The organism is Ruegeria sp. G12, from assembly GCF_056533565.1.
This window is the reverse complement of the sequence record NZ_JBQFOO010000006.1, coordinates 225310-281674: the sequence shown is the minus strand read 5'-3', so window position 1 is coordinate 281674 and position 56365 is coordinate 225310. Positions and strand designations below refer to the sequence as shown.

The following is a 56365-nucleotide window of genomic DNA, read 5'->3' as shown; positions in this document are numbered from 1 at the left end:
CGACGTGTTGGCCGCCAACAGTCACGCCCGCGAACGGTTTCAAGCCGAACCAGGCGTGACTATGGCCAAGTGCTTGCGTTCGACCTTTGCCAACCCTTCGGCCTTGTTACTGCGACTGACGTTTCAGGCGCAAACACGGGGGCGCGCGGTTGAGGATGTTGTAACACTGGGTACCACGATCCCTGTGTCCGTTTTCGTGCCACAAAGGGGTGTCTATTGCTGGCGGTTTCAGTTGGATGGGCAAGATCCCCGAGGCAATGCGGAGCTTCCAATTCTGACCGAGGGTCGCAACGGCGTCGTGCTGCGGGCGAATGATGCTGCAGTGAAGGTTCTGGGCTACAGGCCCAAGTCCACGGATCAGGTGTTTCAAGGCGATATTACGGAAGGGGCGGCGATCTGCCAGATGCAGACCGAGACAGGGCCAGTTCCAGCAGCAGTGTCGCAGCTTTCCCGGTCCGGGATAAGCCGCAGCCTGATTGCGCTGCCTTTGCAGGAAACGGTTGCACAAGGTTCTGAGACGGCTATTGCAGATCTGCCCGTTCCGATTTTGCGGCTGAGCCCCGAGGGCGCGATTCTCGAAGCCAACCGTCTTGCCGGAAAACTGCTGGGACAAAACGAGTTGAACAACACCAATATCAGCCAGATCATGCAAGGCCTTGGGCACCCGATGCTGGACTGGCTGGCCCGGACCGCCTCGGGCGAAGAAGCGCCGCGGTCCGAGTTTCTGCGCCTCAGCCGCGAGGATAAAGAGGTGTTTGTTCAGGTTACGCTGGGGCGGGATGTGATCGACGGTCAGGTCTGTCTGATCGCGGTTATGAACGACGCGACCGAGCTCAAGACGCTTGAGGCACAGTTCGTGCAAGGTCAGAAAATGCAGGCTGTCGGGCAATTGGCGGGCGGCGTGGCGCATGATTTCAACAACTTGCTAACGGCAATATCCGGCCATTGCGATCTGCTTTTGCTGCGGCACGACCAGAACGATCCGAATTACGGCGATCTGGTTCAGATACACCAGAACGCCAATCGCGCCGCTGCGCTGGTCAGCCAGCTTCTAGCGTTTTCGCGCAAACAAACCCTCCGCCCCGAGGTTCTGGACCTGCGCGACACGATTTCCGACCTGATCCACCTGTTGAATCGTCTGGTGGGGGAAAAGATCCAGTTGACGCTCAGCCACGATCCAATCCTGAAACCCGTTCGGGCGGATAAGCGCCAGCTTGAGCAGGTGTTGATGAACCTAGTGGTCAACGCGCGCGACGCCATGCCTGAAGGTGGCGAAATCCGGATCGAGACTGGGGTTCTGAACGTGACAGATCCGGTCAGGCGCGACCGCGCGACCGTTCAACCCGGCGAATACGCGACGGTCAAGGTGATGGACAGCGGCATGGGCATTCCCGCAGACAAGCTGCAAAAAGTGTTCGAACCTTTCTACACTACCAAACGCACGGGCGAGGGAACCGGTCTGGGCCTGTCCACGGCCTATGGCATCGTCAAACAAACCGGTGGCTTTATCTTTGTGGACAGCATGCCGGGGAAAGGGACCGAGTTTTCGGTTCTTCTGCCGGTATGCGGGGTGTCCTCGCAGCCCGAACCGGTGGTCGAGGACCAGCCGAACGTCAAAAGCGCGCGGCAGGGCGAAGGGGTTGTTCTTCTGGTCGAAGACGAAGCCCCGGTCCGGGCCTTTGCCACCCGTGCGCTGCGGCTGAAAGGATACACCGTGCTCGAGGCGGAATCTGCCGAAGATGCTTTGCAACTGTTGGACGACCCCGACCTGACGGTCGATGTTTTTGTCACGGATGTCGTCATGCCAGGCATGGACGGGCCGACCTGGGTGCGACAGGCGATGCAATCCCGCCCGGATGTGCGCGTCGTTTTCGTCTCGGGCTATACCGAAGGCGCGTTTGGTGATTCAGGGCCGGAAATCGCGAACTCGACCTTCCTGCCCAAACCGTTCTCGCTAAATCAACTGACCGAGGCTGTGTTTCAGCAGTTGAACTGAGGGTTACTCAGCCGATTCATGTATCTCGAATTCAGCCGCGTGGGTTTTTCGGAATTTGCGCTCGGTTTCTTCGGTCAATGATAGGTCTCGGGGAGGCGACACGTTTTCGCGCGCCAGATTTAACTCAATGTCCAGCCTCTCCTGCAGGAAGTTCTGAATCTTGTCCTGATGCTCGTATTTGAAGATATGAGTTGCCCCGAATCCATTGCTCCGCGTGCGAAAAAACTGACTTTGACTGCCCACATCGGCAAATTCGGGCCGTGGATTTTGCATATAGGCCTGCACGAACTCATCAAAGCTCAGATTGCGGGTCGAATGCGGATGACCGATGCGATCCTGACGGCTGCGAAACCTGTACCAACTGCCCAGCCAGTCGATGGGTTCGCGGACGACTGCCATAATCTCCATCTCGGTATCATACATTTTACGAAAAATGTTCTGAAAAAACCGATCATATCGACGGACCGGCGCGTGTTTTAGCTCGGGCGGGCCTGTCACCACTATGTCTGCGCGGTCGCGCAAGGCTGAGTGATAGGCGGTGCTGCCAGTTTTCGGGACAGCAAGAAATGCCAGGCGTTCTTTATAGAAAACAAGCATTTATCTGTCCCTCGTGAATAAGTTTGCCCTGCGCAGATTGTCGTAAACGACTCTTTAATACAATTGCAGAACAGTAGGTTCTGTAAGTTTTAGTTGAAATGTTCTCTTTTTGGTCCCATAAGGAACAAGAGGCGAACAAAGCAGCGATTGCCGCCCGTCAAAGGGTGTGACAAAAGGGATAGTGACAGGACAATGGCGGATCTTCTGACGATGAGCGACAAGAAAAACGCAGACAAGCAAAAGGCGCTCGACAGTGCGCTGGCACAGATTGAGCGGCAATTTGGCAAGGGCTCGATCATGAAGCTGGGCGAGGATGCCAAGCAGGATATCGACGCAAGCTCGACCGGATCGCTGGGTCTGGACATTGCGCTTGGGATCGGCGGTTTGCCGATGGGCCGGATTGTCGAGATTTACGGGCCGGAGAGTTCCGGTAAGACGACGCTGACGCTGCATTGCATCGCGGAACAGCAAAAACGCGGCGGAGTTTGCGCCTTTGTCGATGCGGAACACGCGTTGGACCCACAATATGCCCGCAAGCTGGGCGTCGATCTGGACGAGTTGCTGATCTCGCAGCCTGACACAGGTGAGCAGGCGCTTGAGATTACCGATACGCTGGTGCGGTCGGGGGCTGTGAACATGGTCGTGGTAGACTCGGTGGCGGCTCTGACGCCGAAATCGGAACTCGAGGGCGACATGGGCGACAGCAGCGTGGGCGTACAGGCCCGGTTGATGAGCCAGGCGATGAGGAAACTGACCGGTTCGATCAACCGCTCGAACTGCATGGTGATCTTCATCAACCAGATCCGGATGAAGATCGGCGTGATGTTCGGCAGCCCGGAAACGACGACCGGCGGTAATGCGCTGAAGTTCTACAGCTCGGTCCGTCTGGACATCCGTCGCATTGGCGCGATCAAGGACCGGGACGAGGTGGTCGGCAACCAGACTCGCGTCAAGGTCGTCAAAAACAAAGTGGCGCCGCCCTTCAAGCAGGTGGAATTCGACATCATGTATGGCGAAGGTATCAGCAAGATGGGTGAACTGCTGGATCTGGGCGTCAAGGCCGGTGTGGTCGAAAAGTCCGGCTCGTGGTTCAGCTATGGCGACGAGCGGATCGGGCAGGGGCGTGAGAACGCCAAGCAATATCTGCGCGACAACAGCCGCGTTGCTTTCGAGATCGAAGACAAGATTCGCGCCGCGCACGGGTTGGATTTCGACATGCCGCCGCAAGCGGAAGAGGATGATATCCTCGAGGCGTAAACAGTCGCTGACGGGAACAGCAGAAATCCCCCGGCATCCCCATGATGCTGAGAATATCCGGAACAGGGCGGTCCATCGGGGCCGCCTTGTTTCGTTTCGGGCGCGTGGGCTGTGGACAGTCTGCGGGCACGGGGCTAAACCTTTGCAGACCCGAATGATTGCGCGCTGAGAGAGCCCTATGCCCACGCTGAACGATATCCGATCGACCTTTCTGAACTACTTTGCAAAACAGGGGCATGAGGTGGTGGCGTCCAGCCCTCTGGTGCCGCGCAATGACCCGACGCTGATGTTCGTGAACTCGGGCATGGTGCAATTCAAGAACCTGTTTACCGGTGTCGAGACCCGTGATTATCAACGCGCTACAACCGCCCAGAAATGTGTGCGGGCAGGCGGCAAGCACAATGACCTCGACAATGTCGGCTACACGGCGCGGCACCATACGTTTTTTGAAATGCTGGGGAATTTCTCGTTCGGGGATTACTTCAAGCCCGAAGCCATTCCTTTCGCGTGGGAACTGATCACCAAAGAGTTCGGGATCGACAAAAACCGCCTGCTGACAACGGTTTACCATACCGATGATGAGGCGTTCGAGATCTGGAAAAAGGTCGGCGTGCCCGAGGATCGGATCATCCGCATCGCCACCAATGACAATTTCTGGCAGATGGGCCCCACCGGCCCTTGTGGGCCGTGCACCGAGATCTTCTACGACCATGGCGATCACATCTGGGGTGGCCCTCCGGGCTCGGCCGAGGAAGACGGCGACCGGTTCATCGAAATCTGGAACATCGTTTTCATGCAGAACGAGCAGTTCGAGGACGGCTCGATGGTGGAACTCGACATGCAGTCGATCGACACCGGCATGGGGTTGGAACGGATCGGCGCGCTGCTGCAGGGCAGCCACGACAACTATGACACCGATCTGTTCAAGACGCTGATCGAGGCGTCAGCGGATGCGACGGGTGTCGATCCCTATGGCGATCAGAATGTGCACCACCGCGTGATCGCGGATCACCTGCGCTCGACCTCGTTCCTGATTGCCGATGGGGTGATGCCCAGCAATGACGGGCGCGGTTATGTGCTGCGTCGGATCATGCGCCGTGCCATGCGGCACGCGCATCTGCTGGGCGCGAAGGACCCGGTGATGCACCGGCTGGTTCCGTCGCTGGTGCAATTGATGGGCGCGCAATACTCCGAACTGGGGCAGGCGCAGCCGCTGATCGAAGAAACGCTGCTGCTGGAAGAAACCCGGTTCAAGCAGACCCTCGACCGCGGTCTCAAGTTGCTGGATGACGAAGTTGCAAGCCTGCCGGACGGCGCGGCCCTGCCGGGAGATGCGGCGTTCAAGCTTTATGATACTTACGGCTTTCCGCTGGACCTGACCCAGGACGCGTTGCGCGAAAAGGGCCGGACGGTGGACACCGACGGTTTCGACGCGGCGATGGCCGAACAAAAGGCCAAGGCCCGCGCCGCCTGGGCCGGTTCGGGTGAAGCCGCCGATCAGGCCGTCTGGTTCGACGTGCTGGACACCGCCGGGGCCACGGATTTCCTTGGCTATGATACTGAGAAAGCCGAGGGGCAAGTGGCCGCTCTGGTCGTCGATGGCGCTCTGGTCGACAGGATCGAACAGGGCGGCAGCGGCTGGGTCGTCGTGAACCAGACCCCGTTCTATGGCGAGGCCGGGGGGCAGGTCGGTGACTCGGGTGAGATTCGTCGTGTGGAAGAACGCGATGACGTCGCCCGCGTAGAAGACACGAAGAAGTTCGCGGACGGGAAGGTCTATGCCCATAAAGTAACGGTGGATCAAGGCGCGCTGTCGAAAGGCGACGCGGTTGAGCTTGAGGTTGATCACGCGCGCCGCACGGCGATCCGCTCCAACCACTCGGCGACGCACCTGCTGCACGAGGCGCTGCGCGAGACGCTGGGGGATCACGTGGCGCAGCGCGGGTCGTTGAACGCCGAGGATCGTCTGCGCTTCGATTTCAGCCATTCCAAGGCGCTAACTTTGGACGAGGTTCACAAGGTTGAACGTCAGGTGAATGAGTTCATCCGGCAGAACTCGACCGTCGAAACCCGGATCATGACACCGGACGACGCCCGCGCTCTGGGGGCGCAGGCGCTGTTTGGTGAGAAATACGGTGACGAAGTGCGAGTTGTGTCGATGGGCAAGGCTCCCACCGGCAAGGGGCAGGATGGTGAGACCTGGTCGATCGAGTTGTGCGGCGGGACGCATGTGCGCCAGACCGGCGACATCGGCACGTTTGTCGTGCTGGGCGATAGCGCCAGCAGCGCAGGCGTTCGGCGCATCGAGGCGCTGACCGGCGACGACGCGTTCCAGTATCTTTCGGCGCAGGATCATCGTCTGGCGCAAATCGCACTGGAATTGAAAGCCCAGCCCGGCGACGTGGTTGGCCGGGTCAAAGCGCTGATGGATGAGCGGAAGTCGCTGCAGAACGAAGTTGCCCAACTGCGCCGCGATCTTGCGATGGCCGGCGGAGCAGGGCAGGGCAACGGGGCCGAAGCGCAGGACGTGAACGGGGTCAAATTCCTCGCACAGGCGCTGACAGGTGTGTCGGGCAAGGATTTGCCAGCGTTGATCGACGAACATAAGTCCCGTCTGGGGTCGGGCGCCGTTCTGCTGATCGCGGATACCGGTGGCAAGGCTGCGGTTGCGGCTGGTGTCACGGGCGATCTGACGGACAGGATTTCCGCGGTGGATCTGGTGAAGGCCGCCGTTGTGGAACTGGGCGGCAAAGGTGGCGGCGGACGCCCCGATCTGGCGCAAGGCGGTGGCCGCGATGCTGCCAACGCGGACGCGGCCATCAAAGCCGCTGAACAGGTGTTGGGAGGATAAAGTGGCTGCACTTTGGATTGCACATGTCACGGTGACGGATGCCGAGGCGTATGGAAAATATGCCGAACTCGCAGGCCCGGCTATTGCAAAACACGGTGGTGAGTTCATCGCCCGCGCGGCGCGCTATGTTCAGTTGGAAGGTAAGGAAAGACCGCGCAATGTGGTCGCGCGCTTTCCCTCGGTCGAGGCTGCGGTTGAATGCTATAATTCGGCCGAGTACCAGGCCGCGCTCGATCACGCTCGGGGCGCAAGTGAGCGTGAATTGGTCGTCGTTGAAATCACCGAGTGAGAATCGGTAGCCGTTTTCTCGGTCTGCGTGTCCCGCTAAACCGCCGCCTTGTAAGCGAAATTCGGCTCATCACATTTTTGGCATCTCCGAGGTGAGTCGGTTGTTTCGGGTTGTGAGATAAGTTTCAAAATTGTCATATTTTATGGGTACTTGGCGGGAATTCTTCCCCCCTGCTATCACATCAATTGTGGCGTCTCTGTCCAAATTCTTGCGCGAAATGGTCCAACAAAATGACGAGTTTCCGCCTTTTTTCCCCGCCAATTTGACCTGGCGTTGCGCGAACGGAGCGATTTGCGGTTAAAGTCCTGAAAACCGTAATCAAGTTTAGTTTGATCGCAATTGCTCGGACAAACTTGGATTGAGGTGCAGGGATGAGTTTTTGGACAGGTCAATTCGGTACCGCGGGTAAGCGGTTTGCGGTGAAGCTGGGGCTTTCGGTCTTTCTGGCTGGTGCACTGTTTGCCGCGCCAGAAGTTCGCGCCGCCGAAGGCGCATTCATCCGCAGTGTTTCTGCTTCGTCGCCGCCATCGGGCGCGCGGCAACTGTGCCAGCAATATAGCTGGGCATGCTCCAGCAAGCGATCAGTGAACCTGTCCAGCCAGCAGGAAATGAACATCGTCAAAACCGTAAACCGCCGGGTCAATGCAACAACCCGCGAAATCACGGACCAATCCCAATACCGAACGCAAGAGCGTTGGGCGTTGCCGACGTCACTTGGCGGGGACTGCGAAGATTTTGCCTTGCTCAAGAAGAGGGACCTAATCAAGGCAGGGATCGACCCCAACAAACTTCTGATTGCCACCGTCCTTGATACAAGCCGGACGCCTCATGCGGTTTTGGTATATCGCTCGGCCGGAGGGGATTTGGTGTTGGACAACCTGACGAACCGGATCAAACCCTGGTCTTCGACCCGTTACCTGTTTCTGCGAATGCAGGATCCCGAACAACCGCGTCGCTGGGTTGGGGTTTACGGCAGAAGCTGATTACCGGCGGATCTGCAGAAATCTGCACTTCCAATGCGAAACCGGCGCACCTGATGGTGCGCCGGTTCGATTGTAAATTAGTATTTCAAGCTCAGTGAGTGTCTAGATCACAGGCTCGGCTTCAAGTTAGATGTCGTCGTCGTCGCGCTCACCATCGTCGTCACGCTCGCCGTCTCCATCACCATCACCGTCTCCATCACCGTCGCCGTCTCCATCACCGTCGCCATCACCGTCGCCGTCTCCATCACCCGGCCCGTCATTGTCGCCCGGCCCGTCATTGTCGCCCGGTCCGTCATTGTCGCCCGGTCCGTCATTGTCGCCCGGTCCGTCATTGTCGCCCGGTCCGTCATTGTCGCCCGGTCCGTTGTTGTCGCCCGGTCCGTCATCGTCACCCGGTCCACCGTCGTCACCGGGGCCACCGCCATCACCTGGCCCGCCGGTGTCGCCTTCGTCGGCTGGGCCATCACCAGTTCTGGTGTCGGTAAAGCCTGTCGATTCGGTTGCAAAGTCCGAGATCACATCCGCCAGCGGGGAGCATTCTGCGCCGAGACGTGCGATGATATTGTCAAAGTCGTTGCGGCGCTGCAGGTAGCGTATCATCCCGGATGTGACGGCATCGCACTCACATAGAACCTGAGCTGATGCACCGGACTGACGCGCGGTTTTGATGTCGCATACACCTGCCGCAAAAGATTCTCCGGCGGGAGAAAAAAGGAAAGTTGTAGCCACAAAAAACAGCGGCAATTTGCGGGATTGGATGCCCATGTCGAACTCCTCGGCACTTGTTAACTCTATTAGGTCGAACATATGCACCACAAAATTATTGGTGTTTATGAACAACGTCACACTTACGCCGCAAATACACCTTTTTGTAGTCAGATTTACAAGACTGCCTGAGGGTGCATCACCTAGAATTAACCTTACTTATAGTTGAAACAATAACGAAAACAGAAAGAAGGCCTGCCGTTGGGGCAGGCCTTCTCGTATTCACAGTATCGAAACCCGACGCAAAGATGCCACACCGTTTTTATTGTTTCCAAGGCTCACAACCAGAGCGGGCTAAAATCAGGCGGATTTTGCCATGCGTTTACGTTCGTGCGGGTCCAGGAAGCGTTTTCTCAGACGTACCGCATTGGGTGTGACCTCAACCAATTCGTCGTCGTCGATATAGGCGATGGCCTCTTCCAGCGAGAACTGAACGTGGGGCGTCAGGCGAACCGCATCGTCCGAGCCGCTTGCGCGCACGTTTGTCAGCTTCTTGCCCTTCAGCGGGTTCACTTCCAGATCGTTGTCGCGCGAATGCTCTCCGATCACCATGCCCTGATAGACCTCGGCCTGTGGGCCCACGAACATGCGGCCGCGTTCTTCGAGGTTCCATAGCGCGTAGGCCACGGCCTGACCTTTTTCCATCGAGATCAGAACGCCCGCGCGGCGGCCCGGAATCGGGCCTTTATGCGCGGCCCAGCCATGGAACACGCGGTTCAGAACGCCGGTGCCGCGGGTATCGGTCAGAAACTCTCCGTGATAGCCGATCAGTCCGCGTGACGGCACATGGGCGATGATGCGGGTCTTGCCGACACCTGCGGGGCGCATCTCGACCAACTCGCCCTTGCGCGCGCCGGTGACTTTTTCGATCACAGCGCCTGAGAACTCGTCATCGACGTCGATGGTGACTTCCTCGATGGGCTCCAGCCGCTGACCGTCTTCTTCACGGAACAGAACCTGCGGGCGCGAGATGCTGAGTTCGAACCCCTCACGCCGCATGTTCTCGATCAGGACACCCATCTGCAGTTCGCCCCGGCCTGCAACCTCGAACGCTTCGCCGCCCGGAGTGTCGCTGATGCGGATGGCGACATTGGATTCGGCCTCTTTCATCAGGCGGTCGCGGATCACGCGGGACTGGACCTTTTTGCCGTCACGACCCGCAAGAGGTGAGTCGTTGATGCCGAAGGTTACTGTGATGGTCGGCGGGTCGATGGGCTGGGCCGGCAGGGCTTCATCAACCTGCGGTGCGACCAGCGAGTCAGCCACGGTCGCCTTGCTCATCCCCGCGATGGTGACGATGTCGCCCGCTTCGGCCACGTCGATGGGCTGTTGCGCCAACCCACGGAAGGCCAGGATTTTCGAGGCGCGGAAGTTTTCGATCAGTGTGCCATCGCGGCTGAGCGCTTTAAGACTGTCGCCCGCCTTAAGCGTACCGCTTTCGACCCGACCGGTCAGAATGCGGCCAATGAAGGGATCGCTGCCCAGCGTGGTGGCTAGCATGCGGAAGGGTTCATCTTTCTTGTCGGCCTGCTTCGGGGCGGGCACGTGATCGACGATCAGATCGAACAGCGCGGTCAGGTCCTTGCGCGGACCGTCCAGTTCCATATCCGCCCAGCCCGAGCGGCCCGAGGCGTACATGGCCGGGAAGTCCAGCTGATCGTCGTCGGCACCGAGGTTGGCGAACAGGTCGAAACATTCGTCCAGCGCGCGGTCAGGCTCGGCATCCGGTTTGTCGACCTTGTTCAGGACAACGATGGGGCGCAGGCCCAGCGCCAGCGCTTTGGAGGTTACGAATTTGGTCTGCGGCATCGGACCCTCGGCAGCGTCGACCAGCAGGACCACGCCATCGACCATGCTCAGGATGCGCTCAACCTCACCGCCGAAATCGGCGTGGCCGGGGGTGTCAACGATGTTGATCCGGGTGCCTTTCCATTCAACGCTGGTAGCCTTGGCAAGGATGGTGATGCCGCGCTCGCGTTCCAGATCGTTGCTGTCCATGGCGCGTTCGGCGACGGCCTGATTTTCCCGGAACGCGCCGGATTGTTTGAGCAGCTCATCGACCAGGGTCGTTTTGCCGTGGTCCACGTGAGCGATGATTGCGATATTGCGCAGGTCCATGAGAGGTCAGCCTTTGAACGGGAAGTTGCCGCGCGCATAACGCGGCGGGGCGAAATATGCCAGCCCTAACCTTTGGTCCGTGTCATGTGGCCCTAAAAAACGGGCCGATGTGTTGGAAAAGGGCGCAGGTCAGGATTACCTGACTATGGATTGCTGCAAAATGGTGTAGCATCAGGCGCATATTTATTGATTTGTTTGCGAGTATTTTAGGATGACGACATTTGCGAAGTCCGTCATTTTTGCTTCGGCATTGATAGCGGCGCTAGGGTGGCTTGCAGGCGGGGGGTCCGTCGAGAGTGATGCAGCCAATTTGAGTGAACAGTCTGATGGTAGCGTGATTTAAGCGTCGTTCAGCATGTAGCAGGGGGAAAGGGGCCTTTTCGGGCTCCTTTTTTCTTTGCCGAACTTATTCTGCTGATCCCACGGCGGCCGAGAAATGGTCGGCCAGTTGCGGTTGAAGCCAATGCCAGAGTTTGGGCGCACCTGTCTCAATGGCTGGCCTGACACGGGATTCGATCTGGGCATAGGTGACCCTGTAATCCACCCAGGACCCGCCGCCATTTTCCAGATTGGCGATTGGGGTCTGAAACCGGTCCACTGCTTTGGCAAATCGGGCATCAGGGCTTTCCGCCGCTTCAAACTCACGCCAAAGATCTGTGAAGGCTGCGCCTTGGGGCGCGCGGAGCAGCCCGAACAGGCGCGCGGCGGCGGCCTCTTCCTTGGCCGCCTGTGCGGTGTGGTCGACCTGCCCGTGGATCGGGTGATCTCCGGCGTCGATCTCGACAATGTCGTGCAGCAGGAGCATCTGCACAACACGGTCGATCCGGATGTTGTCGTCCGCATGCTCGCCCAGAACCCAAGCAAAGAGCATGATGTGCCAGGAATGTTCGGCCGAGTTTTCAAACCGGTCAACGGTCATGAGACGCGAGGCGCGGAGGACGGATTTCAACTGATCGGCCTCGGTCAGCAAAGGCAGCCGTTCCGTGAACGCGTTGTTCTTGAGGGTCTGGCCGGACAGAAGGTCCAGCGCGTGTTGATGGGCCAAGGGGAATGCATCCGCCAGATAGGCCGCGCGGCCACCGGCCAGATTGGCGCGAACCACGTCAACATGATCTGGCCGGGGCTGAGATGCGCAGAGAACCTGAAACATCGGCTGGCAACGGTCGAGAATCTTGGCGAAGCGGGCGTCGGGCGTCTGGTCGGCTTCGAACTCGGTCCAGAGGGCCAGAAACCCGGCAGCCTGATCCTCTGGCAGCATGTTGAACAGGTCCCGCGCAGCTGCTTGTTCCGCCCTTGCGAGGGCCTGCCAGTCGGTTTCTTCGTGGATTGGATGATCGCCGACGATAATCTCGACCAGATCGTGCAGCAGCAGCATCCGGATCACACGGTCGACAGACACGTTCGCATCGGCCAGCGGAGCCAGAACCAGCGCCCACAAGGCCAGGTGCCAGCTATGTTCGGCGGAATTCTCGGGCCGCGACTGGTCAAGTAGGACATTCGCCCGCTCAACCGTTTTCAATGCGTCGGCCCGTTTCAGGAAAGCGATTTGCGCCGACAGCCGATCGGTCATTGTTTTTCGATCGCCTTCAGCCTTTCGCGATGTGCGGAAAGACGTTTAATCACGAACTGGCGTGCCTTGCGTTCGGCCAGGCGCACGCGGATTTCGGTCAGAAACGCCTCTTCCAGCGATTGCGACGCCGCGCCCAGAACCTCACCGACCTCGACAAAAAACCGATCTTCGCCGGTTTCATCCATGACCTTCATGGTGTCCTCGGCCAGTTTGGCCGCAAGGTTCGTGATCGTGTCGGACATCAGCGCGTCGTCTCGGTCAGGCGGCGCTTCACATAGTCGCTGACATCGGTGATCAGCGTATCCATGTGGCGGTCCTGGAAGAAGTGATCGGCGCCATCGACCTCATTATGGGTGATGGTGATGCCTTTCTGCTCGTGCAGCTTGTTGACCAGCGAGGTCGTATCGGCGGGCGGAGCCACGCGATCCGAGGACCCGTTGATGATCAAACCGGACGAGGGGCAGGGGGCCAGGAACGAAAAGTCGTACATGTTGGCGGGCGGCGAGACGCTGATGAAGCCGGTAATTTCCGGGCGGCGCATCAGCAATTGCATGCCGATCCACGCGCCGAAGGAAAAGCCTGCGACCCAGCAGTGCTTCGAGTTGTTGTTCATCGACTGTAGGTAATCCAGCGCCGAGGCCGCATCGCTCAGCTCACCTACGCCTTGATCGTATTCGCCCTGACTGCGACCCACGCCGCGGAAGTTAAAGCGCAACACGGTGAAGCCCATGTTGTAGAACGCATAGTGCAGATTATAGACCACCTTGTTGTTCATGGTCCCGCCGAATTGGGGATGCGGGTGCAACACGATGGCGATCGGTGCGTCTTTTTCCTTTTGCGGGTGGTAGCGGCCTTCCAGGCGGCCTTCGGGTCCGGGAAAAATCACCTCGGGCATGTGTGCTTTGGTCCTGTCTTTTTCGTGCGGATGCCCGGATATACTTGACGATAATCGTCGGACACCTTAGAACGGTTCTAATAAAGTTGCTATGCGCGGTCGCGCTGCCCGTCGGAGATACGCACTGGCAGCGGCGGCGTCAATGATTTCACGCGGATCTGGCTAAGAGGACGAGAATATGAAGCTTTCGACCAAGGGTCGTTATGCCATGGTTGCGTTGGCCGATATCGCTCTGCAGCCCTCGGACCGGCTGGTGACGTTGGGTGAGATCTCGGAACGTCAGGATATTTCGCTGCCATATCTGGAACAGTTGTTCGTCAAACTGCGCCGGGCCGAGCTTGTGTCGTCGGTGCGCGGTCCCGGCGGGGGCTACCGGCTGGCGCGTCCCGCATCCGAGATTCGCGTGGTCGAGGTGCTGGCGGCGGTCGATGAAACGGTCGATGCGCTGCAAAAGGGCGCGGGGGCCTCGGGGGCGTCCTCTGGCAGTCGGGCGCAATCGCTGACCAACCGCCTGTGGGAAGGCCTGAGCGCACATGTCTATGTGTTCCTGCACCAGACCAGACTGTCCGACGTGATCAAGAACGATCTGGCTCCGTGCCCGGCTGTGCCGAACCTGTTTGCCGTCGTGGACGATTAATGAGGATTGTCCGGGCATGAACCGCAGCAAGAAAAAGATGCATCCATGAAACGGGTTTATCTGGATCACAACGCAACGACCCCTTTGCGCCCCGAGGCTCGTGACGCGATGATCGCGGCGATGGATGTGTGCGGAAACCCGTCCTCAGTTCATGCCGAAGGGCGTGCGGCCAAGGCGCTGGTCGAACGTGCGCGAGCACAGGTCGCGGCGGCCTTTGGCGCAGATGGCGCGGATATCGTTTTCACATCCGGTTCGACAGAAGGTGCTGCGCTGACGTTGGGCGGGCGTGATCTGCACGGATCTGCGATTGAGCATGATGCTGTAAGAGCTTGGGTTACAGAAGATTTGCCGGTTTCCGATACAGGAGGAGTGGCAGTTCTAGATCCCGCGCATTCGACGCTGCAACTGGCGAATTCCGAGACCGGTATCGTGCAGACTCTGCCGTCAGGCTTGGCGGTGACGGATGCGACTCAGGCGTTCGGAAAACTTCCCGTGGCATTCAACTGGTTGGATACGCAGATGGCCCTGATCTCGGCCCACAAGCTGGGTGGCCCCAAGGGGGTCGGGGCGGTTGTGATGAAGCGCGGCACCGATCTTGCTGCGCAGATCCAGGGCGGCGGGCAAGAGATGGGGCGCAGGTCCGGCACCGAAAATGTCATTGGAATCGCGGGGTTCGGCGCTGCAGCTGAAGCGGCTTCGCGCGATCTGGCGAACGGTGTCTGGGCGCAAGTTGAAGAATTTAGAAATATTCTAGAAAACGCTCTTGAGGCTGCGATAAAATCACCTATTTTTGTCGGAAAAGGTCAGGAGCGCCTTCCGAACACGCTCTGTTTCGCCTCACCCGGCTGGAAGGGTGAAACGCAGGTGATGCAGATGGATTTGTCGGGTTTTGCGGTCAGTGCGGGTTCTGCCTGTTCCAGCGGCAAGGTTCGCGCCAGCGCGGTTTTGACTGCAATGGGATATGATGAGGTGACAGCAGCCAGCGCAATCCGCGTGTCGCTGGGCCCTCGGACAACGAAAGAAGATGTGCTGCGTTTCGCCGAAACGTGGCTTGAGAAAGAGAAAAAGCATCGCGCGCGAGCCGCGTGATCTGACGGAGGGTAAAGAATGGCCGCTTTGGACCAGACCCAGGTGAAAGAGGGTGTCGATCAGGAAACCGTGGACGCGGTGCGCGAGGTCGGAACCTATAAGTACGGCTGGGATACGGATATCGAGATGGAATACGCGCCCAAGGGCGTGAACCCTGATATCGTGCGGTTGATTTCCGAGAAAAACGAAGAGCCCGAGTGGATGACCGAATGGCGTCTGTCGGCCTTCGAGCGCTGGACCAAGATGGAAGAGCCGAAATGGGCGATGGTTCACTATCCGCCAATCGACTTTCAGGACCAGTATTACTATGCGCGCCCCAAGTCGATGGAGGAAAAGCCGAAGTCGCTGGACGAAGTCGATCCCAAGCTTCTGGCCACTTACGAAAAGCTTGGTATCCCCCTGAAAGAGCAGATGATTCTGGCGGGCGTCGAAGGTGCCGAGAACATGCCAGCCGAAGGCCGCAAGGTCGCTGTGGACGCGGTGTTCGACTCGGTTTCCGTGGGTACGACCTTTCAGGATGAGCTGGCCAAACATGGCGTGATCTTCTGCTCGATCTCTGAGGCAATCAAAGAGCATCCTGAGCTGGTTAAGAAATATCTGGGCACCGTGGTTCCGGTGTCCGACAATTTCTATGCGACACTGAACTCGGCTGTGTTCTCGGACGGGTCGTTTGTCTACATCCCGCCGGGCGTGCGCTGCCCGATGGAACTGAGCACCTATTTCCGCATCAACGCGGAAAACACTGGCCAGTTCGAACGCACCCTGATCATCGCCGATAAAGGTAGCTATGTCAGCTACTTGGAGGGCTGTACTGCACCTCAGCGTGATACCGCACAACTCCATGCCGCAGTCGTTGAGATCATCGTCGAAGAAGATGCTGAGGTAAAATACTCGACCGTTCAGAACTGGTTCCCCGGTGATGAGAACGGCAAGGGCGGTATCTATAACTTCGTGACCAAGCGCGCTGATTGCCGTGGCGATCGGTCCAAGGTGATGTGGACGCAGGTCGAAACCGGCTCGGCCGTGACTTGGAAGTACCCGTCCTGCATCCTGCGTGGCGACGAAAGCCAGGGTGAGTTCTACTCGATCGCGATTGCCAACAACTATCAACAGGCCGATACCGGCACAAAGATGGTTCATCTGGGCAAGAACACCAAGTCGCGGATCGTCTCCAAAGGCATCAGTGCGGGCAAGGCGCAGAACACCTATCGTGGTCTGGTCTCGATGCACCCGAAAGCCAAGGACAGCCGCAACTACACGCAATGTGACTCGCTATTGATCGGCGACAAATGCGGGGCGCATACGGTTCCGTATATAGAGGTCAAGAACAACTCCTCTCGCGTTGAGCATGAGGCGACGACCTCCAAGGTGGACGACGACCAACTGTTCTACTGCCGCCAGCGGGGCATGGACGAAGAAGAAGCCGTGGCGCTGGTGGTTAACGGCTTCTGCAAGGACGTGCTGCAGGCGCTGCCGATGGAGTTTGCCATGGAAGCGCAGCAATTGGTGGCGATCTCGTTGGAAGGGAGCGTTGGCTGATCCATGGCACCCCCGAGCCAAGCCAGACAAGAGGTCAGCGTTTTCGAACACAACGCCAAAGAAGGCGCACGTTCGGTTGCCTTCTATTGGCTTTCCCGTCGGGTGGTGCTGCCGGTTGGGTTGATCTTGCTGGGGTTCATCATTGCGGCATTCGTCAACAACGGGCCGATTGCCGGGGGGCTGAGCCTTCTGATTTTTGTGCCACTTTTGATCCTGGTATGGGGTCTCTGGTCGGGTCAATTTCGGAAGATATGGAAGTACTGGACAAGTTGATGACGCGCAGCCCCCGGACCCGCATCCAGAAGGATGATGTGCTGACCTGGCTTGGGTACGCTCTGCCGGTTCTGGGCGGTTTGCTTGGCGTGGCCTACGTCAACATCAACTACATGGAGTTCATCAACCCGGTTTGGGCGGTTGGCTTAGGAGCGATCCTGGGTTGGATCGCCGCGCGGCTGATCCGCAAAATACTGGGGTAGGGATTTATCGGGGCGGCGGTGCCCCTTGCGATATGCAGAAGGATAAAAAATGCTGGAAATCAAGAACCTGCACGTGCAGCTTGAAGAAGAAGACAAGCAGATCCTGAAAGGTGTGGATCTGACGGTTGAGGCTGGCAAGGTGCACGCGATCATGGGGCCGAACGGCTCGGGTAAGTCGACCCTCAGCTATGTGCTGTCGGGCCGCGACGGGTATGAGGTCACCGAAGGGTCGGCCACGCTGGACGGCGAAGACCTGCTTGAGATGGAGCCGGAAGAGCGTGCGGCGGCTGGTGTTTTCCTTGCGTTCCAGTACCCGGTCGAAATTCCGGGCGTCGGCAACATGACCTTCCTGCGGACCGCCGTGAACGCGCAGCGCAAGGCGCGCGGAGAAGATGAACTGTCGGCGGCGGACTTCCTGAAAGAGGTACGCGCCAAGGCCAAGACGCTGAAGATCGACGCCGATATGCTCAAGCGTCCGGTCAATGTGGGCTTCTCCGGCGGTGAGAAAAAGCGCAACGAAATCCTGCAGATGGCCATGCTGGAACCGAAGATGTGCATCATGGACGAGACCGACTCGGGCCTGGATGTGGATGCGATGAAGCTGGTAGCCGAAGGCGTGAACGCCCTGCGCGACGAAGGGCGCGGTTTTCTGGTGATCACGCACTATCAGCGCCTGTTGGATCACATCAAGCCGGACGTGGTGCACATCATGGCCGATGGCCGCATCGTCAAAACCGGTGGCCCCGAGTTGGCGCTTGAGGTTGAACACAACGGTTATGCCGACATTCTGGCCGAGGTGAACTGATGGCCTTGCCCGAAGTGAAACAAACCGCAACTGAGGCGCGGCTGGCCGTGTTGAGCATGCCCGACGCCGGATGCACCCGCGCCGCGCGCGAGGATGCGCTGGCCCGTCTTTTGGAAACTGGCCTGCCGGGGCGTCGGGATGAGTATTGGAAGTACACGCAGCCCGACACTCTGATTGCGCCGGATGCGGTGCCCGCTGCCGTGTTTGCCGATGACGAGCCGTTGGTTTTCGACGAGTTCGACCGCCTTAAGATCGTGTTCATCGACGGTGTATTCAGCCCTGAAGAATCCGACGATCTTGCGCTGGAAGGTATCAGCATCGACCGTCTGGAAGATATCTGCTGCAAGGATATCCACTGGGCCAAAGAACTGTACGGCGTGCTGGAAGCGCGTGGTCAGAAACCGGTGCAACGCCCGCTGGCGGCGCTGAATACGGCCTTCGCCTCGGACGGTGTGGCAATCCATGTGACCGGCAAACCGTCGAAGCCGATCAATCTGATCTACCGCCACGCGTCTCCGACATCAGACGCGATTCTGCACCACGTGATCCGCGTCGAAAGCGGGGCCGAGGCGACCATTCTGGAAACCGGCCCAGCCGCGTCGCGCTTCAACAAGTGCATGGAGATCGACATCGCTGATAACGGCACGCTGCACCATGTGCGCGCGCAGGGCCGTGATCATGAGCGTCGCGCCGCGACCCATATGTTCACCCGGTTGGGTACGGAATCCGTCTATAAATCCTTTACTCTGACTGTAAACGGTGTATTGACCCGCAACGAACAGGTCGTGGAACTGACTGGCGATGACGCTGTTGCCCACGTCGCAGGTGCCTGTGTTGGGGACGGAGATTTCCATCACGACGATACCGTGTTCGTCACCCATGATGCGGTGAACTGCGAAAGCCGTCAGGTGTTCAAGAAGGTGCTGCGAAACGGCGCAACTGGCGTGTTTCAGGGCAAAATCCTTGTGAAAGAGGGCGCGCAGAAGACGGATGGGTATCAGATCAGTCAGTCTTTGCTGCTGGATGATGACAGCCAGTTCCTCGCCAAGCCCGAGCTTGAGATTTATGCCGATGATGTAGCCTGCTCGCATGGCTCGACCTCGGGTGCGATCGATGAAACGGCGCTGTTCTATCTGCGCTCGCGCGGTGTGCCGGTCAAAGACGCGACCAACATGCTGACGCTGGCCTTTCTTGCCGAAGCTGTGGACGAGGTTGAAGACAGCGCGCTGGCCGAAGCCATTGTAAGCCGTCTGGAAGGGTGGCTGGCCCGGCGCAGCTGATGCCGCTTTCCACAGATATCGTGGCCACATATCGGGGGCCGGGGCGCGTTGTGCGCCGGCTTCTGGATATGGGCCCGCGCGAAGACCGGGCATTGGCCTTTGTGATGGCGTTCTGCGTTGTGGCTTTTGTCGCGCAAATGCCCAGCCTTGCGCGCCGCGCGCATCTGGAAGGGCTGGAGTTGAACATGCTGCTGGGCGGAGCCCTGCTGGGGTCTGTCTTCATTCTGCCGCTGTTATTCTACCTTCTGGCGCTGCTGTCCCACTGGGTCGCCCGTCTGGCTGGCGGTCACGGGACCGCCTATGGCGCACGGCTTGCGCTGTTTTGGGCCTTGTTGTCCTCGGCACCATTGGTTTTGCTGAACGGTTTGGTCGCCGGTTTCATCGGGCCGGGCCCTGCCTTGACGCTTGTTGGCGTTGTGTGGGTTGCTGTTTTTGTCTGGTTCTGGTTATCCGGTCTGAAGCAAGTGCAGAGGTCCGCAGAATGAACATCGCTTTTCTGGTCAATTTGGCTGCTTTGACCCTGACGGCTCCGGCCGAGGCCGCACGCCGCCTGTTGGCCCTGCGACCGGGACGCGAGGTTTTGTGGCTGGCGTTCTTTCTGGCCGTCGTGCTCAATGGTCTTGTTCAACTGGGTATCGACGTTTTTGTGCCGGTTCCCGATGCCCCAAACCTGACCGAACCCGACCCTGTCCCACTGGTGCTGGTCAAATCCGCTGGGGCAATGATGCTGAGCATCTTTGCCTTTCTTTATGTCGGACGGTTTCTGGGTGGCACCGGAACGTTCGATGGCATCATGGTGCTGACAGTCTGGCTGCAATACCTGCAGATCGCCGCGCTGTTGCTTTCTCTTGTGGTCAGCATTGCCTTGCCGGTCATGATGGTGATGTTGGTTTTGGCCACTGCGTTGCTGAGCCTTTACATCACGCTGCATTTCCTCAATGAGGCGCATCAATTCGGATCGCTGCTAAAGTCCTTTGGTGTGATCCTGCTCTCGGCCCTTGTTGCGGTTCCCTTTGTTCTCATGTTGACCCCAAGCGGGCCGGTCTAGGAAATACGCCTATGTACGATGTGCAGAAAATTCGTTCCGATTTTCCGATCCTGTCGCGGCAGGTCAACGGCAAACCGCTGACCTATCTGGACAACGGAGCTTCGGCGCAAAAACCGCAGGTCGTGATCGACGCGGTGACCCGCGCCTATGCCGAGGAATACGCGAACGTCCATCGTGGCTTGCACTACCTGTCAAACCTGGCGACTGAAAAATATGAGGCCGTGCGCGGCACAATCGCGCGGTTTCTTGGGGCCGCTGACGAAGATGAGATCGTCCTGAATTCCGGCACAACCGAGGGGATCAATCTGGTCGCCTATGGCTGGGCGATGCCCCGGCTCGAGGCGGGGGATGAGATCGTTCTGAGCGTCATGGAACACCACGCCAACATCGTTCCCTGGCACTTCCTGCGCGAACGTCAGGGCGTTGTCCTGAAATGGGTCGATGTAGGCGCGGATGGAGGCCTGGATCCGCAGGCGGTCATTGATGCGATCGGTCCGAAAACCAAGCTGGTTGCCGTGACGCAGTGCTCGAACGTGCTGGGCACGGTGGTTGACATCAAAGCGATCACCGAGGGCGCGCATGCCAAAGGCGTGCCGGTTCTGGTCGATGGCAGCCAGGGTGCTGTTCACATGCCGGTCAACGTGCAGGATATCGGCTGCGATTTCTATGCCATTACCGGGCACAAGCTGTATGGCCCCTCAGGGTCCGGCGCGATTTACATCAAATCCGAGCGCATGGCCGAGATGCGCCCCTTTATCGGGGGCGGCGACATGATCAAAGAGGTCAGCAAGGATCAGATCATCTACAACGACCCGCCAATGAAGTTCGAAGCAGGTACTCCGGGCATCGTTCAGACCATCGGATTCGGCGTCGCGCTGGACTACATGATGGGTCTGGGCATGGACAACATCGCCGCGCATGAGGCTGACCTGCGCGATTACGCGATGCAGCGGCTGACCGGGCTCAACTGGCTGCAGGTTCAGGGTACCAGGCCGGACAAGGCGGCGATCTTCAGCTTCACGCTGGACGGGGCAGGGCACGCGCATGACGTATCGACCATTCTGGACAAGAAGGGCGTCGCCGTTCGCGCGGGGCACCACTGCGCTGGACCATTGATGGACCACCTTGGCGTAACGGCGACCTGCCGCGCCAGCTTTGGCCTGTACAACACAACCGATGAGGTTGACACTCTGGTCGAGGCGCTTGAACTGGCCCATGATCTGTTCGCCTGAACCCGGGTCAAACAACCGCCAAAACCTTTGCGCTGCAGACGGATTTCCAGTTGCACCCGGATCAGATCAGGGTTAGCTAACGGCCAAGGCACCTGTAGCTCAGCTGGATAGAGCGCTGCCCTCCGAAGGCAGAGGCCAGAGGTTCGAATCCTCTCAGGTGCGCCATTGCTCCTACATTCTATTGTTTTGACGGCGGTGATTTCGTGATCCTATCGCGTTGGCTTTTGGCATGTGGATGGTAGGCCGTCATCATCCAACGTTCTTTGATCGCATATTTTCTAGTATACTGAACTGGTTGGCGTCGCCCTTAGAGGAGGAAAGAACGTGCAACTTACTACTGAAAAGAAGCGCAAAATGCTCATCGCGGTTACGATCGCGCTTGTGGGCTCAATATTTGTTTCCGGCTTCTCGGCTGGGACCTTTTTAGTCTGGCTTGCAATTGGCAGCGCGATCGCCTTGATCCTGGGAAAACTAAAGGACGCAGAACCGGACGGCGATGATGCATTTGAGCCCGAAACCGGGCCTGAAGCAGAACGAAATGAAGGGGGTTCGGTCAATGACGCCGCGTCTGGTACGGATATAGGCGGCGGTGGTGGTGGCGACGCAGGACCCTAGACAGCCGGGGCGGGACACCGGTTGAAAATCAGTACTTAAATCTGCTTTTTGTCGCCTCGAACTATCCGCGCCAGCTGCGGATGACGCCGCAATCCATGTGCACGAAATTCGAACGGTAGTACTGGCCCACGCCACCTGCGCGGCAGGACATGGCCGCCTTGGCCATCTGGGACACCGAGCGGGATGCCAGACGCAGGTCAGCCGCCTGACCCTGCATATGCAGCGAGTTCCGCGCCACGCGGCGGGATTTCGACCGCAACATCGCGTTGGTCTGGGGCGAGCGGTAGCCCGACAGCAGCATATACGGCTCGTTCACATCCAGAAGATTGTGCGAGGCTGCCATGATGTCGATTGTGCGCAGATCCATGGACTTGACCTGATCGGTCCGCCAGTCGCGCATGAAGTGGTTCACCTCTTTGACGGCATCCTTGATGTATTTGCCATCTACCCAATAGATCATGTCGATCCGTTCGCCCGTGCGACCGGAATACATGCGAATCCGGCGGATATCGCCTCCGCCGCGAAGGAAACCTGCTGCATTGGAAAAAGTAGGTGCTGCGGCAACCGCCGTGGCCGCAAATGCGCCCAATAGGGCACGCCGGGTCAAGCCCGATGCACTGCTCTTGGTCATTTCTTGTCGTCCCGTACTGTTCCTGCCTGCGCACGATGTTACGCGCGCTGTCTTAATTTTTTCCCATCCCAGATGGCAGTTTTATGGCACAATCGGATTCTACGGCCAAGAAGTGTTTCATTTGCACCTTATCAAGGGGGAATTTTCGGCAGTTTTTTGCGCACCTGACGTAAAATTGCACATTTTTGAGGAGCTGAGTCTTTTGCGCAACCCGTTCGATGCAAACGCGCATCATGCGCGGAAAGAAGCATTTGAGTAAGGAGATTGTGAATAGACAATCATACCAGTGAAAAACGATATTAATCCGGCGTATCTCCCATATGCGCAACATATTGAATAACCAAGGTCATCCCATGTTCTCAGTTTTTCGGACCAGTACCAGTATCTTGATCACCTCAGTTTTTGTGGCGACCGCTGCTGTGGCCAACACCTCAGGCGATGTCAGGCCGGGCACGGCCTTTCAGATGGCCATTGCCGAGGCGACGCCCGCGTCATCGGGGATTGGCGAGTTCTACCGGACGAACGGATTCTCGCCGATCTGGGTGGGTGATACGCAGGAACATGCGCAACGGCGCGCGGCCCTGATCAAGGCGCTGTCCGACGTTCACATGCATGGTCTGCCCGCTGCGCGCTATGATGTGAAGGCGCTGATCGAGCGGATGGAGCAGGCGCGCTCGGTCCGGGATATGGGCGCGATCGAGGCTGAACTGAGCCAGGTTTTTGTGACCTATGCGGATGATGTTTACTCTGGCACGCTGCGCCCGGCGCAAGTTGACGATGGTCTGGTGCGGACGGTCAAGCGGCGTAGTGCGGCGGATCATTTGCAGGGGCTGAATGCTCAGGGGGCTGGCTATTTTCAGGCGCTGGCCCCGCAGACGCGCCAGTACCGCGCGCTGATGAAACAGAAAATGGCACTGGAAGCGTTGATCAACCAGGGCGGCTGGGGTTTGACTGTTCCGGTTTCCAAGCTGGAATATGGCGACACCGGTCCCAACGTGATCAAACTGCGTAATCGTCTGGTGACGATGGGATATCTGAAGCCTACCGCCAGCCCGTCCTTCGATGACACTCTTCTGGCCGCCGTGCGCGCCTTTCAAACCGCGCATGGGTTGGAACCTGACGGCGTGGCGGGGCAGGGAACGATCACGGAACTCAACCGCTCGGTCTCGGACCGGCTCAAGGCCGTTTATGTCGCGTTGGAACGGGAACGCTGGTTGCCTCGTGAACGTGGCGAGCGGCACATCCTTGTCAATCAGGCCGATTTCTCGGCCAAGATTGTTGATGACGGTCTGGTGACGTTCGAAACCCGCGCCGTGATCGGCAAGAACGTGCATGACCGCCGTAGCCCCGAATTCTCGGACGAGATGGAGCATATGGTGATCAATCCAAGCTGGTACGTGCCACGCTCGATCATCACCAAGGAATATCTGCCGCAATTGCAGTCGGACCCCAACGCGGTCGGCCATATCCAGATCACCGACCGCAGCGGCCGTCAGGTGGATCGTGGCGCGGTGGACTTTACCCAGTTCACCCGCAGCAACTTCCCGTTTGCCATGCGCCAGCCACCGAGCAAGAGCAACGCGCTGGGTCTGGTGAAGTTCATGTTCCCCAACAAGTACAACATCTATCTGCATGATACGCCACAGAAAAGTCTGTTTGCGCGCGAGGTGCGGGCGTTCTCGCATGGTTGCATCCGCCTCTCGGACCCGTTTGGATTTGCGTATGCGCTGCTGGCGAAGCAGGAGGAGAATCCCAAGGCGTTTTTTCACCGTGTGCTGAACACCGGGAAAGAGACCACGGTTAAGCTGGACAAGAAGGTGCCGGTGCATCTGATTTACCGCACGGCCTATATTGGCCCGAAAGGCGAAATCCAGTATCGCCGGGACGTCTACGACCGGGATCGCAAGATTTGGGATGCTCTGCAAAAGGCGGGGGTGGCCCTGCCGGACGTTCAGGGTTAAGCACAGGGCAAATCCTGCCAAAAGGAAGCCCGCCATGCAGTTTACCGTTCAGCAAATCGCCGACAGTCTGGGGGCCGAGTGTCAGGGCGACACCGGCCTGACCATCATGCGGGCGGCTGAGCCCGCCGATGCCGGGCCAACCGATCTGGCAATGGCGATGTCCCCCAAATATGCCGAGGCGCTCTTGGACAGCAATGCACGCGCGGCCGTCCTGTGGGAGGGTGCGGATTGGCAGGCGCTGGGTTTGCGCGCGGCGATTTTTGTCGGGCGTCCGCGGATGGCGATGGCCGGGATCACCGCGATGCTGGATCGGGGGCAGGGGGTTGAACCGGGCATTCACCCTTCGGCTGTGATTGATCCTACTGCTGAGATTGGTGCTGATGCCTCAATCGGGCCGCTGGCCGTGATCGGCGCGCGGGCCCGGATTGGCGCGGGCGCGGTTATTGGAGCGCATTGCGTGGTCGGTATGGATTCGGTTTTAGGTGAACAGGCGGTGCTGCGCGAGATGGTCAGCATTGGCGCACGGGCGCAGATCGGCGACCGCTTCATCGCACAGCCAGGCGCGCGGATTGGTGGCGACGGTTTCAGCTATGTAACGCCGGAAGTCTCGGGGGCCGAAAACGCACGCAAGACGTTGGGCGATCAGGGCGATGCCAAGGCCCAAAGCTGGCTGCGCATCCACTCGCTGGGCGCGGTCGAGATCGGTGACGATGTCGAGGTCGGATCGAACTGCACCGTCGACAATGGCACGATCCGCAATACGCGCATCGGTGATGGCTCGAAACTGGATAACCTCGTCCACGTCGGCCACAACACGCGGGTCGGGTGGGATTGCCTGCTGTGCGGGCAGACCGGCGTATCCGGTTCGGTCGAGATCGGTAACAACGTGGTTCTGGGCGGGCAGACCGGCGTGGTCGATAACATCTTCATCGGTGACGGCGTGATCTCGGGCGGTGGCACCAAGATTCTGTCTAACGTCCCGGCGGGGCGGGTGATTATGGGCTATCCGGGCATCAAGATGGAAACCCATACAGATGTGTATAAAGCCCAGCGCCGCCTGCCGCGCATGGCCCGCGACGTTGAGGCACTGAAAAAGGCTGTTTTCAAACAGTCCCCGAGCGATTAAATCATCCTCAGATTGATAATCAGGGGATCGATATGAGCATCAGCGACCGCGTCATCGCGATCATTGCAGAGCAGGCCGTGCTGGAGCCATCTGATGTGACGCCCGAAAGCACCTTGGAGGATCTGGGCATCGACAGCCTTGGTCTGGTCGAAAGCATTTTCGCCATTGAGGAAGAGTTCGACATCTCGGTCCCGTTCAACGCCAACGAACCCGAAGCCAACGATTTCGACATCTCGAACGTCGCCGCGATCATTGCCGGGATCGAAAAGCTTGTGTCGGAAAAGGTCTGACAGACGACTATGAAACGCGTTGTCATTACCGGTGCTGGCACCATCAACTCGTTGGGCCACTCGGTCCCCGACACCCTTGAAGCGATGCGCGAAGGCCGTTGCGGTATCTCGGAACTCGAGTTTCGTGACGTTGACCGGCTGGCGATCAAGATCGGCGGTCAGGTGCGCGGGTTCGAGGCCGAGGGGCGGTTCAACCGCCAGCAAATGTCGCTGTATGACCGGTTCACCCAGTTCACCCTGACTGCGGCGAAAGAAGCGATTGAACAGTCGGGCATCGAATTCCACGGCGAACTGGCCGCCCGGTCCGGTGTGGTGCTGGGCACTGCCGGTGGCGGTGTGTCGACATGGGACGACAATTACCGCTCGGTCTACGAAGATGGTAAAAACCGGGTTCACCCCTTCGTTGTTCCCAAGCTGATGAACAACGCCGCCGCCAGCCATGTGTCGATGGAACACAACCTCAAGGGCCCGAGTTTCACGGTTTCGACCGCTTGCGCCTCGTCCAACCACGCGATGGCGCAGGCGTTTCAGATGGTCCGCAGCGGCGCGGCGCCGGCCATGATCACTGGCGGGTCCGAGTCGATGCTGTGCTTCGGCGGGGTCAAGGCGTGGGAAGGGCTGCGCGTGATGTCCAAGGACGCCTGCCGCCCCTTCAGCGCCAACCGCAACGGTATGGTGCAGGGCGAAGGGGCCGGGATTTTTGTGTTCGAGGAATACGAACACGCACGCGCGCGCGGCGCTGAGATACTGTGCGAGCTTGTGGGGTTTGCGATGTCGTCGGACGCTTCGGACATCGTGATGCCAAGCAAGCAAGGCGCATCGCGCGCGATGTCGGGCGCGTTGGCGGATGCGAAGCTAAACGCGGGCGATGTGGGTTATATCAACGCGCACGGAACCGGTACTGCCGCTAATGACAAGACGGAATGCGCGGCGGTGGCGGATGTGTTCGGGCCGCATGCGGATGATCTGATGATCTCATCCACGAAATCCATGCATGGCCACCTGATCGGGGGCACCGGCGCGGTGGAACTGCTGGCCTGCATCATGGCGCTGCGCGACGGGGTGATTGCGCCGACGATTGGCTATGAAGAACCCGATCCAGAATGTGCGCTGGATGTGGTGCCAAACGAAGCGCGCGAGGCCAAGGTGGATGTGGCGCTAAGCAACGCCTTTGCTTTTGGCGGGCTGAACGCGGTTCTGGCACTGAAAAAGATCTAAACGTGTCCGCCGCCACAGGATCGTGGCGGCGAAATTGCCATCAGTTTCTTAGTTTGTGTTGACGGAAAGGCCGTCGAACCCGGCGGTGAAGCCAGACAGCGAGACATCCATCTCAAGCACCTGATTGGGCGCAACGACCGGCACCAGTGAAATCACGGCTGTGCTTCCGGCTTTCATCGCATCCACGTCACCTTGGGTGAACCCCATCTGAACCAGGCAGCCCACCGGGTTGCAGTGGTGATAATCGTACAGCTTGCGCGGCGCACCATCGATCGACAGCGCCAGTTGGGCCTGCAGCAGCGTTTCCAGCGGAACAATGACGGTTGCACCGGCAACGGCGGCGTTACCCTCGGGCAGTTTCTGGATCGTGATTTCCGCGATGGGCTGCCCTTGCTGGCCATTCAGCAACTGCCGCATCGCGCAAGGGTCCGCATCGGCCTCGGTCTTGATGCATGAGATTTGCCAGTCGCCGGTCTCTTCTTTCACATATTGCTCGCCCAGACGCGGGCCGGTTTCGCCCAGATCGAGCTGGCTGCCGTTTTCCGCCGCCGGGGTCTCATCGGACGTTGCCGCCTCTTGCGCGCTGACAGCGCCGCCGATAAGGGCCGCCGCCACAATATTGAAAGAGAGGATTTTCTTGATCATGCTTGCCTCGGGTATGGTGATTGAGCTTTTTGTTTCCTCTAACACCCTTCCGGCCCGCTGTCAGTCACTAAGCGATATGCGATTCTGAAAGTGAACGGATTCTTGCCAAACCGCTTTGCCCGGCCACGAAAAAAGGGAGCTGGTGGAGCAGCTCCCTTTCAAATTGGTTCTCCCCGTCGGACTGGCCGACTTAGTTATGCGCAAACCCTACGGAAGGGGCGCACGGGGGTCAACTGCAAACCTGAAATTTTAATGACACCATCAGGTTTGCATAAGAGTTGGGCAAAAAGGCCGTGCCCGAAGGCACGGCCAGTCGACAGGGAGGAAGTCTGCCCCCACGACTTGCACCGCGAAGGCAGCGATTGGACTATGGCAGTCAATGGTTAAGTTTGTATGCTGGTGCCGGATCGGTGGACATTAAGGCGGACATATGAGCGATAAGGTTTTTGTAGGTGGCGCGGGTCAGGACTATGCTGAGCCGCAGGGTCTTGCGCTGAAATACGCCAATCGCCACGGTTTGATCGCGGGGGCAACGGGGACAGGCAAAACGGTCACGCTGCAGATCCTTGCCGAGGGCTTTTCCGCTGCTGGCGTTCCGGTCTTTCTGTCTGACATCAAGGGTGATCTGTCGGGCCTGGCCTTGCCGGGCAGCGAAACCCACAAGCTGCATCAGGCGTTTCAGGACCGGGCCACGCGTATCGGCTTTGCCGATTTCGCCTACGCAGCCTGCCCGGTCACGTTCTGGGACCTGTTCGGCGAACAGGGACATCCGGTGCGCACCACGGTGACCGAGATGGGGCCCTTGCTTCTCTCCCGTCTGATGGAGCTCAGCGAGGCGCAGGAAGGTATTCTGAACATTGCCTTTCGTGTGGCCGATGAAGAGGGGATGCCGCTGCTGGACCTCAAAGATCTGCAGGCCTTGCTGGTCTGGATTGGCGAGAACCGGGCGCAATTGTCCTTGAGGTACGGCAACGTCTCGACCGCGTCGATCGGTGCGATTCAGCGACGTTTGCTGGTGCTGGAAAATCAGGGCGGGACAAAACTGTTTGGCGAACCAGCGCTCGATCTGGCCGATCTGATGCGCAGGGATGAAAACGGGCAGGGGATGGTGAACATCCTTGCCTCGGACAAGCTGATGGGGTCGCCGCGCCTCTATGCGACGTTCCTTCTGTGGCTGCTGAGCGAGTTGTTCGAGGAACTGCCCGAGGTCGGCGACCCCGACAAACCCAAGCTGGTGTTCTTCTTTGACGAGGCGCATCTGCTGTTTGACGACGCGCCCAAGGTGCTGGTCGACAAGGTCGAACAGGTCGCGCGTTTGATCCGGTCAAAAGGGGTTGGCGTGTATTTTGTCACCCAGAACCCGGCAGACATCCCCGAGGACATTCTGGGCCAGTTGGGCAACCGCGTCCAACATGCGCTACGCGCCTTCACGGCCCGCGACCGGAAGAACCTGCGTCTTGCGGCGGAAACCTATCGCGAGAACCCCGCGTTCGACACCGAAACCGCCATTCGTGAGGTCGGAGTGGGTGAGGCGGTCACGTCGATGCTGCAGAAGAAAGGCGTGCCGGGCGTGGTTGAACGCACTTTGATTCGACCGCCGGGGTCTCAGTTGGGGCCGATTTCTAAATCCGAACGGAAAGCCATTTTGCAGGCGTCCCCGATGGCTGAAAAATATGACAAACCGGTTGATCGAAAGTCGGCCTTCGAAATCCTGCAGGCCCGCGCCGAGGCCGCCGCAAAGGAAGCTGAGGCCGCCGAGGCCGAAGAGGTGTTGGACCTGCAAACACCGATGGAGCGCGAGTACGCCTCGGCCCGCAGGTATTCCGGCAGCCGGGTCGGGCGGTCCTCCTCCCGGCGTGTGCGCAGGAAAGACACGTTCGCTTCGGCGGTGGGAGAGGCCGTGATTAAAGAACTGAAAGGCACGACCGGACGCAGGATCGTGCGCGGTATTCTGGGTGGGCTGTTCCGTAATCGGTAAGCGCCGAAGAAGGCACCCGACAAGCGTGCATCACCGGTTCAGGCGACGCCGACCCTCTTCCTGGCAAACGGCATCCGCCTCGGCGACGGACATCTTGGTTGCGGGATAATCAATCGCCCGGTCCCAAATCACGCGGTCTTGGCGATAAAGCTGACAGGTGACAACACCCTTGGCGTTCGGCACCTGAACCGGCGCGGTTTCAAGGTCCTCGGGCGAGGGCACGCAGGCCGTGAGGGCCGCGACGACCGGCAGAAGGATCGGGAGGAGGAGTGGTTTTTTCATTGCGTTAACATCTACTCTTATCAGTGAGCGTTCATGATCGTTACGGATCGGCCAGTTTCGTGTGAGCGAGCGCCGGACAGACCGCACCAAAACTACAGAGCGGTGCACCCGTTTATTCAAAAATCCCTTCTGAATCAAGAAACCGCGCCCTCTTTCAGGCGCGGTTCCTGAATTTGGGAGGATTTTAGCCTATTTTTCGGGAATTAACCCTCTTGGGCTGAATCTAAGGACAATCAGCAGGATCAGCCCCATGGTAAACAACCGCATATGGGCTGCGCTTTCGACCAGATGTGCCTTGAGCGCACTGCCATCGGGCATTCCGGCGGTGATCAGGTTCATCATCCAAAGGCCAATGGGTTCGACCTGCACCCACAGGAACCAGATCAGGAACGCCCCAAGAACGGCGCCGAAGTTGTTACCCGACCCGCCGACGATCACCATCACCCAGACCAGGAAGGTAAAGCGCAGCGGGTTATACGTGCCCGGCGTCAACTGGCCGTCCAACGTCGTCATCATCGCACCGGCAATACCGCAAACGGCCGAGCCCAGAACGAAGATTTGCAAATGCCGGCGGGTGACATCTTTGCCCATCGCCTCGGCCGCGACCTCATTGTCACGAATGGCCCGCATCATGCGGCCCCACGGGCTTTTGAGTGCCATCTGCGCCATCCACAGCAACAGAAGCAGCACGATCAGGAACAGCAGCGAATAGCCCAGCTTGACCGACAGCGTCGAGGCCGTGACCGGATCGATTCCGAACCACTCAGCACGGGCGAGGAAGGATGGGTCTTGCTGCAGCTCGACCTCATACCCCACAACGGGCGAGGGGCGTGGGATGCCGTAGACATTCTTGACGCCCCGGGCCAGCCAGTCTTCGTTCTTCATGATCGCAATGATGATCTCGGCAATGCCCAGCGTGGCAATCGCCAGATAGTCCGAACGCAGACCCAGCGCGGTCTTGCCGATCAGCCATGCAGCACCGGCGGCCAGTAACCCTCCGGCAGGCCACGCCAGCAGAACCGGCAGGTTCAGACCGCCGATATTGCCTGCGATGGCGGGATCGATTTCCTCGATCGCGGCGATGCTGGGATCAAAGATCGCGCGGTAGACGAAAAACCCGACGACGAGAATGCCGATGATTGCCAGCGTCTGCACACGCCCTTTGGGCATCTTCTGCGCCACCATGACCGCTGCCACAACCGTCGCCGCGCCCAGCAGCAGGGCCAACACGACGCCATAGCCGCCCGCCGACCACGCACCGGGCGTTGGCGGGGTCGAGACCAGCACAACCGCCAGCCCGCCAAGCGCGACAAAGCCCATGACGCCGACGTTGAACAGCCCGGCAAAGCCCCATTGCAGGTTCACCCCGATTGACATGATGGCCGAGATCAGCCCCATGTTCAGGATCAGGATCGCGGCGTTCCAGCTTTGCGTGAAACCGGTCAGCAGGATCAGCCCGCCGACGACGACGAAAAGCAGCGTATTTCTGACGGGCTCGCTCATATCACTTTCCCCTTGAACAGGCCCGTGGGCTTGAACAGCAGCACGATCAGCAGGATCACAAAGCTGACGGCGAATTTGTAATCGGTGGACAGGAACTGGACGAGGCCCGAGGGCTCAAGGCTTTCGGGTGCCAGATATGTCAGCACCTTTTTCCAGGCGTAGGTGATGGTAACCTCGGAAAACGCGATGATGAATCCACCTGCGATGGCGCCCAATGGATTGCCCAAGCCCCCCACGATGGCCGAGGCGAAGATCGGCAGCAGAAGCTGGAAATAGACGAAGGGTTTGAAGCTTTTGTCCAGCCCGTACAGCACGCCCGCCGTGGTTGCGAGTGCTGCGACGATGATCCATGTGATCATCACCACGCGCTCGGGATTGATGCCGGACAGCAGGGCCAGATCCTCGTTATCCGAATAGGCGCGCATGGATTTGCCGGTGCGCGTCTTGTTCAGAAACCAGAACAACAGCACCACCGCGGCAACCGCCACGATCACGGTAATGCCCTGAGAGGTCTTGATCGCCAGCCCCTCACGCAGCCCGGTCATCGCCTTGAAATCCCGAGCCGAGACGATGAACCGCGCACCGTCCGAAAAGCGCTGGTCATCCGGCCCGATGATGAACCGCACGAGGCCGTTCATGATGAACATCACGCCCATTGACACGATCACCAGAATGACCGGTTTTGCCTTTTGGTCTCGGTAGAACCTGTAGACCAGCCGGTCGGTGATCAGCACCAGAACGATACAGCCCAGAATGGCAAAGGGCAGGGCGAGCAGAGCGGTCGGCAACGGCCCGAAACTGACCCCGGCGGCTTGTAGGCCCCACGTGACCAGCACAGCGATCATCGCGCCAAAGGCCATCGTGTCGCCATGTGCAAAATTCGAAAACCGCAGGATGCCATAGATCAGCGTCACCCCCAGCGCGCCCAGCGCCAACTGGCTGCCATAGGCGATTGCGGGAACAAGGACGAAGTTGGAGAGCGCCACAAGGGCGTTGAGGAAGTCCATTATTTGCTTTCACACCCCTGAAACTCTACGAGAAATTCGGAGAGGCTTGAATTTGTAAAGTATCTTTCAATCCACTCGTAACCGCGCGGAACGTAGGCTAGGTGCAACACGCCGCTTTCTATGGAATCTTCATTGCCGCCTCGAAAATCCACGGCATGGTCATTCGGCAATGAAGTCGAAAAGTCGTAGTCTGGTTTTCCGTGAAAACCATCGTCAAGAAGTTCGACCCTTGTATAGTAACCATCGTCTTTTGGTGCGTGTCCTAAATAGACGGCTTGCTCGCCGTTAAATACGACCAGCAGTAACCTAAGTTCGCGTGATTTGTTTTTGCAAGGTCCGTCCACCCTGCAGACGGAAACTGTTCTGCATTCCAGAGTTGCAGCATAATCGATGGCTTCCTCGAACGCAGCAACCGGTCCAGTCATGAGTGTTGTCAACATTATGGCGCAGACTGACCGCATCCTCACCCCCCCAGGAAACTCTTGCGCACTTCCGGATCGGCCAGCAGTTTCTTGCCCGTGCCGGTATAGGCATTCCGCCCCTGAACCAGCACATATCCCTTATCCGCGATCTCCAGCGCCTGACGGGCGTTCTGTTCGACCATCAGGATCGGCAAGCCGGTGCGCGAGACCTCGATGATCCGGTCAAACAGTTCATCCATCACGATGGGCGAGACACCGGCGGTGGGTTCGTCCAGCATCAGCACCTTGGGCTGTGTCATCAGCGCGCGGCCTACCGCAACCTGTTGGCGTTGGCCGCCCGACAGCTCTCCGGCGGCTTGGTTGCGCTTGTCGCGCAGGATGGGGAACAGGTCATAGACCTGCTCCATCGTCTGGCTGATGTCGTCGCGGCGGATGAAAGCGCCCATCTCAAGATTCTCTTCCACCGTCATTGAGGTGAAGATGTTCGAAGTCTGTGGCACAAACCCCATACCGCGCATCACGCGATCCTGCGGGGTGAGTGCGGTGATATCCTCTCCGTCCAGTCGCACCGCGCCAGAGCGCACGTCCAGCATCCCGAACACGGCTTTCATCGCGGTGGATTTGCCCGCGCCGTTGGGGCCGACGATGACTGCGATCTCGCCCTTGTCCACGGCGATTGTGCAGTCGTGCAGGATGTCCGGCCCTTTGCCATATCCGCCGGTCATGGTGTCGCCGATCAAGAACGGGCCGCCCTCGACCCGATGCGTCTCACCGCTTTTGCGATGAGCGGGGGTCATGGTGCCCATGCCCTTTGGGTTGGTGATCGAGAGGTCCTTGTTGCCCTTGTCGTCCTGGTAGGGGTTGTCGTTCATGCACCCGCCTCCAGCTTGTCTTTGTTCTTAAGGCCGGTGCCCAGATAGGCTTCGATCACGTGCTCATTGGCCTTGATCTCGTCCAAGGTGCCTTCGGCCAGAACCTTTCCCTCGGCCATACAAATGACCGGATCACAGATCTTACCGATGAAATCCATGTCGTGTTCGATGACCACGAATGTATAGCCGCGTTCCTTGTTCAAACGCAGGATCGTGTCGGCGATGGTCATCAAAAGGGTGCGGTTTACGCCCGCGCCGACCTCGTCCAGAAATACGATCTTGGCGTCCACCATCATGGTGCGGCCCAGTTCCAGCAGTTTCTTCTGCCCGCCCGAGACCTGACCGGCCTTGTGATCGGCCAGATGTTCGATGGTCAGGAATTCCAGCACTTCGTCGGCCTTGGCTTTCAACGCGCGTTCTTCATCCGCGATGCGTTTACGTCCGAACCACGTGTTCCACAGCGATTCACCGGATTGCGCACCGGGCACCATCATCAGGTTCTCGCGGCAGGACATCGAGGAGAACTCATGCGCGATCTGGAACGTGCGCAGCAGGCCCTTGTGAAACAGCTCATGCGGGGGCAGGCCGGTGATATCCTCACCATCCATGTGAACCTTGCCGCTGGTCGGCGGCAGGACGCCCGCGATCACGTTGAACAGAGTGGTTTTCCCGGCCCCGTTCGGCCCAATCAGACCGGTGATCGAGCCCTTTTGGATTTCCAGCGATGCCCCGTCCACCGCATGAAACCCGCCGAAATGCTTGTGCACGTCTTCGACGACGATCATCTTTTCCCCTAGCCGCCGTTTACCGGCGTTGTTGCCCATCCCCCTGTAAGAGGTGCGGCCTTTTGTCATTGAAACAGCCCGGACACAAGGCCCGGGCTGCTTGTTTTTATGACTGTTAACCTCAGATCAACGGAAGTTGACTGTCTTGTTCTCGCCGTCGGTCACTTCGATCTCACGGTAGGAACCCGCGCTTTCGCCAGGGCCGATCAGCTCAACACCGGACGCGCCGACATAGTCGATCTCCTGACCGGCAGCCAGCAGTTCCAGACCCTTGGCCAGTTCGCCGGGATAGATTTTTTCGCCCGGCGCGTTGGCGACGTCCATGATCTTCGCGCCGTAGTCCGCCGGGCTGGTCGAGCCTGCGGCCTGCATCGCCAGCATGAACAGCGCGGCTGCGTCATAGCTTTCCGGCGAGTAAGGCGACGAGCCGTCGAAACCGGCGGCTTCGGCCATGGCGAAATACTTCTCGGCACCTTCACCGCCCGAACCGGCGATCTGACCGAACGAGCCGTTCAGGTCTGGGCCGACATTGTTGGGCAGCGAGTCGCCGATCATGCCGCCGGGCAGACCGAACGTGTCAAACGCACCGCTGTCCAAGGCCGACTGGATGATGCCCAGACCACCCTGATCCAGATAGCCCGCAACAACCAGAATGTCGCCACCGGCCGAGGCCAGCGCGCCAACTTCAGCCGAATAGTCGGCTTTACCGTCTTCGTGCGCTGCAACAATGGTCACTTCACCACCCGCTGCTTCAAACGAGGACTGGATCGCGTCCGCCAGACCCTTGCCATAGTCATTGTTGGTGTAAGTCAAAGCGATCGAGCTGATGCCGCGATCGTTCAGGATGTCGGCCATCACTTCACCTTCGCGCGCATCCGACGGGGCGGTGCGGAAGAACAGGCCGTTGTCTTCCATCGTCGACAGACCCGGAGACGTGGCCGACGGAGAAATCATGACCATGCCATTCGGAATCGCCACGTTCTGCAGGATCGCGCCAGTCACGCCCGAGCAGTCGCCGCCGATGATACCGGCAACGCCATCTGCGATCATGCGTTCGCCGTTCGAGGTGGCCAGACCGTTGTCGATACACCCGGTGTCGGCGCGCGAGGCGGTCACTTTGGTGCCGTCGAGAAGCTTGCCGGATTCAGTGACCTCGGCCATTGCCATCTCGGCACCCGAACCCATTGCGGGGGCCAGCGATTCAATCGGGCCGGTGAAGCCGAAGAGAACGCCCAGCGTGACATCCTCGGCCATTGCGGTGCCCGAAAGCAGAGCGGTTGCTGCAGTTGCTGTAAGCAGCTTTTTCATATGGTTACTCCCTGTTATGAACGTATTCGTTCTGGGCACGACCCTAGGCAAGCTGTTCGGAAAAGAAAAGTCCTAACGGAAAAGTGTTTTTCCAGCCAAAGACCCTATTTGTTCAGATGGGTTTCCCAGGCGAAGACGCGCCATTTGACGGAGGGTTAAGATGATCCGGGCATTCGTAATACTCATTTTGGCATGGGCCAGTATAGCCACGGCGGAAACGCTGCAATCCGCTGAAGGGCCGGTGCGCGTTACGAAAGTGGTGGGCGGGCTGGATACGCCGTGGGCTGTCGGCATTCTGCCCGATGGCAGCTTTCTGGTCACCGAACGAGACGGGGAAATCCTCTACGTCAATGGCTCCCAGGTCCAGCGCGTATCGGGCGTTCCGAAAGTTGCCGCTTCGGGGCAGGGCGGTTTGCTGGACATCACAATCGCGCGGGATTTTGATCGCAGTCGCGAAGTGTTTCTGACCTTCTCGAAACCTCAAAGCGGCGGTGCAGGAACGGCCCTTGCCGTGGCGCGCCTGTCAGAAGACGGCAAGCGACTGACGAATCTGCGTGTTATTTTCGAGGCTGTGCCGGGCGGATCAGGTGGTCGGCACTTTGGCTCTCGGGTGGTCGAGGCGCAGGATGGTACGCTTTACCTGACGATTGGGGACCGGGGCGACCGGCCTTCGGCGCAGGACCGGGCGACAGTGATGGGGTCGGTGATCCGTGTCGCGCGGGATGGCTCGGTTCCCGCTGACAATCCGTTTGTTGGACAGTCCGGCATACGCCCGGAAATCTGGTCTTATGGCCATAGAAACCCGCAAGGCGCGGGGCTGGATGCACGCGGCAGGCTGTGGGTTTCCGAGCACGGCGCGCGTGGCGGGGATGAGGTCAACCTTGTGCAAAAGGGTGCAAACTACGGCTGGCCCGTGATCTCATACGGCACCCATTATTCCGGCCAGAAGATCGGCGAAGGCACGTCGAGACAGGGTATGGAGCAGCCTGAATTCTACTGGGACCCGTCCATCGCACCGTCCGCCCTGATGGTGTACTCGGGCAAGCTGTGGCCGCAGTGGAAGGGTGATGTGTTCGTCGGCTCGCTCAAATTCGACTATATCGCCCGCCTTGCCGGTTCGCCGCTGCGCGAGGTCGAACAGATCAAAGGCCCTCAGACAGAACGTGTTCGCGATATCGTCGAAGCGCCCGACGGGTCGATCTGGTTTATTTCGGTAGGTCAGGGCGCGGTCTACCGCATGACGCCCGACGGCTAGACTGACAGCCGCCCACTTTGCGCCCCTCGTTCCCGGTAGGGCGTTGTGTTGTAATGCGCGCGGTAACATTTTGAGAAATGGCTGGGCGACGCAAACCCGCAGGCGAGCGCCACGTTGATGACGCTCATATCGGTCTGCATCAGCAAGTTGCGCGCCTTGTGCAGCCGCAACTCCATGTAATACCGCTTGGGTGACCGGCTCAGATAGCGGCGAAAAAGGCGTTCCAGCTGACGGGTGGACATACCGACGTCCTTGGCAAGGATCGAGGGCGAGATCGGTTCCTCGATGTTTTTCTCCATCATCAGAATGACTTGGCTGAGCTTGGGGTGACGCACACCGATCCGCGTGGGCGTCGACAGACGCTGGGTGTCCTGATCCGTGCGGATCGAGGAATAGATCATCTGATCTGCCACGGCATTGGCAAGATCCTCGCCATAATCGTCGGCGATCAGCTTTAGCATCAGGTCAATCGACGATGTTCCGCCTGCCGTTGTCATCCGGTTGCCGTCGACAAGAAACACCGATTTTGTCAGTTCCACACTGTCGAACTCTTCGGCAAAACTGTCCGAGTTTTCCCAATGGATCGTCGCTTTCTTTCCGTCCAGCAACCCGGCTTTGGCCAGAGTATAGGCGGCAGTACACAACCCGCCGACTTTGACACCCTTCCGCGCCTCGCGGCGCAGCCAGTTCAGAACGCGTTTGGTCGTAGCCGCCTGAACATCGACGCCGCCGCAGACCATGATCACCTCGTCGCGCTGCAACTCGCCCAAATCGGCGTCCAGCTTAAAGGTCGTCCCGGCCGAGCAAGACACAACCTCGCCACCTTCCCCGGCCAACGTCCACGTGTAGATCGTGCGGTCGGCCATACGGTTGGCGATCCGCAGGCTGTCCAGCGCCGAGGCAAAGGACAAAAGCGAGAACTTGTCCAGCAGGACAAAAACGAAATTGACGGGCTTGTCTGTGCTTCCGTCCACTGTGACAACTTGGCGTTGCTCTTGCATGGCGATTTGTCCTTTATTCGACGCCTTGTGACGGTGCGTCCGGCGACAGATATGGCAGCCACCATGATCAAAGCTTGTTTGCGTCGTCAAGAGGCGCAAATGGGATATGGTCACTCATCAAAGCTTTTTGTATAGAGACCCCCTGAATACTTCAGCGGAGATCAAAGCTATGACCGAATGGCAAAAAACGAACTGGCGCAACAAGCCCCGGGTTCAGATGCCAGACTATACCGACGCGGCCGCGCTGGCCAAGGTCGAGGCCCAGCTTTCGCAGTATCCCCCGCTGGTCTTTGCGGGCGAGGCGCGGCGGCTCAAGCAACATCTGGGTGCTGCTGGCCGTGGTGAGGCGTTCCTGCTGCAGGGCGGGGATTGCGCTGAAAGCTTTGAACAATTCAGCGCGGACGCAATCCGGGACACGTTCAAGGTGATGCTGCAGATGGCGATGGTGTTGACCTATGGCGCAAAGGTGCCCGTGGTCAAAGTGGGCCGTATGGCGGGTCAGTTCGCAAAACCGCGCAGCGCCCCGACCGAGGTTGTGGATGGTGTGGAACTGCCCAGCTACCGCGGTGACATCATCAACGAATTGGCCTTCACGCCCAAGGCGCGGATTCCGAATCCGGGCAAGATGCTGCAGGCCTACACACAGGCAGCGGCTACGCTGAACCTGCTGCGCGCGTTCTCGACCGGCGGTTTCGCCGATATGAGCCACGTGCATTCCTGGACCCTGGGCTTTGCCGACGGTCAGGACGTTCAGAAATATTCCGAGATTGCTGACCGCATTCAGGATTCGATCGATTTCATGGGGGCTGCAGGCATCACCGCAGACACCACCCATGAATTCTCATCGGTCGAGTTCTACACCAGCCACGAAGGCCTGCTGCTGGAATATGAAGAGGCGCTGACCCGTCTCGATTCCACCTCGGGCAACTGGCTGGCAGGCTCGGGTCACATGATCTGGATCGGCGACCGTACCCGTCAGCCCGACGGCGCGCATGTTGAATTCGCGCGTGGCGTTCTGAACCCGATTGGTCTGAAATGCGGCCCGACCACGACCGCCGAGGACCTGAAAGTTCTGATGTCCAAGCTGAACCCCGAAAACGAAGAGGGTCGCCTGACCCTGATCGCCCGGTTCGGCGCGGGTAAGGCGGGTGAGCATCTGCCGCGTCTGGTCAAGGCCGTCAAGGAAGAGGGTGCGAAGGTCACCTGGGTCTGCGACCCGATGCACGGCAACACGATAAAATCGGCCACGGGCTACAAAACCCGCCCGTTTGACTCGGTGCTGCGCGAGGTGCGCGATTTCTTCGGAGTACATCAGGCCGAGGGCACAATCCCCGGCGGTGTGCATTTCGAGATGACCGGTCTGGACGTCACCGAATGCACCGGTGGCGTGCGCGCCGTGACCGAAGAGGACCTGTCGGACCGCTACCACACCGCCTGCGACCCGCGCCTGAACGCGTCGCAGTCGCTGGAACTGGCCTTCTTGGTGGCCGAGGAACTAACCAACCTGCGCCGGAACGGTTCAAAACGCGCCGCTGGCTGATCGCTGATGCAGATGTAATGGAAACGGCGGGCCGATGGCTCGCCGTTTTTTGTCAGTCGTCGCGTGAATAGATCAGCCGCAGATGGCTGGAGGAGGCTTTGAAATCAGCCTGATCTTCAGCGAAACCTTCGGCCTCCTGAACATTGGGCTTTGCAGGGGGCTGAATCTCGGAAACGGCTTTGATCCGCGTATCCGCGACGGAAAAGCGGCGCGGCGTGGGGCCGATGGTGCCATCGCTAACCATGACGCCCAAAGCCCGGCTAACATCGCCCAGATCGCTTTTCAGCGGCAACAGGATCATGCGCGCCTGCAGACGGGGGCGCCCCATTGCGCCGCTGGACACCAGCCCAAGCTCGGCAATGACCGGAGCCGCGAAAACCTGTTCCAGCGTGTCCTTGATGGCCAGGCGCCCTTCGGGTTCAAAGAATGAGGTCAACGGCATCCCGCGCACCTCCATCCCCGCCAACTTGTTCATGTGGCTTCCAGCCAGCCGAAACCGCGCCAGACCGGGCGCGATGCGTTCCAGTATGAACGTGTATTCCAGAACATTCTCTAACCCGCGCGGGTCGATCTGCGACCGCATCGGCACACCGTCACCGGTTAACAGGGCGGACCAATAAGCCTCGGCCTGTCGGATCGGCGAGAGGCTGCGCCCACTGTCAAAGCGATCCATGGCAACGATCTTTCCAAATTCTGACCCGGAACCAATCCCGAAAAAGGTTTTCATTTTCATAACCCTAGCATCAACCGATCACCATTTTAGTAGAATGCAACACATCGGGTGCATCTATGGCGCAACTGCATGTCCTGTCGCGAGATTGACACGGGTTAAGTCTATTTTGGAGCAATTCCTTAACGAATGGTTAACCACTGCAGAAGATTTGCTTTCTCAGCAGAGTCTTGCCCTGCATGGCCCAATAGCATTAGGTGCAGCAAGCGGGCAGCAGTAGGGCAGATTAAGGAAGGGCAGTCATGATCAAATCCATGACCGGGTTCGCCGCAGGCAAGGGCGAGTTCGGGCCGCATAGCTGGACGTGGGAATTGCGCAGCGTGAACGGTAAAGGCCTGGACATGCGCATCCGGGTGCCCGAGAGGCTGACAGGGCTTGAAGCCGCTTTGCGCGCGACGCTGTCCAAATCGCTGAGCCGGGGTAACGTCACCCTGTCGATGCGGGTCAGCCGCGATGAATCTACGCCCGATCTGGCGCTGAACGAAACCACCATGACCGCCGCGCTGGATGCATTGCAGCAAACACAGGACATGGCCGCCGCGCGTGGTATCACGCTTGCGCCGTCTTGCGCCGCTGATCTGCTGGCCATGAAGGGCATGATGGAAGCGGGGACTGAGGCCGACGACCCGGCCCCTCTGGTCGCGCATCTGACCAAGGAGTTTGCCCCGCTTCTGGCCGCCTTCATCGAGATGCGCGGGAAAGAAGGCGAGGCTTTGGCCGGGGTCCTTACGGCCCAGTTGGATCAGGTTGCGGCGCTGACTGCGCAGGCGGCTGATCTGGCCGAAAAGCGTAAGGGCAAGATGGCTAACGCGCTGCGCGAAAACCTCGCCCGTGTGATGGACAACGCGCAGGGGGCAGACCCAGACCGCGTGGCGCAGGAACTGGCGCTGATCGCGGTCAAGGCCGATATCACAGAAGAGATCGACCGCCTGACCGCCCACGTGGCGGCAGCCAGCGACCTGCTGACCCAGAATGGCGCGGTCGGTCGAAAGCTGGATTTCCTGATGCAGGAGTTCAATCGTGAGGCCAACACGCTGTGCTCGAAAGCGCAAAGCGCCGAGCTGACCTCGGTCGGGCTGGAACTGAAGGCCGTCATCGACCAGATGCGCGAGCAGGTGCAAAACGTTGAATAATAAAGGAAACCAGTGACATGGCGGACCGTCGCGGCCTACTCATCATCCTGTCCTCGCCCTCGGGCGCGGGCAAATCCACTCTGGCCCGCCGATTGATGGCTTGGGACACCGATTTGGAATTCTCGGTGTCTGCAACAACCCGCGCGCCGCGTCCGGGCGAAGAACATGGGCGCGAATACTACTTCCTGACGGAAGACGCCTTTAAACAGCAGGTGGCGGACGGGCAAATGCTGGAACATGCGCATGTATTCGGTAACTTCTATGGCTCGCCTGCCGGTCCGGTGCGCGACTCGATCAACTCGGGGCGCGATGTCCTGTTTGACGTGGACTGGCAGGGCGAGGTTCAGATCCGCAATTCGGATCTGGGCAAACACGCGCTGTCGATCTTCATCCTGCCGCCCTCGATCCCCGAGTTGCGCCGCCGGTTGGAAACGCGCGGGCAGGACAGTGAGGACGTAATCGCCAAGCGGATGCTCAAAAGCTGGGACGAGATCAGCCACTGGGGCTATTACGATTACGTTCTGGTCAATGACGATCTGGATTCCACGGAAGAAAAGCTGAAAACGATTGTCAGCGCCGAACGCATGCGGCGCATTCAACAACCGTCATTGCAGGACCACGTCCGGCAACTGCAAAACGAATTCGAGGGGCTGTCATGACCATCTACGCTTTGGGAGACAACACACCGCATATTCACGAGGACACCTGGGTCGCGCCGGATGCCAATCTGATCGGTAAGGTGGTTCTGGAGCAGGGCGCGTCGGTTTGGTTTGGCTGTACGATTCGCGCCGATCACGAGGAAATTCGTGTGGGGCAGGGCAGCAATGTGCAGGAAAACTGCGTCATGCATATCGACGCGGGCTATCCACTGACGATCGGGGCGAGCTGCACCATCGGCCACAAGGTCATGCTGCATGGCTGCACGATTGGTGACAACACGCTGATCGGAATGGGAGCCATTGTTCTGAACGGGGCCAAGATCGGCAAAAACTGTTTGATTGGCGCGGGCGCACTGATCACAGAAGGCAAGGAAATCCCTGACAACTCGCTGGTCATGGGATCGCCCGGCAAGATCGTCCGCGACGTGGATGAGGTGATGGCGCAGAAGTTGACGCTCAGCGCGTTGCACTATCAGGAAAACATGCGCAAGTTTCGCGAAACTATGAAGCCCGTAGGCTAGGGCGCGGGCATTCATCGCTGGGTAACGAAAATGTCTGATGACCTACTTGCCGAATTTGTCTCGGCCATTCCGATGCCCGCTCTGATGGTCGATCAGACCGAGCGAATTATTGCGGCCAATATCGATGCCAGAACCTTGCTGGGACAGAACATCGAAGGCAGGCATTTCGCCACGATCCTGAGGCAACCTCAGGTCATTGAGGCGATGGAGCAAAGCCTGAGCACCAAGGGCCGGTCCGAGACCCGGCATCTGTCGAACGACGGCGCGCAGGACACGACTTTTGACGTTCAGTTCCGGTACATGAATGGGGTCGGCGCTGTGTCAGGCGGTGCCTCTCTGGCGATCTTTCAAGACGTCACACATCTGGAGCAGGCAAGCCAGATGCGCCGCGATTTTGTGGCCAATGTCAGCCACGAATTGCGCACCCCGCTGACCGCGCTGATGGGGTTCATCGAAACTCTGCGGGGCCCGGCGCGCGATGATGAGGCGGCGCGGGATCGGTTTCTGCAGATCATGGCGGATGAAGCCAACCGGATGAACCGTCTGGTTGGCGATCTTCTGTCCCTCAGCCGGGTGGAAAGCAATGAACGCATCCGGCCGAAAGAACAATTGGAACTGACGGGCCTTCTGCAATCGACTTTGAATTCGCTGAAACCCCTGGCCGAAGATGCAGGTGTGACCTTGTCGCTAAGCGCACCGCACGACCCGGTCCTGCTGGCGGGGGACAGTGATCAGTTGCGGCAGGTGTTTACCAACCTCGTCGAAAACGCGATCAAATATGGCGGCAGTGGAGGCAGCGTCGAAATGCGTATCGCTTCCCTGGAACGAGACACCGCCATTCGCGGTCCGGCTGTGCGCGTCCAGATTATCGACCAGGGTCCGGGGATCGATCCCGTTCATCTGCCCCGACTCACCGAGCGATTCTATCGCGCCGACAGCCACCGCTCGCGCGAACTTGGGGGGACGGGGCTTGGGCTGGCCATCGTCAAGCATATCGTCAATCGCCACCGCGGGCGTCTGCGCGTTGAGAGCGAGGTTGGGAAAGGCTCTGTTTTCACAGTGATTTTGCCCCGGTGAGACGTCCTTTCGTCTTCCGGATAGCGCCGGTCGCGGAATGGTGATGGGACGTTGATGACAGGAAAAATGAAGTAAATCTAATCTTGTCATAAAAGCGTTACACGCTTGTCACAAAAGGCTTACGCACGGCCCCTAGGGGGATGCCCAGGATCATCATGGGGGTGATCAGATTGTACCTTTTTCAGGGAGACTGAAATGTCCTTTGTAAAACTGTCGGCTTCGGCACTTGCCATCGCTGCCGTATCGGCCACAACCGCTGCCGCGCGTGACAACGTTCAGGTTGCAGGCTCGTCGACTGTGCTGCCTTACGCTTCGATCGTCGCAGAACTGTTCGGTGAAAACACCGACTTCCCGACACCGGTTGTGGAATCGGGTGGCTCGTCCGCAGGTCTGAAGCGTTTCTGCGAAGGCGTTGGCGAAAACACCATCGACGTTGCAAACGCGTCGCGCGCGATCCGCGAAAAAGAAATCAAAGCCTGTGCCGAAAACGGCGTGACCGACATCATGGAAGTCCGCATCGGCTATGACGGCATCGTCTTTGCCAGCCAGCAGTCCGGCCCTGCCTTCACCGCGTTCCAGCCGGCTGACATCTACAACGCCATCGGCGCAAAGGTCATGAAAGACGGCGCTCTGGTCGACAACAGCTTCAACACCTGGGCCGAATTCAACGGCGACCTGCCTGACGTTGAGATTGCCATGTTCATCCCGGGCACCAAGCACGGCACCCGTGAAGTGTTCGAAGACAAGGTTCTGCTGGCAGGCTGTGAAGCCACCGGTGCCATGGAAGCCATGGTTGCAGGCGGCATGAGCGAAGATGACGCCGAAGACGCATGCCTGGACGTCCGCACCGATGGTAAGTCGGTCGACATCGACGGCGACTACACCGAAACTCTGGCCCGTATCGACACCAACCCGAACGGCATCGGCGTGTTTGGTCTGGCGTTCTACGAGAACAACACCGATAAGCTGAAAGTGGCCACCATGGGCGGTGTTGCACCATCGACCGAGACCATCGCCTCGGGTGAATACCCCGTGTCGCGCCCGCTGTTCTTCTACGTCAAGAAAGCGCATATCGGCGTGATCCCGGGTCTGAAAGAGTACGCTCAGTTCTTCACCCATGATGAAATCGCAGGCGGTTCCGGCCCGCTGGCCAACTATGGCCTGGTTGCCGATCCTGAGCTGGCCAAAACCCAAGACGCGATTGCGAACGAAGTGACCATGGGCTCGGGTAGCTAAGCCTGATGTTCGTCTGACGTATTTGGGGGCGGCCACGGGTGTCGCCCCCAAACATCTTTTTAAGCTCCAAACCAAGACACGTGGGGGTGTCATGCCGATAATTTGGCTTTTCCTGATCATCATCGCGATCTCTGCAGCCGGATATGTGCTGGGGCGGGCGCGCGCCATGCAAAGCGCTGGGGGCGACAGCCGTAACCTGCATTCGCTGCCGGTCTTTTATGGTGCCAACGTCGCCTTGAAGGCTGCGGTCCCCGCCCTTGGTTTGTTGATTGTTTGGTTGCTGGTGCAGCCGCTGTTCGTGAATTCCCGGATTTCAGCGATGATCCCCGAGACTGCGGTCCAAGAAGGATCATCCCTAAGCCTTGTGATGGCCGAGGTGCGCCGGACGGCCGGCGGGTTGGACAGTGCAGTGGCACAAGGTCTGCTGACCGCAAATGCTGCAGATGATCGAAACGTCGATATCGCCGAGGTGACCCAATTGCTGAAAGAAGCAGGGCAGGTGGTGACCTCGGACATCACGCAACCGGTACTGCATGCCGCCCAAAGCTATCGTGACATGAACGCAACCGGGTACACGTTCATGTCAGTGGTCATTATTCTGGTCGCCTTGGTCGGCGTGGCGTTCAGCTGGTGGCAGACCCATTCGGAATACCGCGCCCGCAATGTGGTCGAGCAGGGCGTGCGTGTCCTGTTGCTGGCCGCCGCATCGGTTGCGGTCCTGACAACGGTCGGCATCGTGTTGTCGCTGGTCTTCAACACATGGGAGTTCTTCAAGCTCTACCCCGCGACCGACTTCTTTTTCGGAACGACCTGGGCCCCCAGCTTTTCGGGCCGGGGGGGCTCGTCAGCGCTGGGGATCATCCCGCTGTTGTGGGGGACGTTCTATATCTCTCTGGTCGCGCTACTGGTGGCCGTGCCCATCGGGCTGTTCGCGGCCATTTACCTCAGCGAGTATGCCTCGCCTCGGGTGCGATCAGTCGCCAAACCCTTGCTGGAAGTGCTGGCCGGTATCCCGACCATCGTCTACGGCCTGTTCGCGCTGCTGACTGTTGGCCCGCTGCTGCTGGGCGTGTTCGGTGATGACGGTCTGGGCTGGATGAAGGCGGGTACGGCCGTGATGACCGCAGGTCTGGTCATGGGCATCATGCTCATCCCGTTCGTGTCCTCGCTGTCGGACGACATCATCAACGCGGTCCCGCAGGCCATGCGTGACGGGTCCTACGGGCTAGGGGCCACCCAATCCGAAACCATCCGTCAGGTCGTCCTGCCCGCCGCCTTGCCGGGCATCGTCGGCGCGATCCTTCTGGCGGCCTCGCGCGCCATTGGTGAAACCATGATCGTGGTTCTGGGGGCAGGGGCCGCAGCAAGGCTAAGCCTGAACCCGTTCGAGGCCATGACCACCGTGACCGCGAAAATCGTCAGCCAGTTGACCGGCGACGCGGATTTCGCCTCGCCCGAGGCGCTGGTCGCCTTCGCACTTGGCATGACGCTGTTCGTCGTCACGCTGGGTCTGAACATCTTTGCCCTCTACATCGTGCGCAAGTACCGGGAGCAGTACGAATGACCGACGCAAGCATGCAAACCCCCGAAGCGGGCCGCCAATCGGTCTCGCTGACCGCGACGGACGCACGTACGCGCAAACGCGCCAACGCGGAAAAGCGGTTCCGGGCCTATGGAATAGTCGCAATCGCAACCGGGCTTTTCTTTCTTGTGGTCCTGTTCGCCTCGATCCTGTCGCAGGGTATCCCGGCCTTCACCCGCACAGTCGTGAGCGTGGAGTTCACGCTGACGGAACCGCAGCTTGAAGAGGCTGAAGGCACGCTGTTCAAAACCAAGGCCTATTCCGACCTGTTCATCGCGGCGCTGAACAAGGAGCTGTCCGACAGCGGGCTGAACGTCGACTTTGACGATAAGGCGATTGAACGGTTGCTGGGCAAGGTCGGCGGCACCATTCGGGAATTCTACAAAGCAAATCCGGACAAGCTGGGTGAGCCCGTGGAATTTGACCTCGCAGCCTCCAGCCGGGTTGATGGGTACTACAAGGGCCGCGTGTCGCGCGACACCATTCAGGACAGCCGCTTCCTGCAGAAAAGCGACCTTGATTTGGTGGATGCGCTGAAAGAGGCGGGCATCATCAAACAGGTGTTCAACTGGCCGTTCATCACCGGCGCAGACTCGGGCGTGGACAACCCCGGCGGCGCGGGGATCGGAGCCTCGGTTGTGGGCTCGTTCTTCATGATGCTGGTGGTTCTTGGCCTGTCGCTGCCGATCGGCGTTGCCGCCTCGATCTACCTTGAGGAATTCGCACCGCAGAACCGGTTCACGGATTTGATCGAGGTGAACATATCGAACCTTGCCGCTGTACCGTCCATCGTGTTCGGTATCCTTGGTTTGGCTGTGTTCATTCAGTTCATGCACCTGCCACAATCGGCCCCTCTGGTCGGCGGTCTGGTCCTGACGCTAATGACCCTGCCGACGATCATCATCTCGACCCGTGCCTCGCTCAAGGCGGTTCCGCCGTCGATCCGCGATGCGGCACTTGGGGTAGGGGCCTCGAAAATGCAGGCGGTGTTCCATCACGTTCTGCCGCTGGCCGCGCCGGGTATCCTGACCGGCACCATCATCGGACTGGCGCAGGCGCTGGGGGAAACCGCGCCGCTGCTGCTAATTGGCATGGTAGGCTTTGTCGCGCGCGGATACCCGGACGGGTTCCTGGCGGGCTTTACCGAGCCGAACTCGGCCATGCCCGCGCAAATCTATACTTGGGCCGCACGCGCAGACGTGGGCTTTTACGAAAAAGCCTGGGGCGGGATCATCATCCTTCTGGTATTCCTGCTGACCATGAACATCATCGCAATCATCCTGCGCCGCCGCTTTGAACGCCGCTGGTAACGAGGGGCACGAAAATGAACGACATGTCACGAGTGGAGAGAGACGTGGACACCAAGGATATCAAGCTGGAGTGCCGTGACTGCCAAGTTTACTACGGTGACACCCACGCCATTAAAGACGTCAACGTCGACATCGAAGACAAAACCGTAACGGCTTTCATCGGCCCGTCAGGCTGTGGGAAGTCCACCTTTCTGCGCTGCTTGAACCGGATGAACGACACAATCGACGTGGCCCGTGTGAAGGGCTCGTTCAAACTGGATGGCGAAGATATCTATGACAAGCGGGTCGACCCTGTGCAGTTGCGCGCAAAGGTGGGCATGGTGTTCCAGAAACCGAACCCGTTCCCCAAGTCGATCTATGACAACGTGGCCTATGGCCCGCGCATTCACGGTCTTGCCAAGAACAAGGCGGAACTGGATGAAATCGTTGAAAAATCCCTGCGTCGCGGCGCGATCTGGGATGAGGTTAAGGACCGCTTGGATGCCCCGGGTACCGGTCTTTCAGGTGGTCAGCAACAGCGTTTGTGCATCGCGCGGGCCGTAGCGACGCAGCCAGAGGTCCTGCTGATGGACGAACCCTGCTCGGCGCTGGACCCGATTGCGACGGCGCAGGTTGAGGAACTGATCGACGAGCTGCGCAAGCGGTACTCAGTGGTGATCGTGACACACTCAATGCAGCAGGCGGCGCGTGTCAGCCAGAAGACGGCGTTCTTCCATCTGGGTAATCTGGTCGAGTTTGGCGAAACCGGCCAGATTTTCACCAACCCGGTAGACCCGCGAACCGAAAGCTACATTACAGGCCGCATCGGCTGATCAAAGGTATTCAGACATGAACGACACAAGCGAACAGCATATTGCATCTGCCTTCGACCGCGATCTTGAGGCGATTCAGGCGCATATCATGAAGATGGGCGGGCTTGTCGAAGCCTCGATCATGGGGGCGGCGCGCTCGCTGGAAACCCGGGACGAGGAACTGGCGCAGGACGTTCGCAGAAAAGACAAGGCAATCGATGCGCTGGAAGAGCTGATCAACGAGGAAACCGCGCGCCTGATCGCACTCCGCGCGCCCACGGCAGGCGATTTGCGCCTGGTTCTTTCGGTCATGAAAGTGGCGGCTAATCTCGAGCGGATAGGGGACTATTCTAAGAATATCGCCAAGCGCACTGCAGTTCTGATCAACGCGGGCGAGATCAACGGCAGCGCCGCCGCCTTGCGCCGAATGGCCCGCGAAGTCGAGGTGATGCTGCGCGACGCACTCGACGCCTATATCCAGCGCGACGCCGAACTGGCCGCCGATGTGATCGAGCGCGATCTGGAGGTTGACCAGATGTATAACGGTCTGTTCCGCGAGTTTCTGACCTTCATGGCCGAGGACCCACGGAACATTTCGGCCTGTATGCATCTGCATTTCATTGCCAAGAACATCGAGCGCATGGGTGATCACGTGACCGCTATTGCCGAGCAGGTGGTCTATCTGGTTACCGGCGAACGCCCGACCGAGGCCAGGCCCAAAGCCGACAACACGTCGCATACTGTCTAGGAGACACAGACCATGTCCGCAGATCAGCCGACTGTTTTGGTGGTCGAGGATGAGCTCGCCCAGCGCGAGGTGCTGGCCTATAACCTCGAAGCCGAAGGCTTTCGCGTGTCCAAAGCCGCCAATGGCGACGAAGCGTTGCTGCTGGTGGATGAGGACAGCCCGGACATCATCGTGCTGGACTGGATGATGCCTAACCTCAGCGGCATCGAAGTTTGCCGCAGGCTCAAGATCCGGCCAGACACACGTTCGATCCCGATCATCATGCTGTCCGCGCGCTCGGAAGAGGTTGACAAAGTGCGGGGGCTAGAGACGGGGGCCGACGACTACGTGGTGAAACCCTATTCTGTCGTCGAACTGATGGCGCGAGTTCGTACGCAGTTACGCCGCGTTCGCCCAGCGACGGTCGGGCTGCGGTTGGAGTTTGCCGATATCGTTCTGGATTCCGAGACTCACAAGGTCAGCCGTGGCAGCAAACCGTTGAAACTCGGACCCACGGAATTCCGGCTGCTGAGCACGTTCATGGAAAAGCCGGGGCGGGTCTGGAGCCGCGAACAACTGCTGGACCGCGTCTGGGGTCGCGATATCTATGTGGACACGCGAACCGTGGACGTTCATATCGGTCGACTGCGCAAGGCTCTGACGCAACATGGTGGCGAAGACCCGGTGCGAACCGTGCGCGGCGCAGGCTACGCGCTGGGGTGAGGGTTCTGGGGCGATGATGCGAAGTTTGTTCGTAGTTTCTGGTGGATAGAGGACTTGTTGCATCTACCTTCCGAGCGATCGAATTATTGTATAATCGGTATTATGGTAAATAGATAGCCCTGTAATTCCGCACTTAACGCCGTACCATGCTCCAAAGGTTTGTAAGTTGGACCCGCAGATGGAATTGCACGGAAAGACCGTTGTCGTCACTGGCGCTGCTGGCGGGATTGGCAAAGGCCTCGCGCAGCGGTTTGCGCGTGAAGGTTCTTTGGTGGTCTGCGCCGACGTTGATGACGACGGTGCGCAGCTGACCGCTGAGGCTATCGGCGGGCAAGCTATGCGCTGCGATGTGTCCTCCGAGACTGACATCGTGGCTTTGATCGACCACGTCGAAGACAGCATCGCGCCGATTGATCTGTTCTGTGCAAATGCCGGAATTCTGACCCTGGGCGGTCCGGACGTGTCTGATGACGACTGGGATCGGATCTGGAACATCAATGTTATGTCCCACGTCTGGACTGCGCGGCATCTGGTGCCCCGGATGATTGCGCGCGGCGGTGGTTACTTGCTGACAACAGCCTCGGCGGCCGGATTGCTGAACCAACCCGGCGCGGCTCCGTACGCTGTGACCAAACACGCCGCCGTTGGGCTGGCCGAATGGCTGGCTTTGACATATGGCCCCAAAGGGTTGCGCGTTTCGGTACTGTGCCCGCAGGCCGTGCGATCTGAAATGACACGCGGGCACGAGACTTCGGTGGCGGCAATCGACGGGATGCTGGAGCCTGAGGAGGTTGCAGACGCTTGTGTTGAGGCTATCCAAGCAGAACAATTTCTGGTGCTGCCACATCCAGAGGTGCTAAATTACATGAGGCTGAAAACAGCAGATTACGACCGTTGGATCGCAGGAATGCAGAAGTTAAATCAGCAGTTTACGGAAAATCCCTAAGGTCGTTTCTGAGCCTTGCGCATCAACCCTTCCTGAGCGACCGATGCAACCAGAACGCCATCTTCCGAATAGATCGACCCTCGGTTAAAGTTCCGTCCCTGCCCCGCCCACGGCGAGTCCATCGAGTACAAATGCCACTGGTCGAATTGCACGGGCGCGTGAAACCATATCGCGTGGTCGAGACTGGCGCCATTCACTTCGCCCGTAAACCAGCTTACGCCATGAGGGCGCATACCCGAAAGCATCAGGCTCATGTCCGAAGCATAAGCCAGAAGTAGATGTTGTGTCTTGGCGTCCGCCGAGGCTGCTGCACCCATACGAAACCAGATTTGGTTGCGGTCATCAGAGATCGCGGGATGGAAAAGGTCCAGATGATCGACTTCTCGCACCTCAATCGGGCGTTCGCGCAGGAATTCACCGCGCATCTTCTCCGGGACCCGATCAAGATAGCGGTTTCGCAATTCAGTTCTGGCCGGATAGGTCTCTGGCGCGTTCAAATCGGGCATCGGATGCTGGTGGGACCATCCTTCGTCCTGAATATGGAACGAGGCTGACATGTTCAGAATCTGTTTTCCGTGCTGGATCGCGACCACGCGTCGTGTCGTGAAAGAACCTCCATCCCGCGCTCTATCCACCTGATAAATAACCGGAATGCTTGGATCTCCGGGCCGGATGAAATACGCGTGCAGCGAGTGACATAGCCGGTCATCCACGGTCCTGTAGGCTGCAGCCAGCGCCTGCGCGATCACCTGGCCGCCAAATATCCGCATGGGTGTTTCACCGCCGGAGCCGGTGCCGCGAAACAAATCGACCTCAAGCCGTTCGACGTTCAAAAGATCAAGCAGAATACGCTCGGCTTCGGTCATGGTCCGGTCTCCGATGGGGTTTTGAAACGGGTATCCGCGTTTTGGGGATCAATCAACCAAAGCGGCCTGAACCAGCGCTTTAAGCTCGGCCCGTGACGGGTACGAGCTTGAGGGCGACAACTGAGTCAAAAACACCGCAGTCAGATCGTTCTCCCAGTCGATCCAGAAGAAGGTCGAGGCCATACCGCCCCAACTGAAATCCCCGACCGAGCCGGGAACCCGCACCCTGCCCGGGTCCAGCAGCACCGAGCCGCCTAGGCCGAAACCGACGCCCTCCATCGGTTGTTCGGCGAAACTGCTCGGTCCCATGGATGCGATGTCGCCCGGCAAATGGTTGCGCATCATGAAGTCCACGATTTTGGGGCCAAGCAGACGATGGCCGTTGCCCAAGCCGCGGTTCCTTAACATCTCGGTGAATGCGGCGTAATCGTCGATTGTGCCAATCAAACCCCCACCGCCCGAGAATGTCGTGGTGCGTTCAAAGGGCGAGTCGCCGGGCTGATCCACCAGACGCAAGGTCTCGGAACCATGATTGGCGGAATTCAACTCCATCGCATCGCCGGACAGCGGTGTGTAGAGCGACGCAAACCGATCCCCTGCCCCGTCCGGCACCCGGAAGGCGGTGTCGTGCATCCCCAATGGGTCAAAGATGTGGTCGCGAAAGTACTGGTCCAGCGTCTTGCCAGAGGTGAGTTCAATTACGTAGCCTAGCACATCCATGCTGACCGAGTATTCCCAGCGGGTGCCCGGCTGGAAGGCCAACGGCAGCTTTGCAAGATCACGCACCCTGTCGCTCAGAAGCCCTTGATCTGGCTTGAATAACAGATCTTGTTCATCCATCGCGGCGGGCAGAACGCCGGGGTTGAACGGATAACTGAGGCCGCTGGTGTGGGTCAGCATCTGGTGCAGGGTTGGCGGGGCGGCTTCCTCGGTCTGGTCCAGCGTTTCTGCACCGGGGATCAGCGCCTGCACCCCGTGGAACTCGGGGATGAACTCCGAAATCGGGGTGTCGAGTGTGAAAAGTCCGCGCTCCACCAGCGTCATCAGGGCCACGGCGGTCACGGGTTTGGTCATAGAGTAGATGCGCGCCCATGTATCCCGCCCGAACGGCAGATCGTTTTCGGTGCTGCGCTGACCGCAAGCGTGAAAAAACGCCTCGGTCCCGCGCTGTTTCAGCAAAAACGAACTGCCCGCATATTTGCGCTGATCCACATAGCGCTCCATCCACGGGCGGATGCGATCCAGCCTTGCCGGATCAAGTTTTACGTCACTGTTCGGCATATCCCGCCCCTGTCCCGATCTTCGTCGCTTTTCCCCGCGATCTGACCGCATTTGCAGATATTTCTCAAGAAAATCATTGTTATCGCTGAAACTGTCTTCGGGCTGTTAGACTGGCAGTGGTACAGATTCGCAGTTTCCCAGTTCCCGAACATAACCCGACACCCCGCGCGGAGGAACGACATGGCGCAAAGCATGGATTTTGTTTACGATTTTTGCAGCCCCAATGCGTTCCTAGCGTACAAGGCGCTGCCCGATCTGGCCGCGCGGTATAAGGTTGAGGTCAATTATGTGCCGGTCTTGCTGCCCATCGTTTTCAAGGCGACTCACAACCAAAACCCGTTTGAGGCGTTCTCGGAAAACCGTAAAAAGACCTCGTACCTGACGCATGACCTGCACCGGTTTGCACGGCGACGCGGGATCAGTTTTCACATGAGTCCGCATTTTCCGATGAACACGAAATTCGCCATGCGCGGTGCGTTGTTTGCGATGGGGAAGTCGTGGGAAACCAATTATATAGACGCGATCTTTGATGCAATCTGGGTACATGGTCAAAAGGTCGAGGAAATCGGCGTGTTGACGGACATCCTGCACGAACATGGCCTTCCGGTTCGCAAAATACGCGAGGCTATAGCAAGCGCGGACACCAAGCCGAAATTGAAAGAACAATCCAAAGCCGCTGTGAAACGCGGTGTGTTTGGAGTGCCCAGCATGTTCCTGGGGTCCGAGATGTTCTTTGGCAAAAACAGCCTGGCAAATCTGGAGCTTGAGCTGTCCACTCTGGCCAAGGCGTGATCATCCCCCGTTTAACGCAGCCAAACCGTGCTGGGCAAAGACCGGAACATATGCCCCGAAGGCCTGCGCCCTTTTCGGGTCCGATGCGTTGCCGTCCAATGCCCTTTTGTAAACGCCCTGCAGAATCCCAGCCATTCGGAAGAAGTTGAAGGCCAGATAGAAGCCGAAGTTCTCGATTCCAGTCAGACCGCGCCGCTGGCAATATTGGTCGATAAACGCCCGATCTCTTGGCAGCCCCAGAGCGTTACGATCTATCCCGGCAAGGCCCCGCCCCTCTTTCCCCGGTGGTAGTTGCCACTGCATGATGACGGCGGCCAGATCGGCGTAAGGGTGACCGATGGTCGACAATTCCCAATCCAGCACGCCGATGCAGTTGGTTCCGTCCGGGGCGAACATCAGGTTGTCGATCCTGTAGTCTCCGTGAACCAGAGTTCTTTGCCCGTCATCAGCCGGAATCGAGCTTTCCAGCGCAGTGATCAACGCATCCATATCTGCGATCACCGAGGTTTCCGAGGCACGGTACTGCTTGGTCCAGCGTGAGATCTGGCGTTCGAAATAATTACCCGTTGGGCCGTAATCGGCCAACCCTACCGCGTTGATATCCACCATATGCAACGCGGCCAGAACCCGGTTCATCTCGTCAAACACGGCGGTACGGGTGTTATTGCTTTCGCCTTGCATCGACGGTTCCAGAAAAACCCGGCCCTCTAGGCGTTCCATCACGTAAAAGGCCGATCCAATCACTGTCTCGTCCTCGCACAGGATTAGCATCTCGGGCACTGGCACGGGGCTGCCCGCCAACGCGCGCTGCACCCGAAACTCCCGCTCGACCGCGTGGGCAGATTTCAGCAGAACACCCGGCGGCTTGCGGCGCAGGACATAGGGTTTTTCGGGCGTTCGGAGCTCGAACGTCGGGTTGGACTGGCCAATTGCGAATTTGGTGGCCTGTAAAGGACCACGGTAGCCATCCAGATGGGCGCTGAGATAGGCGTCGACTGCGGTAAGGTCCAAAGCGGAGTTGTCGTTCATCGTGGCGCTCATAAAGCTTCGGCGAAGATATTGCCCGCCGTCACGACATTGATACCACCGGATACTGGGATCACCGCGCCGGTCACGTAGCTGCCGCCGCGTCCGCACAGGAACAGCATGCACCCGGCGATATCCTCATCCCGGCCGACGCGCCCCAAGGGGACCGATTTGCCGACCTTGGCGCGCGTGCCCTCGTCTTCCGTGGCAAACGCCGTCATGCGCGAAACAAACGGACCGGGTGCCAGCGCGTTGACGGTGATGTGGTAGGGCGACAGTTCTTTCGCCAGGATCTTGGTCAGATGCAGCACGGCGGCCTTTGAGGCCGAATAGCTGTAGGCCCCGTCCCCCATCGGAACCTCGCCCATGACCGAGCCGACATTGACCACGCGGGCCGGATCATCCTCGGTCGCCGTGGCCATCAACAGGGGCAGCAACCGCTGGGTCAGTTCAAAAATACCCGCAACGTTGACGGACATCACCTTGTCCCACGCGTCATATGGGAACTGTCCCATCGGTGCGCCCCACGAGACACCGGCATTATTCATAAGTATATCAAGCCGGTCCGTGCGCGCGTTGATGTCCGAGACCAACGCTTCGATCCCCTCCGCGCTGCTCAAATCCCCGGCAAAGCCCTCGGCACTGCCGGGGGCGTCCAACGCGTTCAACTCGGCTGCAACTTTAACGCAGGCATCCCCTTTGCGCGAGGCGATCAGGACACGGGCACCGGCCCCGACCAGTGCCTCTGCCGCCATGCGTCCGATGCCCGTGGCCCCACCGGTGACCAAAGCGGTCTTTCCTTGCACTGAAAACAGCGTTTCGGGTGTCATTGTCTGCTCCTCCGTTGGGTGCGACGCGGCGTCCCTCGTGTTGACTCAGCGTGGTCTTGCCCCGAGATTTCCCTTTCAGAGAATAACAGGGGCAACAGGATCAACATGCAAGCATTACTCAGCGTCGCGCCGGGCGGACCCGAGACACTGGAACTTACCACCCTGCCCGATCCGCATCCGGGCAAAGGGGAACTGCTGGTCGGCGTCAAAGCGGCGGGCGTGAACTTTCCGGATACCCTGATCATTCAGGACCTGTACCAGATGAAACC

At 59.0% G+C, this 56365-nt stretch carries 56 protein-coding genes and 1 tRNA gene (2 of these 57 running past the window's edge); 36 read left to right on the top strand and 21 right to left on the bottom strand.

Features of this window, described 5'->3' with window-relative positions:
- Window positions 1–1996, top strand: partial view of a two-component system sensor histidine kinase NtrB gene (locus ACR0JN_RS15495; protein WP_480886873.1) — the 3' portion only. It extends 296 nt beyond the left edge of the window; the window shows 1996 of its 2292 coding nt (coding positions 297–2292); its start codon lies beyond the left edge, outside the window; the stop codon is at window positions 1994–1996.
- Window positions 1997–1999: 3 nt separating this feature from the next.
- On the opposite strand, the gene ACR0JN_RS15490 is transcribed toward ACR0JN_RS15495, so the two are convergent.
- Window positions 2000–2593 carry a sulfotransferase family 2 domain-containing protein gene (locus ACR0JN_RS15490; RefSeq protein WP_480886872.1) on the bottom strand — a complete coding sequence of 198 codons (594 nt, stop codon included), beginning with the start codon at window positions 2591–2593 and terminating at the stop codon, window positions 2000–2002.
- Between the two features lie 192 nt (window positions 2594–2785).
- Here ACR0JN_RS15490 and recA point away from each other — a divergent pair, with 192 nt between their 5' ends.
- The 4 genes from recA to ACR0JN_RS15470 all read left to right on the top strand — a co-directional run bounded on the left by recA (window position 2786) and on the right by ACR0JN_RS15470 (window position 7973).
- Window positions 2786–3850 (top strand): recombinase RecA, encoded by a 1065-nt coding sequence (gene recA / locus ACR0JN_RS15485; protein ID WP_480611039.1) that lies wholly within the window; start codon window positions 2786–2788, stop codon window positions 3848–3850.
- A gap of 178 nt (window positions 3851–4028) precedes the next feature.
- Window positions 4029–6701: an alanine--tRNA ligase gene (gene alaS / locus ACR0JN_RS15480; RefSeq protein WP_480886869.1), complete on the top strand. Its 2673-nt coding sequence runs from the start codon at window positions 4029–4031 to the stop codon at window positions 6699–6701.
- 1 nt (window position 6702) lies between these two features.
- The gene (locus tag ACR0JN_RS15475) at window positions 6703–6990 is read left to right on the top strand and encodes a DUF1330 domain-containing protein (protein WP_480816818.1); all 288 of its coding nucleotides are present in this window, start codon (window positions 6703–6705) and stop codon (window positions 6988–6990) included.
- A gap of 371 nt (window positions 6991–7361) precedes the next feature.
- Window positions 7362–7973 (top strand): transglutaminase-like cysteine peptidase, encoded by a 612-nt coding sequence (locus tag ACR0JN_RS15470; RefSeq protein WP_480816819.1) that lies wholly within the window; start codon window positions 7362–7364, stop codon window positions 7971–7973.
- A gap of 126 nt (window positions 7974–8099) precedes the next feature.
- Here the strand turns inward: ACR0JN_RS15470 and ACR0JN_RS15465 are convergent, their stop codons facing one another.
- The 5 genes from ACR0JN_RS15465 to ACR0JN_RS15445 all read right to left on the bottom strand — a co-directional run bounded on the left by ACR0JN_RS15465 (window position 8100) and on the right by ACR0JN_RS15445 (window position 13321).
- Window positions 8100–8573 carry a hypothetical protein gene (locus ACR0JN_RS15465; RefSeq protein WP_480886867.1) on the bottom strand — a complete coding sequence of 158 codons (474 nt, stop codon included), beginning with the start codon at window positions 8571–8573 and terminating at the stop codon, window positions 8100–8102.
- Window positions 8574–9038: 465 nt separating this feature from the next.
- On the bottom strand, window positions 9039–10856 hold the full coding sequence (gene typA, locus ACR0JN_RS15460; protein ID WP_480886865.1) for a translational GTPase TypA: 1818 nt from the start codon (window positions 10854–10856) through the stop codon (window positions 9039–9041).
- Between the two features lie 406 nt (window positions 10857–11262).
- Complete coding sequence (locus tag ACR0JN_RS15455; protein ID WP_480886863.1) at window positions 11263–12426, bottom strand: HD domain-containing protein; 1164 nt, start codon at window positions 12424–12426, stop codon at window positions 11263–11265.
- The gene (locus tag ACR0JN_RS15450; protein ID WP_480611021.1) at window positions 12423–12668 is read right to left on the bottom strand and encodes a hypothetical protein; all 246 of its coding nucleotides are present in this window, start codon (window positions 12666–12668) and stop codon (window positions 12423–12425) included. Before ACR0JN_RS15450 ends, ACR0JN_RS15455 begins: the two co-directional genes overlap by 4 nt.
- Window positions 12668–13321, bottom strand: a complete 654-nt coding sequence (locus ACR0JN_RS15445) for an alpha/beta hydrolase (RefSeq protein WP_480816824.1) — start codon at window positions 13319–13321, stop codon at window positions 12668–12670. The genes ACR0JN_RS15450 and ACR0JN_RS15445 overlap by 1 nt, the downstream gene beginning before the upstream one ends.
- A 178-nt stretch (window positions 13322–13499) precedes the next feature.
- Here ACR0JN_RS15445 and iscR point away from each other — a divergent pair, with 178 nt between their 5' ends.
- From iscR to ACR0JN_RS15390, 11 genes are all read left to right on the top strand, one after another.
- Complete coding sequence (iscR, locus tag ACR0JN_RS15440; RefSeq protein WP_480886860.1) at window positions 13500–13958, top strand: Fe-S cluster assembly transcriptional regulator IscR; 459 nt, start codon at window positions 13500–13502, stop codon at window positions 13956–13958.
- A gap of 45 nt (window positions 13959–14003) precedes the next feature.
- On the top strand, window positions 14004–15047 hold the full coding sequence (locus tag ACR0JN_RS15435; protein WP_480886858.1) for a cysteine desulfurase family protein: 1044 nt from the start codon (window positions 14004–14006) through the stop codon (window positions 15045–15047).
- An 18-nt stretch (window positions 15048–15065) separates the two neighbouring features.
- The gene (gene sufB / locus ACR0JN_RS15430) at window positions 15066–16586 is read left to right on the top strand and encodes a Fe-S cluster assembly protein SufB (RefSeq protein ID WP_480886856.1); all 1521 of its coding nucleotides are present in this window, start codon (window positions 15066–15068) and stop codon (window positions 16584–16586) included.
- 272 nt (window positions 16587–16858) lie between these two features.
- Entirely contained in the window at window positions 16859–17062 is a 204-nt protein-coding gene (locus tag ACR0JN_RS15425) for a hypothetical protein (RefSeq protein WP_480816829.1), read from the top strand.
- A 49-nt stretch (window positions 17063–17111) separates the two neighbouring features.
- Complete coding sequence (gene sufC / locus ACR0JN_RS15420; protein WP_480886854.1) at window positions 17112–17867, top strand: Fe-S cluster assembly ATPase SufC; 756 nt, start codon at window positions 17112–17114, stop codon at window positions 17865–17867.
- Window positions 17867–19147, top strand: a complete 1281-nt coding sequence (locus ACR0JN_RS15415) for a SufB/SufD family protein (RefSeq protein ID WP_480886852.1) — start codon at window positions 17867–17869, stop codon at window positions 19145–19147. Before sufC ends, ACR0JN_RS15415 begins: the two co-directional genes overlap by 1 nt.
- On the top strand, window positions 19147–19632 hold the full coding sequence (locus ACR0JN_RS15410; RefSeq protein WP_480816832.1) for a YIP1 family protein: 486 nt from the start codon (window positions 19147–19149) through the stop codon (window positions 19630–19632). The genes ACR0JN_RS15415 and ACR0JN_RS15410 overlap by 1 nt, the downstream gene beginning before the upstream one ends.
- The gene (locus ACR0JN_RS15405; protein ID WP_480886850.1) at window positions 19629–20195 is read left to right on the top strand and encodes a YIP1 family protein; all 567 of its coding nucleotides are present in this window, start codon (window positions 19629–19631) and stop codon (window positions 20193–20195) included. The genes ACR0JN_RS15410 and ACR0JN_RS15405 overlap by 4 nt, the downstream gene beginning before the upstream one ends.
- Window positions 20196–20206: 11 nt before the next feature.
- A complete protein-coding gene (locus ACR0JN_RS15400; protein WP_480886848.1) occupies window positions 20207–21427 on the top strand; it encodes a cysteine desulfurase in 1221 nt (406 codons plus the stop codon).
- An 88-nt stretch (window positions 21428–21515) separates the two neighbouring features.
- Window positions 21516–21592 (top strand) — tRNA-Arg (locus ACR0JN_RS15395).
- Window positions 21593–21751: 159 nt separating this feature from the next.
- Complete coding sequence (locus ACR0JN_RS15390) at window positions 21752–22042, top strand: hypothetical protein (RefSeq protein ID WP_480886845.1); 291 nt, start codon at window positions 21752–21754, stop codon at window positions 22040–22042.
- Window positions 22043–22103: 61 nt separating this feature from the next.
- Here the strand turns inward: ACR0JN_RS15390 and mepK are convergent, their stop codons facing one another.
- A complete protein-coding gene (mepK, locus tag ACR0JN_RS15385) occupies window positions 22104–22673 on the bottom strand; it encodes a peptidoglycan L,D-endopeptidase MepK (protein ID WP_480816836.1) in 570 nt (189 codons plus the stop codon).
- Between the two features lie 353 nt (window positions 22674–23026).
- Between mepK and ACR0JN_RS15380 the strand changes: the two genes are divergently transcribed.
- From ACR0JN_RS15380 to ACR0JN_RS15365, 4 genes are read left to right on the top strand one after another with little or no spacing between them, the layout of a single operon-like run.
- A complete protein-coding gene (locus tag ACR0JN_RS15380) occupies window positions 23027–24634 on the top strand; it encodes a L,D-transpeptidase family protein (protein WP_480886843.1) in 1608 nt (535 codons plus the stop codon).
- A 34-nt stretch (window positions 24635–24668) separates the two neighbouring features.
- Window positions 24669–25760, top strand: coding sequence for a UDP-3-O-(3-hydroxymyristoyl)glucosamine N-acyltransferase (gene lpxD / locus ACR0JN_RS15375; protein ID WP_480886841.1), 1092 nt, complete (start codon window positions 24669–24671; stop codon window positions 25758–25760).
- A gap of 32 nt (window positions 25761–25792) precedes the next feature.
- Complete coding sequence (locus tag ACR0JN_RS15370) at window positions 25793–26050, top strand: acyl carrier protein (protein ID WP_170748843.1); 258 nt, start codon at window positions 25793–25795, stop codon at window positions 26048–26050.
- Window positions 26051–26059: 9 nt separating this feature from the next.
- Window positions 26060–27268 carry a beta-ketoacyl-[acyl-carrier-protein] synthase family protein gene (locus ACR0JN_RS15365; RefSeq protein WP_480816839.1) on the top strand — a complete coding sequence of 403 codons (1209 nt, stop codon included), beginning with the start codon at window positions 26060–26062 and terminating at the stop codon, window positions 27266–27268.
- Between the two features lie 48 nt (window positions 27269–27316).
- Here the strand turns inward: ACR0JN_RS15365 and ACR0JN_RS15360 are convergent, their stop codons facing one another.
- Complete coding sequence (locus ACR0JN_RS15360) at window positions 27317–27913, bottom strand: invasion associated locus B family protein (protein ID WP_480816840.1); 597 nt, start codon at window positions 27911–27913, stop codon at window positions 27317–27319.
- A 430-nt stretch (window positions 27914–28343) separates the two neighbouring features.
- Between ACR0JN_RS15360 and ACR0JN_RS15355 the strand changes: the two genes are divergently transcribed.
- Window positions 28344–29891: a helicase HerA-like domain-containing protein gene (locus tag ACR0JN_RS15355; RefSeq protein WP_480886839.1), complete on the top strand. Its 1548-nt coding sequence runs from the start codon at window positions 28344–28346 to the stop codon at window positions 29889–29891.
- A 30-nt stretch (window positions 29892–29921) separates the two neighbouring features.
- On the opposite strand, the gene ACR0JN_RS15350 is transcribed toward ACR0JN_RS15355, so the two are convergent.
- The 7 genes from ACR0JN_RS15350 to ACR0JN_RS15320 form a co-directional block, all read right to left on the bottom strand.
- Window positions 29922–30173: a hypothetical protein gene (locus ACR0JN_RS15350; protein ID WP_480886837.1), complete on the bottom strand. Its 252-nt coding sequence runs from the start codon at window positions 30171–30173 to the stop codon at window positions 29922–29924.
- Between the two features lie 189 nt (window positions 30174–30362).
- Window positions 30363–31676: a branched-chain amino acid ABC transporter permease gene (locus ACR0JN_RS15345; RefSeq protein ID WP_480886835.1), complete on the bottom strand. Its 1314-nt coding sequence runs from the start codon at window positions 31674–31676 to the stop codon at window positions 30363–30365.
- Window positions 31673–32683 carry a branched-chain amino acid ABC transporter permease gene (locus ACR0JN_RS15340; protein ID WP_480886834.1) on the bottom strand — a complete coding sequence of 337 codons (1011 nt, stop codon included), beginning with the start codon at window positions 32681–32683 and terminating at the stop codon, window positions 31673–31675. Before ACR0JN_RS15340 ends, ACR0JN_RS15345 begins: the two co-directional genes overlap by 4 nt.
- Window positions 32683–33108: a hypothetical protein gene (locus ACR0JN_RS15335; protein ID WP_480886832.1), complete on the bottom strand. Its 426-nt coding sequence runs from the start codon at window positions 33106–33108 to the stop codon at window positions 32683–32685. Before ACR0JN_RS15335 ends, ACR0JN_RS15340 begins: the two co-directional genes overlap by 1 nt.
- Before the next feature lie 38 nt (window positions 33109–33146).
- On the bottom strand, window positions 33147–33977 hold the full coding sequence (locus tag ACR0JN_RS15330; RefSeq protein WP_480886830.1) for an ABC transporter ATP-binding protein: 831 nt from the start codon (window positions 33975–33977) through the stop codon (window positions 33147–33149).
- Entirely contained in the window at window positions 33974–34762 is a 789-nt protein-coding gene (locus ACR0JN_RS15325; RefSeq protein ID WP_170470288.1) for an ABC transporter ATP-binding protein, read from the bottom strand. Before ACR0JN_RS15325 ends, ACR0JN_RS15330 begins: the two co-directional genes overlap by 4 nt.
- Before the next feature lie 126 nt (window positions 34763–34888).
- A complete protein-coding gene (locus tag ACR0JN_RS15320; protein WP_480886828.1) occupies window positions 34889–36070 on the bottom strand; it encodes an ABC transporter substrate-binding protein in 1182 nt (393 codons plus the stop codon).
- A 160-nt stretch (window positions 36071–36230) separates the two neighbouring features.
- Here ACR0JN_RS15320 and ACR0JN_RS15315 point away from each other — a divergent pair, with 160 nt between their 5' ends.
- Entirely contained in the window at window positions 36231–37325 is a 1095-nt protein-coding gene (locus ACR0JN_RS15315; protein WP_480886826.1) for a PQQ-dependent sugar dehydrogenase, read from the top strand.
- Here ACR0JN_RS15315 and ACR0JN_RS15310 read toward each other — a convergent pair.
- Window positions 37322–38326, bottom strand: coding sequence for a GlxA family transcriptional regulator (locus ACR0JN_RS15310; RefSeq protein ID WP_480816849.1), 1005 nt, complete (start codon window positions 38324–38326; stop codon window positions 37322–37324). The two genes, ACR0JN_RS15315 and ACR0JN_RS15310, sit on opposite strands and share 4 nt — an antisense overlap.
- A gap of 169 nt (window positions 38327–38495) precedes the next feature.
- On the opposite strand from ACR0JN_RS15310, the gene ACR0JN_RS15305 reads away from it, so the two are divergent.
- The gene (locus tag ACR0JN_RS15305) at window positions 38496–39866 is read left to right on the top strand and encodes a class II 3-deoxy-7-phosphoheptulonate synthase (RefSeq protein WP_480886823.1); all 1371 of its coding nucleotides are present in this window, start codon (window positions 38496–38498) and stop codon (window positions 39864–39866) included.
- 52 nt (window positions 39867–39918) lie between these two features.
- On the opposite strand, the gene ACR0JN_RS15300 is transcribed toward ACR0JN_RS15305, so the two are convergent.
- A complete protein-coding gene (locus ACR0JN_RS15300; protein ID WP_480886819.1) occupies window positions 39919–40539 on the bottom strand; it encodes a PAS domain-containing protein in 621 nt (206 codons plus the stop codon).
- A gap of 299 nt (window positions 40540–40838) precedes the next feature.
- On the opposite strand from ACR0JN_RS15300, the gene ACR0JN_RS15295 reads away from it, so the two are divergent.
- From ACR0JN_RS15295 to ACR0JN_RS15245, 11 genes are all read left to right on the top strand, one after another.
- Window positions 40839–41729 (top strand): YicC/YloC family endoribonuclease, encoded by an 891-nt coding sequence (locus ACR0JN_RS15295; RefSeq protein ID WP_480886814.1) that lies wholly within the window; start codon window positions 40839–40841, stop codon window positions 41727–41729.
- Window positions 41730–41746: 17 nt separating this feature from the next.
- Complete coding sequence (gene gmk, locus ACR0JN_RS15290) at window positions 41747–42388, top strand: guanylate kinase (RefSeq protein ID WP_480886812.1); 642 nt, start codon at window positions 41747–41749, stop codon at window positions 42386–42388.
- Window positions 42385–42909 (top strand): gamma carbonic anhydrase family protein, encoded by a 525-nt coding sequence (locus tag ACR0JN_RS15285; RefSeq protein WP_480886809.1) that lies wholly within the window; start codon window positions 42385–42387, stop codon window positions 42907–42909. Before gmk ends, ACR0JN_RS15285 begins: the two co-directional genes overlap by 4 nt.
- 30 nt (window positions 42910–42939) lie before the next feature.
- A complete protein-coding gene (locus ACR0JN_RS15280) occupies window positions 42940–43986 on the top strand; it encodes a sensor histidine kinase (protein ID WP_480886806.1) in 1047 nt (348 codons plus the stop codon).
- A gap of 195 nt (window positions 43987–44181) precedes the next feature.
- A complete protein-coding gene (locus tag ACR0JN_RS15275) occupies window positions 44182–45222 on the top strand; it encodes a substrate-binding domain-containing protein (RefSeq protein ID WP_480886803.1) in 1041 nt (346 codons plus the stop codon).
- Window positions 45223–45313: 91 nt separating this feature from the next.
- Window positions 45314–46786, top strand: coding sequence for a phosphate ABC transporter permease subunit PstC (pstC, locus tag ACR0JN_RS15270; protein ID WP_480886798.1), 1473 nt, complete (start codon window positions 45314–45316; stop codon window positions 46784–46786).
- A complete protein-coding gene (gene pstA / locus ACR0JN_RS15265; protein WP_480886795.1) occupies window positions 46783–48114 on the top strand; it encodes a phosphate ABC transporter permease PstA in 1332 nt (443 codons plus the stop codon). The genes pstC and pstA overlap by 4 nt, the downstream gene beginning before the upstream one ends.
- A 14-nt stretch (window positions 48115–48128) precedes the next feature.
- Window positions 48129–48926, top strand: a complete 798-nt coding sequence (pstB, locus tag ACR0JN_RS15260; protein ID WP_480816859.1) for a phosphate ABC transporter ATP-binding protein PstB — start codon at window positions 48129–48131, stop codon at window positions 48924–48926.
- A 16-nt stretch (window positions 48927–48942) separates the two neighbouring features.
- Window positions 48943–49653, top strand: a complete 711-nt coding sequence (phoU, locus tag ACR0JN_RS15255) for a phosphate signaling complex protein PhoU (protein WP_480816860.1) — start codon at window positions 48943–48945, stop codon at window positions 49651–49653.
- 12 nt (window positions 49654–49665) lie between these two features.
- The gene (gene phoB / locus ACR0JN_RS15250; RefSeq protein ID WP_480816861.1) at window positions 49666–50355 is read left to right on the top strand and encodes a phosphate regulon transcriptional regulator PhoB; all 690 of its coding nucleotides are present in this window, start codon (window positions 49666–49668) and stop codon (window positions 50353–50355) included.
- A 178-nt stretch (window positions 50356–50533) separates the two neighbouring features.
- Window positions 50534–51301, top strand: a complete 768-nt coding sequence (locus ACR0JN_RS15245) for an SDR family oxidoreductase (protein ID WP_480886793.1) — start codon at window positions 50534–50536, stop codon at window positions 51299–51301.
- Here ACR0JN_RS15245 and ACR0JN_RS15240 read toward each other — a convergent pair.
- A complete protein-coding gene (locus ACR0JN_RS15240) occupies window positions 51298–52167 on the bottom strand; it encodes an acyl-CoA thioesterase (protein ID WP_480816863.1) in 870 nt (289 codons plus the stop codon). The two genes, ACR0JN_RS15245 and ACR0JN_RS15240, sit on opposite strands and share 4 nt — an antisense overlap.
- 48 nt (window positions 52168–52215) lie before the next feature.
- Entirely contained in the window at window positions 52216–53448 is a 1233-nt protein-coding gene (locus tag ACR0JN_RS15235; protein ID WP_480886790.1) for a serine hydrolase domain-containing protein, read from the bottom strand.
- A gap of 180 nt (window positions 53449–53628) precedes the next feature.
- On the opposite strand from ACR0JN_RS15235, the gene ACR0JN_RS15230 reads away from it, so the two are divergent.
- The gene (locus tag ACR0JN_RS15230; RefSeq protein WP_480886786.1) at window positions 53629–54240 is read left to right on the top strand and encodes a DsbA family protein; all 612 of its coding nucleotides are present in this window, start codon (window positions 53629–53631) and stop codon (window positions 54238–54240) included.
- On the opposite strand, the gene ACR0JN_RS15225 is transcribed toward ACR0JN_RS15230, so the two are convergent.
- Both ACR0JN_RS15225 and ACR0JN_RS15220 read right to left on the bottom strand, forming a co-directional pair.
- On the bottom strand, window positions 54241–55269 hold the full coding sequence (locus ACR0JN_RS15225) for a phosphotransferase family protein (protein WP_480886783.1): 1029 nt from the start codon (window positions 55267–55269) through the stop codon (window positions 54241–54243).
- 8 nt (window positions 55270–55277) lie between these two features.
- Window positions 55278–56096, bottom strand: coding sequence for an SDR family NAD(P)-dependent oxidoreductase (locus tag ACR0JN_RS15220; RefSeq protein WP_480886780.1), 819 nt, complete (start codon window positions 56094–56096; stop codon window positions 55278–55280).
- Between the two features lie 105 nt (window positions 56097–56201).
- On the opposite strand from ACR0JN_RS15220, the gene ACR0JN_RS15215 reads away from it, so the two are divergent.
- Window positions 56202–56365, top strand: the 5' end (the start) of a protein-coding gene (locus ACR0JN_RS15215) for an NADPH:quinone oxidoreductase family protein (protein ID WP_480886778.1). 838 nt of this gene lie beyond the right edge of the window; 164 of the gene's 1002 nt are visible here — the first part of the coding sequence; the start codon lies at window positions 56202–56204; its stop codon lies beyond the right edge, outside the window.

Coding starts and splice junctions, on each gene's coding strand:
- ACR0JN_RS15415 (WP_480886852.1), top strand. CDS start 17,867: ATGGCCTTGCCCGAAGTGAAACAAACCGCAACTGAGGCGCGGCTGGCC.
- ACR0JN_RS15220 (WP_480886780.1), bottom strand. CDS start 56,096: ATGACACCCGAAACGCTGTTTTCAGTGCAAGGAAAGACCGCTTTGGTC.
- ACR0JN_RS15405 (WP_480886850.1), top strand. CDS start 19,629: ATGAACATCGCTTTTCTGGTCAATTTGGCTGCTTTGACCCTGACGGCT.
- ACR0JN_RS15400 (WP_480886848.1), top strand. CDS start 20,207: ATGTACGATGTGCAGAAAATTCGTTCCGATTTTCCGATCCTGTCGCGG.
- ACR0JN_RS15350 (WP_480886837.1), bottom strand. CDS start 30,173: ATGAAAAAACCACTCCTCCTCCCGATCCTTCTGCCGGTCGTCGCGGCC.
- mepK (WP_480816836.1), bottom strand. CDS start 22,673: ATGACCAAGAGCAGTGCATCGGGCTTGACCCGGCGTGCCCTATTGGGC.
- ACR0JN_RS15285 (WP_480886809.1), top strand. CDS start 42,385: ATGACCATCTACGCTTTGGGAGACAACACACCGCATATTCACGAGGAC.
- ACR0JN_RS15330 (WP_480886830.1), bottom strand. CDS start 33,977: ATGAACGACAACCCCTACCAGGACGACAAGGGCAACAAGGACCTCTCG.
- ACR0JN_RS15230 (WP_480886786.1), top strand. CDS start 53,629: ATGGCGCAAAGCATGGATTTTGTTTACGATTTTTGCAGCCCCAATGCG.
- ACR0JN_RS15490 (WP_480886872.1), bottom strand. CDS start 2,593: ATGCTTGTTTTCTATAAAGAACGCCTGGCATTTCTTGCTGTCCCGAAA.
- lpxD (WP_480886841.1), top strand. CDS start 24,669: ATGCAGTTTACCGTTCAGCAAATCGCCGACAGTCTGGGGGCCGAGTGT.
- sufC (WP_480886854.1), top strand. CDS start 17,112: ATGCTGGAAATCAAGAACCTGCACGTGCAGCTTGAAGAAGAAGACAAG.
- gmk (WP_480886812.1), top strand. CDS start 41,747: ATGGCGGACCGTCGCGGCCTACTCATCATCCTGTCCTCGCCCTCGGGC.
- ACR0JN_RS15465 (WP_480886867.1), bottom strand. CDS start 8,573: ATGATACGCTACCTGCAGCGCCGCAACGACTTTGACAATATCATCGCA.
- ACR0JN_RS15240 (WP_480816863.1), bottom strand. CDS start 52,167: ATGACCGAAGCCGAGCGTATTCTGCTTGATCTTTTGAACGTCGAACGG.
- ACR0JN_RS15280 (WP_480886806.1), top strand. CDS start 42,940: ATGTCTGATGACCTACTTGCCGAATTTGTCTCGGCCATTCCGATGCCC.
- ACR0JN_RS15345 (WP_480886835.1), bottom strand. CDS start 31,676: ATGAGCGAGCCCGTCAGAAATACGCTGCTTTTCGTCGTCGTCGGCGGG.
- pstA (WP_480886795.1), top strand. CDS start 46,783: ATGACCGACGCAAGCATGCAAACCCCCGAAGCGGGCCGCCAATCGGTC.
- ACR0JN_RS15435 (WP_480886858.1), top strand. CDS start 14,004: ATGAAACGGGTTTATCTGGATCACAACGCAACGACCCCTTTGCGCCCC.
- phoU (WP_480816860.1), top strand. CDS start 48,943: ATGAACGACACAAGCGAACAGCATATTGCATCTGCCTTCGACCGCGAT.
- ACR0JN_RS15225 (WP_480886783.1), bottom strand. CDS start 55,269: ATGAACGACAACTCCGCTTTGGACCTTACCGCAGTCGACGCCTATCTC.
- ACR0JN_RS15470 (WP_480816819.1), top strand. CDS start 7,362: ATGAGTTTTTGGACAGGTCAATTCGGTACCGCGGGTAAGCGGTTTGCG.
- ACR0JN_RS15315 (WP_480886826.1), top strand. CDS start 36,231: ATGATCCGGGCATTCGTAATACTCATTTTGGCATGGGCCAGTATAGCC.
- ACR0JN_RS15455 (WP_480886863.1), bottom strand. CDS start 12,426: ATGACCGATCGGCTGTCGGCGCAAATCGCTTTCCTGAAACGGGCCGAC.
- ACR0JN_RS15355 (WP_480886839.1), top strand. CDS start 28,344: ATGAGCGATAAGGTTTTTGTAGGTGGCGCGGGTCAGGACTATGCTGAG.
- ACR0JN_RS15295 (WP_480886814.1), top strand. CDS start 40,839: ATGATCAAATCCATGACCGGGTTCGCCGCAGGCAAGGGCGAGTTCGGG.
- alaS (WP_480886869.1), top strand. CDS start 4,029: ATGCCCACGCTGAACGATATCCGATCGACCTTTCTGAACTACTTTGCA.
- ACR0JN_RS15410 (WP_480816832.1), top strand. CDS start 19,147: ATGCCGCTTTCCACAGATATCGTGGCCACATATCGGGGGCCGGGGCGC.
- typA (WP_480886865.1), bottom strand. CDS start 10,856: ATGGACCTGCGCAATATCGCAATCATCGCTCACGTGGACCACGGCAAA.
- ACR0JN_RS15305 (WP_480886823.1), top strand. CDS start 38,496: ATGACCGAATGGCAAAAAACGAACTGGCGCAACAAGCCCCGGGTTCAG.
- ACR0JN_RS15325 (WP_170470288.1), bottom strand. CDS start 34,762: ATGATCGTCGTCGAAGACGTGCACAAGCATTTCGGCGGGTTTCATGCG.
- ACR0JN_RS15370 (WP_170748843.1), top strand. CDS start 25,793: ATGAGCATCAGCGACCGCGTCATCGCGATCATTGCAGAGCAGGCCGTG.
- ACR0JN_RS15235 (WP_480886790.1), bottom strand. CDS start 53,448: ATGCCGAACAGTGACGTAAAACTTGATCCGGCAAGGCTGGATCGCATC.
- sufB (WP_480886856.1), top strand. CDS start 15,066: ATGGCCGCTTTGGACCAGACCCAGGTGAAAGAGGGTGTCGATCAGGAA.
- ACR0JN_RS15245 (WP_480886793.1), top strand. CDS start 50,534: ATGGAATTGCACGGAAAGACCGTTGTCGTCACTGGCGCTGCTGGCGGG.
- ACR0JN_RS15380 (WP_480886843.1), top strand. CDS start 23,027: ATGTTCTCAGTTTTTCGGACCAGTACCAGTATCTTGATCACCTCAGTT.
- pstB (WP_480816859.1), top strand. CDS start 48,129: ATGAACGACATGTCACGAGTGGAGAGAGACGTGGACACCAAGGATATC.
- ACR0JN_RS15275 (WP_480886803.1), top strand. CDS start 44,182: ATGTCCTTTGTAAAACTGTCGGCTTCGGCACTTGCCATCGCTGCCGTA.
- ACR0JN_RS15450 (WP_480611021.1), bottom strand. CDS start 12,668: ATGTCCGACACGATCACGAACCTTGCGGCCAAACTGGCCGAGGACACC.
- ACR0JN_RS15365 (WP_480816839.1), top strand. CDS start 26,060: ATGAAACGCGTTGTCATTACCGGTGCTGGCACCATCAACTCGTTGGGC.
- phoB (WP_480816861.1), top strand. CDS start 49,666: ATGTCCGCAGATCAGCCGACTGTTTTGGTGGTCGAGGATGAGCTCGCC.
- ACR0JN_RS15445 (WP_480816824.1), bottom strand. CDS start 13,321: ATGCCCGAGGTGATTTTTCCCGGACCCGAAGGCCGCCTGGAAGGCCGC.
- recA (WP_480611039.1), top strand. CDS start 2,786: ATGGCGGATCTTCTGACGATGAGCGACAAGAAAAACGCAGACAAGCAA.
- iscR (WP_480886860.1), top strand. CDS start 13,500: ATGAAGCTTTCGACCAAGGGTCGTTATGCCATGGTTGCGTTGGCCGAT.
- ACR0JN_RS15310 (WP_480816849.1), bottom strand. CDS start 38,326: ATGCAAGAGCAACGCCAAGTTGTCACAGTGGACGGAAGCACAGACAAG.
- ACR0JN_RS15425 (WP_480816829.1), top strand. CDS start 16,859: ATGACGCGCAGCCCCCGGACCCGCATCCAGAAGGATGATGTGCTGACC.
- ACR0JN_RS15320 (WP_480886828.1), bottom strand. CDS start 36,070: ATGAAAAAGCTGCTTACAGCAACTGCAGCAACCGCTCTGCTTTCGGGC.
- ACR0JN_RS15340 (WP_480886834.1), bottom strand. CDS start 32,683: ATGGACTTCCTCAACGCCCTTGTGGCGCTCTCCAACTTCGTCCTTGTT.
- ACR0JN_RS15335 (WP_480886832.1), bottom strand. CDS start 33,108: ATGACTGGACCGGTTGCTGCGTTCGAGGAAGCCATCGATTATGCTGCA.
- ACR0JN_RS15300 (WP_480886819.1), bottom strand. CDS start 40,539: ATGGATCGCTTTGACAGTGGGCGCAGCCTCTCGCCGATCCGACAGGCC.
- pstC (WP_480886798.1), top strand. CDS start 45,314: ATGCCGATAATTTGGCTTTTCCTGATCATCATCGCGATCTCTGCAGCC.
- ACR0JN_RS15360 (WP_480816840.1), bottom strand. CDS start 27,913: ATGATCAAGAAAATCCTCTCTTTCAATATTGTGGCGGCGGCCCTTATC.